The following is a 56,577-nucleotide window of genomic DNA, read 5'->3' as shown; positions in this document are numbered from 1 at the left end:
CACCTCTTCGCTTGTGGCAGCGACGTCCTCGGGCAGCGACCTCTTGGGGGCGTCGTTCATGGCGACCCTTCTTGCGGGATAATGCATGTCGCCCAAAAAGTGGCCCCGGTTTGGGAGGACGACATGCATAAGACAAAGACCTAAAGCGCGTCGCTTGAATCCACGCGACGCGCTTAGACATCAATAGGACCGCCGGGCCGGCACGGCAACTGCGGTCGTTTCGCGTCGAGGCTATTGTACCAGGTGCCGGAACGCCGCCACCACGTCTTCATAGACATGGCGCTTGAACGGCACGACAAGGTCGGGCAAGTCCTGCATCGGCCGCCATGCCCATTTGTCGAATTCGGCGGTGTGGCCGCCTGGCGGCGGATTGATCTGGATCTCGCTGATATCGCCGTGGAAGCGGAAGGCGAACCATTTCTGCGTCTGGCCGCGATACCTGCCCTTGAAGGCGATCCCGACGAGGTGGTCCGGCAGATCATAGTTGATCCAGTCCGGCGCTTCGGCAAGCAGCGAGACGCCACGCATGCCGGTCTCTTCGAAGAGCTCGCGCTCGGCCGCCTGCAACGGCGCCTCGCCCTTGTCGATGCCGCCTTGCGGCATCTGCCAGAGCTGTGTTGTACCGGCGAATTCGCTGTCCGGTTCGGCGATGCGATGCCCGACCCAGACCAGGCCATCGGCATTGAGGATCAGCAGCCCGACACAGGGACGATAGGGCAGCGTTTCGCGGTCGACTCTTTTTGTCTTTGCCATCAGTCAATCTTCCAAGCCGTTTGCCGATGGCTAGCCTTTTTGCGGATCGATGGCCACCGCTGAAATCGGCACGATCTCGATGCCGCGCTTCTTGGCCTCCACCACCCAGGACGCCACCGTGTCGACCGTCACGTCGAAGGCCGAGCCGATGCCGACGGCAAAGCCTCTGGCGCGCGCGGTGGCTTCCAGCCCGTCGAGTTTTTTCAGGATGGCGCCGCGATCCTGTACGGCATCGATCGCCGTGTCGCCGGAGACGAAGGGCACCCCGTCCTTCAAAGCCAGGTCCGGCGCCAGGCTGCGCGCCGACGAGCCGTCATCGATGTAGGCCAGCCCGCGTTTGCCGAGCTCGGCCATGAACGGCTCCATCGCCGCCGCGTCGGTGGAGAAACGCGCGCCCATGTAGTTCATGACACCGGTGTAGTTCGTCGTCCGCGACAGCGCCCAGCGCAGGTTTTTCAAATTCTCGTCCGCGCTCGCCGCCACCGTCAGCGTGTTGCGGCCGGGGTTGATCTTCGGGTAGTCGAACGGTTCGAGCGGCACCTGCATGACGATCTCGTGGCCGCTCTGCCGCGCCGCCTGCATCCAGCGGCCGATGCTGTTGCCTTGCGGCGCGAAGGCCAGCGTCACTTCCGCCGGCAGTTTGGCGATCGCCGCCTGGGTGCCGGTCTGCGAAACCGAAAGCCCGCCGATGACGATCGCCACCCGCGCACCCCGCGCGCCCGACCAGGGCCGCGCATAGACGTCGAACGGCCGCCGGCCATCGGCTGCACGGACGGGCAGAGGCCCGGTTTCGCTGGCTTCGACCAGCGCCTTGTCGGGAATATGCGCGATCTTCAAATTCTGGCTGAGGGTCGACGGGTCGCGGATGACGATCGCCTTGGGCGGGCCATCACCCTCTTCCGTCTGCACATGGATGATCTGCGGCCCGCCTGTCTTTGCCGGCGCCTCCGGCTTGGGTGCCGCCACCGGAGCCAATGCGACCGGCGCAGCGGCGGGCTCGGCCGCCGTCACTTTCGGCGTCGACACGGCGACCTCTTGCGGCTTGCGGAACGGCTTTTCCCTCAGCGCGATCGCAGCCGAGACGCCGACCACCGCCAGCACGACCACGGTTGCCGCGATCGCACCGGGGCTCACCTTGCCGGCGGCGCGCGGCGGCCGGACGGTTTGTCCAAGCGGGCGTTCGATGTCCTTGCCTATGTCAGCCAAGCTGCATCCCCGGGCGCATGGCTCCGAAGATGAAACCTCTTCGAAAAGACATGCACGAATTCATCAATCCTGGCGCACCCCTGGCGCCACATTTCAGGGCTTCGCCTGCCCCGAATCAAACTGCCGGAACCTTTCGGTCCCGGCAGCATCGCATTGCTTCCATCAGGCGGCCAGCCTGTTGTCGGCCGCAACCCTTACTGGTTGAGCACGGCCTTTTCCGGATTGGGCGGAAAAGCCGGATCGGTCTTCTGGCCGCGCAGCAGCTGCTCGGCATAGATGAGCTGCAGATCGTCCTTCGGATCCGGCGGCACATAGGCCGCCGAGCCCGAACCGGTCGAACTCTCGTCGGCACCCTTGATATGGCCCTTGAGGTCGGATTCGCCGCGCGTCAGGTCTCTGCCCTGCAGTTCCGGCGGCAGCGGCTGGTCGACCTTGATGTCGGGCGTGATGCCCTTGCCCTGGATCGACTTGCCGGACGGCGTGTAGTAGAGCGCCGTCGTCAGCCTGAGCGCACCATTCTCGCCGAGCGGAATGATGGTCTGCACCGAACCCTTGCCGAAGGACTGCGTGCCGACCACCGTGACGCGGCGCAGGTCCTGCAGCGCGCCGGCAACGATTTCGGAAGCACTGGCCGAGCCACCATTGACCAACACGATCATCGGCTTGCCGTTGATGTCGTCGACCTGCTTGGGCTTGGCATCGAAGCGGGTGACGTCCTTCGGATCGCGGCCGCGCGTCGAGACAATCTCGCCGCGGTTGAGGAAGGCATCGGACACGCTTACCGCCTGGTCGAGCAGGCCACCCGGATTGAGACGCAGATCGAGCACATAGCCCTTGAGCTTGTCGTTCGGCACCTGCTTCTTGATGGTGTCGATGGCGCTCTCGAGGTCGTCATAGGTCTTTTCCGTGAAGGAGGTGATCTTCATGTAGCCGATGTCGTTCTCGACCCGGAACTTGACCGCCTTGACCTTGATGATGTCGCGCACGACCGTCAGTTCGATCGGCTTGTCGGCGCCCTGGCGCAGGATGGTGAGCTTGATCGGCGTGTTGACCAGGCCGCGCATCTTCTCGACGGCGTCGTTGAGGGTCAGGCCGCGGACCTCCTCGCCATCGATCTTGGCGATATAGTCACCGGCAAGCACACCTGCCTTGGCGGCCGGCGTGTCGTCGATCGGCGTGATCACCTTTACCAGGTCGTTTTCCATGGTGACCTCGATGCCGAGGCCGCCGAACTCACCCTTGGTCTGCACGCGCATGTCCTGCGCCTGCTCGGCGTTCATGTAGGAGGAGTGCGGGTCAAGCGAGGCAAGCATGCCGTTGATGGCGTTCTCGACCAGCGACTTGTCGTCGGGCGGCGTCACGTACTGTGCCCGTACCCGCTCGAAGATATCGCCGAAGATGGCCAGTTGCTTGTAGGTCTCCGACCCTGCAGCGTTCGCCGCCGAGCCGGGTGTGCCATAAACAAGGCTCATGGCGGACGCGCCCATCAGCGCACCGGCAAACAGAAGCGACAGTTTCCGCATCATTTCACGTCCTTCCAGAAAAACGGTCCGCCCACCATGGGGCCGGATCGACGGGTTTTCCATCCTTGCGGAACTCGACATAGAGTTCCGGTGTGGCATTTCCATTCTTCGAAACCGAGGTGCTCGCCACCCGGGCCTCTCCCATCGCGCCGACCGGCTCTCCTGCAAGCACTGACTGGCCAGTCGCGACGCTGATTCTGCTCATCCCCGCCAAAACGACATGATAGCCGTCGCCTGCGTTCAGGATCAAGAGTTGACCATAGGAGCGAAACGGCCCCGCATAAAGCACATTCCCATCCGCCGGCGCGGTGACGATGGCTCCCGATTGTGTCGCAACCATGTCGCCAAGCATCACCGCGCCGTTACCGTCCTCGGCACCGAATCGCCGTTTGATGCGGCCGGTGACCGGCAGCACGATCTGTCCCTGCAGCGCCGAAAACGGTGCCGCCGCTGTAAGTTGATTGCCTTCCGGCACCGGTAGCGACGCCAGATCGGCCGGCGCCGCTGTCTTGTCGCCATCCGCCGTCTTCAGCTCGGCGGCCTTGGCGGCATCCGCCGCCTTACGGCTCTTGTCGGCTTCGAGCGACGCGATCAGTTCCTTCAAGCTGCCAGCCTTGGCGGCCAGCGCCTCGGATCGCTGCTTTTCTGCGGCGATTTCCGTTTGGGTGTCGGTTTCAAGCTTCTGCTTGGCCTCCAGCAGCATGCCGAGCCGCTTCTTTTCCGCCGTCTGGTCGCCAACCGCCGCCGTCAGCCGCGCCCGCTCGGCCTCGATCGAGGCCGTCACCCGCGACTGTTCCTTGAGATCGGTCAGCAAAATATCCGTCTGCTGGCGCAGTTCCGGAACGACGGCGCCGAGCAGGATGGCGCTGCGCACCGAGGACAGCGCGTCCTCCGGCTTGACCAGGATCGCCGGCGGCGGGTTGAGCCCCATGCGCTGCAGGGCACCCAGTACCTCTGCCAGCACGTCGCGTCGTGCCATCAGCGAGGTGCGGATCTTCTGTTCCTGATCCTTCAGCCCTTCCAGCCTGGCGCCGATATCCTCGATGTCCTGGCCGAGCTTCTGCTCGGTCATTGCCGACTGGATCAGCGCGGCAGTGATCGAGGCATGATCCTTCTTGATCGTCGCTATGTCTGCCGAAAGCTTGGCCAGGCGCTCGGACGAGAGGGTGATCTCCTTCGCGACCTGTTCGTATTCGGCGCGGCTCTGGTCCGGATCGGGGGCAAGGTCGAGCGTGTTCTCGGCTCGCGCCGCGTGCAGCGACAGCACGAGCATCGCCGCCGCGATGCAGCAGCGCGCGCGCCATGAGCTCGTCCTTGATTTCCAGTCTTCAGACATTGAAGCCCGACTCTATGCGTGGCTTCGTTAACGAACAATCAACCATGTTCGGAGGCCCCGTCAATTGGCGTAGTCTGGTGCGGCATTGGGGCGGAAATCCGTGTGTGTCGCGCCAATTCACCGGTTTACGAACGATGATAGGGATGGCCGGACAGGATGGTCGCGGCCCGGTATAACTGCTCCCCCAGCATCACGCGCACCAGTTGGTGCGGCCAGGTCAGCAATCCGAATGACATCACCAGTTCGGCTTGATCGCGCAGCGGCTGATCGTGCCCGTCGGCACCGCCAATGGCAATGACCAGCGCCTTGCGGCCGTCATCACGCAGCTGGCCGATGCGGCCTGCGAAGTCTTCGGACGAAAAATTCTTGCCGCGTTCGTCAAGCAGGAATAGCGAGGTGCCGGGCTGCAGCTGCCCCTGCAGCTTCTGGCCTTCCTCGCGCCGGCGCTCGTTGGCGGTCTGGGCGCGCCCCTCGGCAATTTCGGCCACGCCGGCAAATTCGAGCCCCACCGCCGGGCCGCTCTTGGCAAAGCGCTCGAAATAGCGGTCGGCGAGCTGCTTCTCGGGGCCGGCTTTCATCCGGCCCACGGCATGAACTGATATCTTCATCCTCGCCCCTATAAGCCGCTAATGCATGTCACCCAAAAGTGGGAACCGGTTTCGGGACGATGACATGCATCAAAACAAAGACGGCTTAGTGGAGGGTCTCTTCCTCGAGATCCGGCGCCTGCCACATCTTTTCGAGATTGTAGAAGTCGCGGACTTCGGGACGGAAGACATGGACGATGATGTCGCCCGAATCGATCAGGACCCAGTCGGCGCCTGCCAGCCCCTCGACGCGCGCCGTGCCGAGACCGGCATCCTTGAGCGCCTTGAGCAGGTGATCGGCGACAGCCGAGACATGACGGTGCGATCGACCCGACGCGACGACCATATAGTCGCCGAGGCTCGATTTCCCCTGAATGTCGATTGAGACGATGTTTTCGGCCTTGGAGTCTTCCAGACTGGCAAGGACTGTCTTGATGGCACGGGACACGGCGTCGTTTACGCTGATCCCGGCCGGCGAAGGCATGATATCGGCCTTCTTCCGCAGTGCTGTTCTCAGTGTATTTCCTTTCGCAGCAAGAACAACCAAATCACCCACAAAAACAGGTGACGCCTCTTAGATAGGCAGAGTTCCGTTGCAGTTTCAAGACGGCGCCCTGTCGCGCACGAACGTATTGTCGGTCCCGCGGTTCCGCCGCATGCGCGAAAAGATCGGAACCATGGCCGTCCGCATGGGTTATCGGCTCACCGACCAACCGGATTTTCCCCATGCCGATCGACCCTCAAAACGCCCTTCTGACCGTCCAGGCCGGCCTCGCGCAGCTCAGCACGCTGATCGTTTCCTACGCCTTCTCGGCCATCGGTGCCGTCATCCTTTTGATAGTCGGCTATATCGTCGCCGGACTTGCCGAGCGTTCCATCTTCGCGGGCCTCGGCCACATCCATGGTTTCGACGCGACGTTGCGGCATTTCTTCTCCAAGATCATCCGCTATGCCATCCTGATCCTCGTCACGATCATGGTGCTCGGACAGTTCGGCGTGCAGACGGCGTCGATCATCGCCGCGATCGGCGCCATCGGTCTCGCCATCGGCCTGGCGCTGCAAGGCACGCTGCAGAACATTGCCGCAGGCATCATGCTTCTGGCGCTGCGGCCGTTCCGCATCGGCGAATTCGTCGAGGTCGGTTCGATTGCCGGCTCGATCGAGGAGATCGGCCTCTTCGCCACCAGGCTCAGGGCCGCCGACGGCGTCTACATCCTGGCGCCCAATTCGACGTTGTGGAACCAGCCGGTGCGCAATTTTTCGCGCAACGGCGTGCGCCGCGGCGACATTACGCTCTCGATCGGCTCCTGGAACGACATCGACCGCGCCCAGAAGGCGCTGCTTGCCATTGCGGTCGCCGAGCGCCGGGTCAAGCGCGACCCGGGGCCGATCGCGTTCGTGGCGACCCTTGGCGAAAGTACCGTCTCGATTTCACTGCGCTACTGGACATCGTCGGCGGATTTCTTCGCCACTCAGGCCGACCTCACCAAGCGCGCCAAGCAGGAATTCGACGCAGAAGGCATATCGATCCCGCTGCCGCCACCCGAAGCGCCGGCGCCGGAAGCCCGCCGGCAATAAGCGTGGGTACCGGTTTTCGAAGAAGATCATGCTCAAACCATCCCGGTCCCACCGGGATGGGCTCAATTGCCCCGATGCCGGGCCTACTCGTCCGGCGCGAAGGCCAGTTCGACCGGCAAGGGCGCCTGCGCCGTCATCGGCGCGAAACTGCCGGTTTCGGCGGCTGGAACAGCCTGCGTCGTCACCACGCGCAAAAGCACGAACAGACAGAAGGCGCAGGCGATGACGATCGCCACATAGATGAAGGCCTGCGTCCCGAAGACGGCCGACAGCGCGGTGACGATGCCGGGCACGATGAAGCCCGAAAGCGACCAGGCGAACAACAGCGAACTGGACAGCGCCACCATGTCGTCCTTGCCGGCGCGGTCGGCGGCATGCGCGCTGGCCAGCGAATAGATCGATTCCGAGGCGCCGTCCCAGACGATGTAGATCACCACCAGCGCCGCCAGCGCACCGCCGTCGAAACCGAGCGCAAACATCCCTGCCGCCGCGGCGAGCGCTGATGCGGCGATCAGCACGTAGCGGCGGTCGGTGCGGTCGGAAATCCAGCCGAGCGGGATCTGCAGGATCAGCGTGCCGACCGGCATCGCCGAAAGCAGCAGGGCGACGTCTGCCTGGCTGTAGCCCTTGGCCGTGGCGTGGATCGGCGCGAAGCCGGCGATCGACATCGACAGGCCACCGACTGCAAGCATGCCGGCAACGCCGACCGGTGAAATCCGCCAGGCCCGGCCGAGCGCCACCGAGGCCGCTTGCGGTGCCGGCGGCTGAGCAAGCCTGGTCAACCCCACGGGCAGGATCGACAGCGCCGTGAAGGCGATGCCGATCAGCGGCGCGTCCGCGGTTCTGATGTCGACAAGAGCCAGAGTCGCATAGCCGACACCAAGCCCGGCGACATAGGCAACGTAGAAGAACGCCATCACCCTGCCGCGGATGGCATTGGCAACCGCATCGTTCAGCCAGCTCTGCGCGACGATGAACAGGCCGCATATGGCAAAGCCGTAGAGCGCGCGGGCCGCGATCCAAATCAGCGGATGCGGGCCGGCACCGACGGCGGCATTGGCCAGTGCGATCAGCGCCGACAGCACCATGAAGGCGCGGGCATGGCCAACCCTTCGCACCAGCGGTCCAGTCAGGATACAGCCGGCGAGGCCGCCGGCCGAAAGTCCGGTGATGATCAGCCCGGCCCAGGTCGGATCGAAGCCCTCGGCGCCGAGCCGGACCGGGATATAGGCAAACATCAGCCCATTGCCGACGGCGATCAGCGCCATCGACGCGATGACGCTGGCAATCGCGATCAGCGGCGTGGGCTCATCGCCCTGCCCGGCTTCGGTACGGTTTTTCCTGGGAATCGACATGCCTGCTCAGAATTGCCCATGAAACGGGCAAAGGAAGCGATAAAAGCGACATCGCCAGGCGAGCCGGCTCAACCCTTCGCCAGTTTGCGGATCGCGCTCGACGACAGCGACGAGCGCGGACCGTGGATGAAGGTCCAGGCCGGCGCCTTCATGCGGGCGAGCCTTGGCGCATCGCCTTCGTCGACGCGGGCATAGTCGAAGGTCTTGGCGACGACCGACGACAGGAACGACAGCGTCGCGCCTGGACGGTCGATGACGGCGATCGGGAAGGTCATGACGATCTCGCGCCAGCGCTGCCAGCGATGGAAGTCGCGCAAGCTGTCGGCGCCCATGATCCAGACGAAGTCGACGCCCGGATTGCGCGCCTTGACCAGCGCCAGCGTGTCGGCGGTGTAGCGGACGTGACGCGCCGCCTCGAAGGCGGTGACCTTGATCTTGGGGTTTTTGGCGATCTGCTCGGACAGTTGCAGTCGCTCGGCCAGCGGCGCCAGTTCGCGCGTGCTCTTCAGCGGATTGCCAGGCGTCACCATCCACCACAGCTGGTCGAGCGCCAGGCGCCTGAGCGCAATCTCGGCGACCAGGGCGTGGCCGGCATGCGGCGGATTGAACGAGCCGCCGAACAGGCCGACGGCCAGCCCTTTTTCGGCATGCGGCATTTTGAGATAGTGGGAGGAAATGAGGTCCTTGCCCTCCCCCTTGTGGGGAGGGTCGATCCGCGAAGCGGAGCGGGGTGGGGGCGTTGCAGAGTTCAGCGTTATTCCCCCACCCGGCTCGCTGTGCCCGCCACCCTCCCCACACGGGGGAGGGTAAGACAAGTTTTCAAGGCCTCACCTGTCCCGACCCGCGCACGCGGTATTTGAACGAGGTCAATTGCTCGACCCCGACCGGTCCGCGCGCATGCATCTTGCCGGTGGCGATGCCGATCTCGGCGCCCATGCCGAATTCTCCGCCATCGGCGAATTGCGTCGAGGCATTGTGCAGCAGGATTGCCGAATCGATCTCGTTGAAGAATTTTTCGACGGCTCGCGCATCTTCGGCGACGATCGCCTCGGTGTGATGCGAGGAGAACGTCTCGATATGGTCGATCGCACCGTCGACGCCGTCGACCAGCTTTACCGCGATAATGGCGTCGAGATACTCCGTCACCCAGTCGAGATCGGTGGCAGGCTTGGCGTCGAAGAATGCCTTCAGCACCTCGGCATCGGCATGGATTTCGCAGCCGGCCGCGCGGAGTGCGTCGAGGATCGGCACCAGATGCGTCGAGGCAACGGCACGATCGACCAGCAGCGTCTCTGCGGCACCGCAGACGCCGGTGCGCCGCATCTTGGCGTTGACGGCGATCTGCAGCGCCATGTCGAGCTTGGCGGAGCGGTCGATGTAGAGATGGCAGATGCCTTCGAGATGGGCGAACACCGGCACCCGCGCCTCGCTCTGCACCCGCCCGACAAGGCTTTTTCCGCCGCGCGGAATGATGACGTCGAGCGTGCCGCCAAGCCCCTTCAGCATCTCGCCGACAGCGGCGCGATCGGCGGTCGGCACCAGCTGGATGGCATCTTCGGGCAGGCCGGCGGCCTTCAATCCCTCGACCAGGCAGGCATGGATGGCGGCCGAAGAATTGAGAGAATCCGAACCGCCGCGCAGGATCACCGGATTGCCCGCCTTGAGGCAGAGCGCGCCGGCATCCGCGGTGACGTTCGGCCGGCTCTCATAGATGACGCCGACGACGCCAAGCGGCGTGCGCACGCGCTCGATGTGCAGGCCGTTCGGCCGGTCCCATGCGGCGATGACGTCGCCGACCGGATCGCGCAGTCCGGCGATTTCCCTGATACCGTCGGCCATGGCGCGGATGCGCGCCGGGTTGAGCTTCAGCCGGTCCATGAAGGAAGCGGAAAGCCCTGATTCTTGGCCATTCGAGACATCGATGGCGTTGGCGTCGAGAATGTCCTGCTCACGGGTGACGATCGCTTCGGCCATGGCGACAAGTGCGGCGTTCTTGGCGGCGGTCGTGGCGATGGCCAGCGGTCGGGCGGCAGCGCGGGCGCGGCGGCCGATATCGGCCATCAGCGCCACGGTGTCATCCCCGGATTTTTCATGCAGCTTCAGCATGGCTCATCCTCCGCTCGATACTTCGTCACCAGCCCGTACTTGGTTGCTGGCCAGCGCTTGGTCACCGGCCCGTACTTGGTCACCGGAATGGCTCACCACAAGGTCGTCACGGTGGATCATCGCCGAACGCGCCTCGTAGCCGAGCACGGTTTCGATCTCGGCCGTCTTCAGGCCTGCGATCCTTACGGCATCGGCGGCATCATAGGCAACCAGCCCGCGCGCGATCTCGCGGCCCTCGGGCGACAGGATCGCCACCGTATCGCCGCGCGAGAAATTGCCGCTGACCAGCTTGACGCCGGCCGGCAGCAGCGACTTGCCCGACAGCAGTGCGCCGATCGCGCCGGCATCGACCGTCAGCCGGCCGGCAGGCTCGAGCTGGCCGGCGATCCAGGTCTTGTAGCCCTTGACCGGATTGCTGCTCGGCCGGAAGAAGGTGGCGCGTTCGCCGCGTTCGATCGCCATCAGCGGCGACAGCCGCGTGCCCGACGTGATGATCATTGCGGTGCCGGCGGCGGTCGCGATCTTGCCCGCATCGAGCTTTGTCCGCATGCCGCCACGCGACAATTCGGACGCGGCCGCTCCCGCCATCGCCTCGATGTCGGGCGTGATGCGGTCGACCACCGGAATGAACTTTGCGCTGGGGTCACGCGCCGGCGGTGCGGTGTAGAGCCCGTCGATGTCGGAGAGCAGCACCAAAAGGTCGGCGCCCATCATCGTCGCCACGCGAGCGGCCAGTCGGTCATTGTCGCCATAGCGGATTTCGGAGGTCGCCACCGTGTCGTTCTCGTTGATGACCGGCACCGCCTTCATCTTGAGCAGCGTCGAGATCGTCGCCCGCGCGTTGAGGTAGCGGCGGCGCTCCTCGGTGTCGCCGAGCGTCAGCAGGATCTGGCCCGACTTGAGCGCCCCCTTGCCGAGCGCATCCGACCAGGCGCCGGCCAGCGCGATCTGTCCGACGGCCGCCGCCGCCTGGCTCTCCTCGAGCTTCAAGGCCCGCTTGCCGAGGCCGAGAATCGTGCGGCCAAGCGCGATGGCGCCGGACGAGACGACGAGGATTTCAGCGCCACCCTGGGCGAGCACCGCAATGTCGTCGGCCAGCGAGGCCAGCCAGTCGCGCTTCAGGCCGGTCGTGCGGTCGACGAGCAGCGCCGAGCCGATCTTCACGGTGATGCGCCGGTATCTCTTCAGCGACTGCATGGCCCTACTTGTCCCAGCGCGTCTCGATCGGGGCCGATATCTTCGCACGCGCCTCGGCCACCACCGCCATCAGCGCCCGCAGCACCGCTTCGACGCCCTCGCCGGTGACCGCCGACAAAAGCATCGGTGCGCGTCCGGCGGCGCGCTTCAGCGAGGCGACCTTCTTCTTGCGCGCATCGGCGTCGAGCGTGTCGACCTGGGAAAGCGCCACGATCTCGACCTTGTCGGTCAGGCCATTGCCATAGGCATCGAGTTCGGCGCGCACGGTCTTGTACGCCTTGCCCGGGTTTTCCTCTTGCGCCGAGACCAGATGCAGCAACACACGCGTGCGCTCGACATGGCCGAGAAAACGGTCGCCGATGCCGACGCCCTCATGCGCGCCTTCGATCAGGCCGGGAATGTCGGCGATGACGAACTCGCGCGCATCGATGCGGGCAACACCGAGGCCGGGATGCAGCGTCGTGAACGGATAATCGGCGATCTTCGGCTTGGCCGCGGTAACGGCGGCCAGGAAAGTCGACTTGCCGGCATTGGGCAACCCGACCAGCCCCGCATCGGCGATCAGCTTCAGCCGCAGCCAGATGTTGAGCTCTTCGCCCGGCAGGCCGGGATTGGCCCGGCGCGGCGCCTGGTTGGTCGAGGTCTTGAAATGCTGGTTGCCGAAACCGCCATTGCCGCCCTTGGCGAGCAGAAAGCGCTGGCCGACCACGGTCAGGTCGCAGATCAGCGTTTCGTTGTCCTCTTCGAAGACCTGCGTTCCCGCCGGCACTTTCAGCGTGACGTCGGCGCCCTTGGCGCCGGTCATGTTGCGGCCCATGCCATGGACACCGGTCTTGGCCTTGAAATGCTGCTGGTAGCGATAGTCGATCAACGTGTTCAGCCCGTTGACCGCTTCCAGCCAGACGTCGCCACCGCGGCCGCCATCACCTCCGTCCGGTCCGCCGAACTCGATGAATTTTTCACGTCGGAACGACACCGAACCGGCACCGCCGTCGCCGGAGCGTATGTAGACTTTGGCTTGATCGAGAAATTTCATGGGCTTGTGGAGTTTCTGCTAGTGGCTTTGCGGCATTGCTCTAAACCTTCGGCTTTGCTCTAAACCAAGGCGCGGCGAAGGGCGAGGCCGTTTTGTGACAATGGCCGCGAGGGATCGGCCGGAGATGCCGGAATGAAGCTTGTAACCTACAACATCCAGTACGGCATCGGCCTTGATGGGCAGTACAATGTCGAGCGCATCACCGACGCCGTGCGCGGCGCCGACGTGATCGCGCTGCAGGAGGTGACCCGCAACAACCCCAGGAACGGCGGCCGCGACATGGTCGCCGAGATCGGCGAGGCGCTGCCCGACTATTTCGCCGTCTATGGCAGCAATTTCGAAGCCAACATCGGCTCGCGCATCGAGAATGGCCGCGCCATCACCACGACCTTCCAGCTCGGCAATATGGTGCTGTCGAAGACGCCCATTCATCTGTCGCGCAACCTGCTTTTGCCGCGCAGCCGCAGCTTCGAGATGATGAACTTCCAGCGCGGCGCGCTGGAAGCGCTGATCGAGACGCCGTTGGGTTTCATCCGCTTCTATTCCATCCATCTCGATCACCGCAGCCCGGTCGAACGTGCCAGCCAGATCCAGTTCCTGCGCCAGCGCATGTTGAACTATGCGCTCGAAGGCGGCGCCTTGTCCGGCGTCGCCGAGATCGGCCTGCCGGAATTGCCGCATCCCGAAGCCTTTGTCGGTATGGGCGACTTCAACATGCTGGCCGGATCGCCCGAATATGTCGAACTCGCCGGCCGGCCGGACCATGAATTCGGCATGCCGCTGACCGCCGACTTTGCCGTCGATGCCGCCTTGCGCCTCAACGTCACCGGCGACGACCTGGTCAGCTGGGTCGACCCCAAACAGCCCGCCAATGCCAGCCGCCACAAGCGCATCGACTATGTCTTCACCAGCGCTTCGCTTGCCAGATCGCTGCAGCGTCTGTGGGTCGATCGCCAGGCCGTCGGTTCGGACCATCTGCCGGTATGGGTCGAACTGGGCTGATTTTTTCAAACCTGTGATTTCGATGCGACGCGAGGTGCGTCGAGATTCAGGTCAGGCCGAGCCGAGAATGGTGGCTTCCGAGAACCGGAACGGAGCGTACTTAAAGTACGTGAGCACCGGAAGCGCAGGAAACCGCCATTCGCAGGCCGGCATCACCTGAATATCGATACACCTCAAAAATGCACCCAGTTCCTGAGGCTGGTCCAGGTCTTCCTGTCGAGCCGGTAGCGCTCGACCGGCACCTGGCCGGCGACGATCGAGTTCAGCATGCCCTGGCCGGCATACTGGAAGCCGCACTTGTGGATCACCCGGCGCGAGGCCGGATTGATGACCCGTGTCGAGGCATGCAGCACCTGGATCGACGTCTTCTGGAAGGCGAGGTCGACCAGCGCGTGGGCGGCTTCCGTCGCATAGCCCTTCTTCCAGTGTGGCTCGCCGATCCAGTAGCCGAGCTCCAGCCCGCGATCGGTGGTGTTGAGACCGGCACAGCCGACGAAGGTGTCGGTGCCGGCCAGCGTCAAGGCATAGGCGATGCCGGCACGGCGCGACTTCGCCATGGCAAGGAAGGCGCGTCCCTCGGCCTCGCCATAGGGGTGCGGCATGCGGGCCAGCATTTCGGCGACATGACGGTTGTCGGCAAGCTCGACCAGTTGCGGAATGTCGTCTTCGCGGGGCGCTCGCATCACCAGCCGCTCGGTGACCAGGACCGGGCAGTCTATCGCGTAACTTTCGTCGTCGGTATCTTCCGCTTCGGCAACCATTTGAAAGTCCTCCAGGCCAAGAAAAAGGGGAGATGGAAACCCATCTCCCCTGATCCTTTTCCTGGCTTTGCCAGACACCGGTTCCCGAGATGGGGCGCCGGTGTTCTAGTGCGGAACCGGCTACTCCGCGGCTTTGGCAATCGGGTTGACCGATACGTAGGTTCGGCCGTTGGCCTTTTTGTTGAACGTCACGGCGCCGGTCTCGAGCGCAAAAAGGGTATGGTCCGTGCCCATGCCGACATTGACGCCGGGATGCCACGTGGTGCCGCGTTGACGAATGATGATGTTGCCCGGGATGACGGCTTCGCCGCCGAACTTCTTCACGCCCAGACGCTTGGAATGCGAGTCGCGACCGTTGCGCGACGAGCCGCCAGCTTTCTTGTGTGCCATCTAACTAACTCCGTTGCGCCGCAAGGCGCCTAAAAGGCCTTATGAACGCGTTCGCGTTCCGTTTCAAGTCCGATCCGGCGACCTGATCGCCAGAAAATTACTTCGCCGCCAATTCCTTGGCCTGCTCGCGCCAGTCCTTGATCTGGTCGGCGCTGAAGGGCATGTGCTCGTCGATCTTGGCGACATCCTTGTCGGTCAGCTTGGCGAGCTGCGCGAAGGTGATGATGCCCTGCTCGGCGAGGTCCTTGGCTGCGACCGGGCCGATGCCCTTGATCACGGTCAGGTCGTCCGGCTCGCCCTTCGGCGCCTTGAACAGCGGCGCTGCCGCGGTCTCGGCTGCCTTCGCCTTGGGCTCCTTCTTCGGCGCGGCTTCCGCCTTCGCTTCAGTCACGGCCTCTGCCTTGGCTTCCTTCTTCGGCGCCTTGACCGCTGCCGTCTTCGTCGGCTTGGCACCACCCAGCAGGATCTCGGAGATCCGCACGGTGGTCAAAAGCTGGCGATGGCCGATCTTGCGGCGCGAATTCTGCCGGCGGCGCTTCTTGAAAGCGATGACGGTGCGGTTCTTGCCCTGTTCGACGACTTCGGCGGTGACCACCGCGCCATCGACGAACGGCGCGCCGAACGTGACATTCTCGCCCTCTCCATGCGCGAGAACGTGGCCGATCTCGACCATATCGCCGACATTGGCTTCGACTTTTTCGATCTTCAGGAGATCGTTGGCGGCAACGCGATACTGCTTGCCACCCGTTTTAATGACTGCGAACATTTTTTGCCTTTCGCTGTTCGGTCGGCCTTGATGAACCGCCTCTGGCGGTTCGGCCGTCTTTTTGTCAGTCTGCGGGTTCAAAAAACAAGCGGCGCGGAAGAACCCTCCACGCCGATTGCGCGCTGTCCCTAACCGAAGGTTGAGTGCGTGTCAAGGCGAGGCCGTTGCCGAGACTGTTATTGGCGGGTGCGAGCCAGCCGTGTCAACAAGACCGGACGGCATTGCCGTTGTCTGCAGGCGAGGATGCGCGGCTGGCGGGGAAATCCGCCTGCCTCCCGCTGCACCAGAACCGCCACGAATCCATCGCTTGTCAGGCAAGCCAAATAACTCACGGATTGGCCTTGTAACCTGCCCGTTCAGCCGTTATCTAGTGCGCCGCGCCGGCAACGGCCGACCATGACCGCGGAGAGGTGGCAGAGTGGTCGAATGCACCGCACTCGAAATGCGGCATGGGTGCAAGCCCATCGGGGGTTCGAATCCCTCCCTCTCCGCCATTTCGGAACAAAACCGGGCGCGTTCAGGGTATCCAATTTTACGCCAGAGCTAGAGATCGCCACCAAGGTCGGATCAGGTTGCTCTTGGACCCCCAGTCCCGCCGCGGTCTTGCCGCGCCTAGATGATCTGGGCTGTCGAGCCGATGACGGCGGGTCTATGCAGCCTTCCGCCGCGATTGGCTCACGCTCAGCCACACCGCCGAAACCAGGAAGTAGAAGGCGCCTACCGCGGCATAGCCAGCCACGTTGGTGATGGATGGCGGCATCGGCATCCGCGCCTGCACGATGAAAAACGTACCTGCCAGCGCTGACTGCCCTCCGCTCAGGATCATCGCCCATTGCGCACCATAACTCCTCCAACGGCGGATTGCGGTGCCGAGTTGAAGCACGCCGGACAGGATCGCCCATACGCCGAATACTCCGAGCACCCAATTCATGCTCATCTTCAGCGCGAGAGCCACCGCGAGCATTGTCGCCACACTAACCACGACGTTGATAGTCTGCGTTCGATTCTGTCCCAATCCTCCGCTGCGCGATGCGTCGACAAAATTGGCAAGCGCATCCCATGCAGGATAAGCCACCAGTAAGGCCGCCGCGATCACCCAGGAATGCTGTCCCACCGTGAAGGCAGCCGCCACCCAGGCAGCCGAGAACGCCGTCCGAGCGAAGTAATAGAGCTTGAGCCATTGTTCCTGGCTGGCGCGAGAAAAATCGCCACTGTGAACCGTCATTGAATTGTCCTTTCAACTAGTAGGTAGGGGCTCTCGACGAACGTCGCCGAGCGATTGCGGCTATGGTTGTTTGAGATCTAGGACCGTATCTGGAGGGAAGCCGGAGCGAGTCGCTGCAAGAGCGGGCCTGTCACGATGCTGAACATCTTCGGATCGCCATAGGCCCGCGCCGAAAGCATCGCGCCGTGAACCGTCGCCATGAACGCTTCGGCCTCGGCACGAGGAGTACTCATCAGTTGAAGTTGGCCGTGCCGCGCGCCGCGCTCCAGCACGGATGTCAGCCACGCTGACAGGGAGCGGAAATGCGCCCGGACCTCCAGGCCAACTTCCTCGGGCAGAACGGGGAGTTGGCTTGCCAGCAGGGCGCAGACACAAAACGGAGCGCTGGCGTCCGCGATGCAGGCTTCCCAATACCCAGCGTAGAACCGAAGCTGTTCGAGCGGATCGGATACTTGGAGTTCGAGATTCGCCATCCCCGTTTCAGCTTCTTCCCGGTACCGCGCAACCAGCGTTCGGACCAGATCCACCTTGCTCGGGAAATGGTGATGGATGCTCGCCTTACGAATCCCGACCACATCAGCGATGTCGGCATAACTGAAACCGTTGTAGCCGCCAGCGACGATCAGAGAACGCGCACAGGCCAGGATGTCATCAGAGGTGGTGGATAGGTTGCTCATGACTTAACCTACCTTCTGGTAGGATGGTCGTCAAGCGCCCCTTGCAACGCGAGCGACAAAACAGAGAGAGCAGTAGCGTGGAATTAGGGAGCTATGGCGTAGACGTCGTTCCCATCTTCACTGCTCTCGGCCCCCCAGTTTCCAGCGCCGGAGCCCAACGATCTTCAGCGTATGCCTTCAGGCCGAGCCATCCGATTGATGCCCCGCGATCGCGGCGAGAAAAACCTGGCCAAACTCCTTGAGCTTCGCCGCACCGACGCCATTCACTTCGGCCAAGGCGTCGAGATCGCGCGGGCAGCGTTCGGCCATGTCGATCAGCGTGCGATCGGAGAACACCACATAGGCCGGCACCTGGCGCTCCTTGGCAAGCCGCAGCCGCAGTGCCTTGAGCGCGGCCAGCAGCGAAGCATCGACGCCTTCGGTATCCGCGGCCTGGGCGGAACGCATCTTGCCGCGCAAGGAGCGGCTGCGCGTCTCGACGCGGTAGTGGAACGGCATCTCGCCACGGCCAAGCGCATGGCCCTTTTCGGCGATGGCGAGGCCGCCATGGCCGCCCGGATCCGGTGCCAGGAAACCGCCCGCGACGAGCTGCCGGATCAGCGACAGCCAAACATCCTTCTTGTGCGCCACCCCGCTGCCGAAGCTGGCGAGCCGCTGGTGGTTCCTGGCCAGCACCTTCTCGGTTTCATGACCAAGCAGAATGTCGATGACATGGCCGGCACCGAAGCGTTCTCCGCTCTGCGCCACCGCCGACAGGATGATGCGCGCCTCCGCTCCGCCATCGGCGCGCGGCGCCTGGTCGAGGCAGGTGTCGCAATTGCCGCAAGGCGAGGCTTCCTCGCCGAAATAGCCAAGCAGCACCTGGCGGCGGCACTGCGCCGTCTCGCAATAGCCGATCAGCGTGTCGAGCCGGCCATGCGAACGCCTTTTGTGCTCCGGCGGCGCATCCTCGTCGTCGATGAACAGCCGCCGCATGCGGATATCGCCAAGGCCAAACAGCATATGCGCCTCGGCCGGCCGCCCGTCGCGGCCGGCGCGGCCGATTTCCTGATAGTACGCCTCCAGGCTGCCCGGCAGATCGGTGTGGAAGACATAGGCGACGTCAGGCTTGTCGATGCCCATGCCGAAGGCGATGGTCGCCACCATGACGACGCCGGACAGGGTCATGAAGCTGTTCTGGTTGGCGTCACGCGCCTCCTTGCTCATGCCGGCATGGTAGGCGAGCGCGGTGACGCCGTTCTTCTCGAGGAAGGCCGCCATCTCTTCCGTCTTCTTGCGCGACAGGCAATAGACGATACCGCTGCGGCCGGGGTGACGCTCGACGAAGCTCAGCAGCTGCCGCTTGCTGTCCTGCTTGGCCTCGATGCCGAGCTTGATGTTCGGCCGGTCGAACCCCAGCACCAGGGTTTCGACGCGCTCGGCGAACAGCCGCGCCTCGATGTCGGTGCGCGTGCTCTCGTCCGCCGTCGCCGTGAGCGCGATGATCGGCACGTTGGGGAAGATGCCGCGCAGCCGCGACAAATCTTCATATTCGCGTCGGAACGCCGGTCCCCATTGCGAGATGCAATGCGCCTCGTCGACAGCAATCAGGCTGACGTCGAGCCTGGCCAGCGCGTCGAGCATCCGCTCGGTCATCAGCCGCTCCGGCGCGAGATAGAGCAGGCGCGTCTGGCCCGCCGCGACGCGGCGCCAGGCGGCGACATTGGCCTCGCGGTCGATCGAGGAATTGATCGTATCGGCGGCGACGCCGGCAAGCCGCAAGGCGGCGACCTGGTCCTGCATCAGCGCCACCAGCGGCGAAACGACGATGGTCAGCCCGCCCAGAACCAGCGCCGGGACCTGGTAGCAGAGCGACTTGCCCGCGCCCGTCGGCATGACAGCCAGCACATGGCGCCCGGCCAGCAGCGCATCCATGACGTCGGCCTGGCCGGGACGAAAATCGTCAAAGCCGAACACGTCCTTCAGGACGCGCCGCTTGGGATCTTCGGCGCGAATGCTCGCTGCCTGTGCCTGCATCAGTCGGACACCGGGCTGGATTGGATTTTTCGGGGATTGGAGAGGATATGGAAACCGATCAAAACGACTCTCCGCGTGGCGCTTTGGAGTAGCGCAGCCGTCATCCAACCACAACGCCCCTTTGCAGGAACCCGATGATGCGGCTGTTGACATCGTCGGGCTGCGCCATGGCGGCGATGGGGCCCATCCTGGAGACAGAGGCCGCGCTTTCCCTTGCGACACCCGCACCCCCGCTGGATTCCTTCGCGCGCTGCGATGTAAGCTTGTCGACAGGCCAGGGAGGGCGCGATGCTGCAGACCAGACAGGATGCTCTCGGCGAGCGATTCCAGTTGCAGCGCGCCGCCTTCGAGGCGCAGCCTTTCCCGGACATTGGCGTCCGCATGGACCGACTGAAGCGCCTGCTGGCATTGACCGAGCGGCATGAGGCCGACATCTGCGCGGCGATCGACGCCGACTTTGGCGGCCGCTCTGCGCACGAGACGCGCCTTGCGGAACTGTTTGTCGTGCGCGCTGGCATCCGCCACGCGCTGTCCCATCTCAGGGGCTGGATGCGCGAGCGCCGCGTTGCCACCACCATGCCGTTCCTGCCCGGCAGAAATCGTCTCGTTCCGCAGCCGCTCGGTGTCGTCGGGATCGTGTCGCCCTGGAACTACCCCTTCCAGCTCGCCGTCGCGCCGGTGACCGCGGCGCTTGCCGCCGGCAATCGCGTGCTCGTCAAACCGTCCGAACTGACGCCGGCTTTTTCCGCTTTGCTGGCGCAACTGGCGGGCGAGCATTTCGCACCCGATGAGCTCAGCGTCATCACCGGCGATGCTGAGATGGGAAAGGCCTTCGTGTCGATGCCTTTCGATCACCTGCTTTTCACCGGCTCGACCGCGGTCGGCCGCCAGGTGGCGATCGCCGCGGCCGCCAACCTGACCCCGGTCACGCTCGAACTCGGCGGCAAGTCGCCGGCAATCCTCGATCCATCCTGCGACCTCGATGCGGCGGCATCCAGCATCGCCTATGGCAAGCTGTTGAATGCCGGGCAGACCTGCATCGCGCCGGACTATCTGCTGGTGCCGCAGGGACAGGCAGGCACCGTCGCCGCGAAGCTCGCAACCGCGATAGCGCGGCTCTACCCGACCCTGCGCGGCAACCCCGACTATACCGCCATCATCAGCGACCGGCATTATCAGCGCCTGCGCGACATGATCACGGAAGCCCGCGATGCCGGTGCCGTCATCGTCGAGGTCAATCCGGCCGATGAAGAGTTCGGCGCCACCAGCCGGAAGTTGCTGCCGACCCTGGTCCGCAATGCCGGCCCGAACCTGCGGCTGATGCGCGAAGAGATTTTTGGCCCAGTGCTCCCGATCGTCGAATATGCCAGCGTCGACGAGGCGATCGACCATGTGAACCGGGCGGACCGTCCGCTGGCGCTCTACTGGTTCGGTCGCGACAGCGGCAACCGTCAGCGCATCCTGCGCGAGACGATCGCCGGTGGAGTCACCATCAACGATTGCATGCTGCATCTGGTGCAGGAGAACCAGCCCTTCGGCGGCGTCGGCGCCAGCGGCATGGGCGCCTATCACGGCGAATGGGGTTTCCGCACCTTCAGCAAGGAGAAGCCGGTTTTCCTGCAGTCGCGGCTGAGCGCGGGAGGCTTGCTGCGCCCGCCCTACGGCAAGACGTTCGAGCGGCTTTTCAGCCTGCTTCGGCATATCACCTGACAGTGGACAGCCGTCGGTTGTACGGCGCGTTAAGCCTATGTTCACCATGATGGGGCAGGCTTCACATCCTGCGGTCATGTCTTGAGTACCGCGGCGCCACAAGCGCCCAGGCAACAACCCGCGCCTCTTCGGGGCGCGGGTCAGTCCCGACGCTCGATCTCCCAGCCTTGGCTAGGCAAGTCCTCGGCCAGAGCAATTCCAGGAAAAGTGTGAAACGGTTTTCCGTCAGGAATTGCTTCAAAACGAAGAGATAGAGCGGGGCGGCGTTTCCGTGAAACGGTGAACCGCTCTAGGCAAGAAAATCGGCCCGGTGCGGCGTAAAGCTGTCGACCAGCCGCCCCGCTTCCAGCGCCTTGACGCCGTGCACCAGGCCGGACGGCACGATGAAGCTGCCGCCGGCCGCGATGATTTCGATCCGGCCGTCGATGGTCACCTCGAAGCGGCCCTCTGCGACGTAGCTTGCCTGGACATGCGGGTGCGAATGCAGGGCGCCGACGCCACCCTTGTCGAAACCGAATTCGACCATCATCAGCTCATCGGTGTGCAGAAGAACACGCCGCCTGTTGCGGTCCGGCGTCGGCGTCCAGGCACCCTCGCCCGCATGCGCGAAAATCTTCGGCTCAGTCATCGCCATCCCCTCATCGCGCCAGCCAGCCGCCATCCACCGGCACCACCGCGCCATGCATGTAGTTCGACGCCGGCGCGAGCAGGAAGACGGCGGCGTCGCCGATGTCGCCCGGCTCGCCCCAGCGGCCGGCCGGGATACGCCCCAGGATGGCGGCACTGCGATCGGGATCGGCACGCAGCGCCTGCGTGTTGTTGGTCTCGATATAGCCGGGCGCTATGGCGTTGACGTTGATGCCCTTTGCCGCCCATTCGCAGGCGAGCAGCCGGGTGATGCCGAGCACGCCATGCTTCGATGCGGTGTAGGATGCGACGCGGATGCCGCCCTGGAAACTCAGCACCGAGGCGATGTTGACAATCTTGCCCTGGCGCCCGCCGGCAAGCACATGCCTGGCGAAAGATTGGGAGAGCAGGAAAACCGTCTTCAGATTGACGTCCATGACGTCGTCCCAGTCGGTCTCGCTGAGATCGACGGCATCGGCGCGGCGGATGATGCCGGCATTGTTGACCAGTCCGTCGAGCGGCCCGCTTTCGTCCCAGACGCGGTCCAGCATCGGGCCGGCGGCGGCCGTATCGGCAAGGTCGGCGCTCACCGCTCCGAATTGCCCGCCAACGGCGGCGACCTTGCTTGCCGTATCGTCCATCGAGGAACGCCCAACGCCAATCACCGCGCCGCCGGCCCGCGCGATCGAGACGGCAATGCCCTGGCCGATGCCGGTGTTGGCGCCGGTGACGAGAATGCGCTTGCCGGCCAGGCTGAAAACGGAGAGATCGCTCACCGCAATTCGCCCAACGCTACCAGGTCGACATCGGTATAGTCGACATTGTCGCCGGCCATCGCCCAGATGAAGGCGTAGTTCGAGGTGCCGGCGCCTGAATGGATTGACCAGCCCGGCGACAGCACCGCCTCCTCATTGCCCATGACGATATGGCGTGTCTCGTCCGGCTCGCCCATGAAGTGGAAGACCCGCGCCGTCTCGGCCAGGTCGAAATAGAGATAGGCCTCCATGCGCCGGTCATGCACATGGCACGGCATGGTGTTCCACACCGAACCCGGCGCCAGTTGCGTCATGCCGACGACCAACTGGCAGGTTTTCGCGCCGTCGGCATGGATGAACTGGAAGATCGAGCGCTCGTTGCAGCTATCCTTGCTGCCGAGATCGAGACGCTTGGCATCGCCGATGCGGATCAGCCGGCTCGGCCAAGCCTGATGCGCCGGCGCGCTGAGCAGATAGAATTTGGCCGGCAGGGCTTTGTCCGCCGAGGCGAATGACACGTCCTTGCTGCTCATGCCGAGATAGAGCATGTCGCGCGCCTGCAACTCATAGGACTGGCCGCCGGCCTTGATGATGCCTGCGCCACCGATATTGACGGCGATCAGCTCGCGGCGATCGAGAAAATCCTTGGTCCCGGTCGGCTTGATCGCCTCCAGCGGCAGCGGCGTCGCCACCGGCACGGCGCCGCCGACGATCATGCGGTCATAGTGGGTGTATGTCAGGCTGATGCGGCCGGGCTGGAAAAGGTGTTCAATGTGGAAATTATGGCGCAGTTCGTCAGTCCCCATCGCTGCGGCAGCGACCGGGTCGATGGCAAAGCGCGATGTGTAGTCGGTATGGCTCTGGCTCATTGCTGTCCTGACTTGAGATGGGTCATTCGCCGGCAGCGGCCTTGACCGAGCTGGTATAGAAAACCTGCCTTGCATGCAGGCGTTCGCGATAACGCTGCTGGCTGGCGGTCAGGTGTGCGCGCATTGCCTCGCGCGCGGCTTCGGCATCGCCTGATGTAATCGCGTTGAGGATCACCAGATGCTCGCGCTGCAGCCCACGCTGGTATGTGTCGGATTGCACCAGCTCGGTCGACCAGGGCGAGGTCACGTCGCACGGAATGGCGCGCCGGCCGAGCACGTCGAGCATCTCGACATAGAACGGGTTGTTGGTGGCGCTGGCGATGGCGCGGTGGAAGGCGAGGTCGGCAGGACCGGTCGGCTCTGAGGCGAGCAGCAGCCGTTCGAATTCGAAGAAGGCCTCCTGGATCGCCGCCTCCTGCGCGGCGTTGCGGCGGATGGCGGCGAGTCCGGCCGACTCGATCTCGATCGCCAGCCGCACCTCGAGCACGTTGAGCGCGATCGAATCCTTGCTGCCCATGTCGGCGGCCAGCGCGCCGAACATCGTCGAGATGTGCTCGGTGACGAAGACGCCGGCACCCTGGCGCGGCTCGACCAGGCCGTCGGCGGCAAGCTTGGCCAGCGCCTCGCGGATGACGGTACGGCTGACGCCGAAGGTTTCGGTCAGCTGGCCCTCGGTCGGCAGTTTGTGGCCGGGCAGGATTTCACCCGCCTGCAGCTGCTTGCGGATCGCCGCGACCACGGTCTCCGACAGTTTCGGTTTTCTCTCGACCCTGAGGTCGGTTGTGGTATCCGATGCCATGTCGCCCCCTATTTGAACACGCTCGGCAACCAGAGCGAGATGGCCGGAATATAGGTCACAAGCCCGAGAACCACGAGGCTCGCACCATAGAACGGCCAGATCGAGCGCATCGCCTCCCACACCGTGATCTTGCCGACCGCGCAAGCGACGAACTGCACCGTGCCGACCGGTGGGGTGTTCAGCCCGATACCGAGGTTGAGGATGGTGATGACGCCGAAATGCACCGGGTCGACGCCATAATGCGTGACCAGCGGCAGGAAGATCGGCGTGCAGATGATGATCATCGGCCCCATGTCCATGAAGGTGCCGAGCAGCAGCATCAGGACGTTGAGCAGCAAGAGCACGACCAGCGGGTCGGTGGAGATGGCGTTCATGCCGGCGATCAGCAGCACAGGCACCTTGAGATAGGCCATCAGCCAGCTGAACGAGGCCGCCGTGCCGATGATCAGCAGCACCATCGACGTGGTGCGCACGGCGCCCTTGGTGGCATGGACGAAGTCGCTCCAGGCCATCGAGCGATAAACGAAGACGGTGACCAGCAAGGCATAGAGGATGGCGATGCAGGAGCTTTCGGTCGCCGTGAAAATACCCGAGCGGACACCGCCGAAGATGATGCCGATCAAAAGAAGTCCGGGAACGGCGATGACAGCCAGCTGGCCGACGCGTGCGAGGCCGGGGAACTGTTCGACCGGGTAGCCGCGGCTACGGGCGACGAAATAGGCGGTGACCATCAGCGACGCCGCGAACAGAAGGCCGGGCAGGATGCCGGCGGTGAACAGGTCGGCGATCGAGATCTTGCCGCCGCCGGCGATCGAATAGATGATCATGTTCTGCGACGGCGGCAACAGGAGCGCGATCAACGCCGCCATCGAGGTGACGTTGACGGCATAGTCCGCGCCATAGCCGCGTGCCTTCATTTGCGGGATCATCAGCCCGCCGACCGCCGCCGCTTCCGCCACGGCCGAACCCGAGATGCCGCCGAACAGCGTGGCGGCGATGATGTTGACCTGGCCGAGCCCACCCCTGACATGGCCAACCAGTGAGCCGGCAAAGGAGACGATGCGCTGCGCGATGCCGCCGCGCACCATCAGATCGCCGGCGAAGATGAAGAACGGGATGGCCATCAGCGAAAACGCTGACATGCCAGACTTCAGCTGCTGGAACACCACCAGCGGCGGCAGACCGAGATAGAGCACGGTGCCGAAGGACGCAGCGCCGAGGCAGAACGCGATCGGCGTGCCGGCAAACATCAACAGCGTGAAGACGCCAAACAGGATCCAGAGTTCCATTCAGGCCTCCTGAACCACCGGCATTTCCGGCACGTCTTCGAGATTGATATCCTTGTCGATATCCAAGCCTGACCAGCGCTGTGCAATGCGCTCCGCCGAGAAGAGGCAGATCAGCACGCCGCCGGCGACCAGCGGCAGATAGTCGAAGCCGCCGGGCAGTTCGAGCGCTGGGATGATGGTGTGCCAGGTCAGGCCGACCAGCTTGCAGCCGTACCAGACCATGCCGAAGCCGAAGCCGAGCGCGATCAGGTCGGAAAGCATGCGCAGCGCGCCTTTGCTGCCCTTCGGCAGGACATAGAGCAGCACGTCGAACCCCATATGGTAGTTCTCCCGCACGCCGACCGCGGCACCGAGGAAGATGAACCAGTTCATCAGCATGATGGCGCTGGTTTCGGTCCAGCTCGGCGACGAATTGAGCACGAAACGGGAGAACACCTGGTAGGCGACGAGCGCGGTCATGGCGACCATGCCGATGCCCGCCAGATAGAGCGCGCCATCGCAAATCCTGGAAAGAACGGCGCTGACGCGCGCCATCGGCTGCGTCTCGCTTTTTACCGATCCTGTCGCCATCCGGTCCTCCGATCCTTGCTGGGAATGGCGCGGGGCGGGCGCAAAACCCGGCCCCGCAACCGGCCTACTTGGTTGCCTGGATACGGGCGGCGAGGTCCTTCAGCTCGGGTGTCGACAGATACTTGTCATAGACCGGCTTCATGGCATCGATCAGCGGCTGCTTGTCGATCTCGCTGACCTTGACGCCGGCCTTCTCGACGAGATCGCGCGACTTCTTCTCCTGCGCGTCCCACAGTTCGCGCATCTTGACGACGCTGTCCTTGGCCGCCTGCCGGACGATCGCCTGGTCTTCCGGCGTGAGCTTGTCCCAGCTTGCCTTTGACATCACCAGCACTTCCGGAACGATCTGGTGCTGGTCGGTGGTGTAGTGCTTGGCGACCTCATAGTGCTTTGCGGATTCGAAGCTCGGCCAGTTGTTCTCGGCGCCGTCGATGACGCCGGTCTCGAGCGCCGAATAGACCTCGCCATAGGCCATTGGCGTGGCGTTGGCGCCCAGCGCATTGACCATGTCGACGAACACGTCCGACTGGATGACGCGGAACTTCATGCCCTTGAGATCGGCGATCGAGGTGATGTCCTTCTTGGTGTTGTAGAAGGAACGCGCGCCGGAATCGTAGAAGGCGAGACCGACGAGGTCATGCGCCTCGAAGGCTTTCAGGATATCGTCGCCGACCGGTCCGTCCATGACGTGGCGCATCTGCTCGACCGAGCGGAACATATAGGGCAGCGACGGCACCGCGGTTTCCGGAACGATGCCGTTGAACGGCCCCATCGAGACACGGTTGAGGTCGATGACGCCGGTCTGCGTCTGCTCGATCGTGTCCTTCTCCTCGCCGAGCTGCGCCGAGTGATAGACCTCGACCGAATAGCGGCCATTGGTGCGCTGCTTGATCAGGTCGCCCATGTATTTGACCGCCTCGACCGTCGGATAGCCGTCGGGGTGCGTGTCGGCCGAGCGCAGCACGGTATCGGCGTTGGCAATGCCGACCAGCAGCGAGCCGAAAGCGAACGTGGCCGCCGTCAATTTTGAAAAATGCAACATGACTTCCTCCCTTTATGAAACCAAAGCGACCGGTTCAGAGCCGGTACGCCTTCTTCGCAAGCGTGTAGGCAAGCTCCCGCGCCAGCTCGTGCGCCTCGTCCTCGCGCAACCGGTGCTCGGCGACGAGCCGCGCCAGGAACGCGCAGTCGACCCGACGCGCCACATCATGACGCGCAGGTATCGATGGAAAGGCACGGGTGTCGTCGTTGAAGCCGACGGTGTTGTAGAAGCCGGCCGTCTCGGTGGTCATCTCGCGGAAGCGCCGCATGCCTTCCGGGCTGTCGTGGAACCACCAGGCCGGCCCGAGCTTCAGCGCCGGATAGGTCCCGGCGAGCGGCGCCAGTTCGCGCGCATAGCTCGTCTCGTCGAGGGTGAAGAGGATGATCGTGAGATCCGGTTCCAGGCCGACGCAGTCGAGCAGTGGCTTCAGCGCCGCCACATAGTCGGTTCGGGTCGGTATATCGAAACCCTTGTCGCGGCCGAATTTCTGGAAAATGGAAGGCGAATGGTTGCGCCAGGACCCTGGATGGATCTGCAGCACAAGCCCGTCATCCCGGCTCATCTTGGCCATTTCGGTCAGCATCTGGGCGCGGAACAGTCGCTTTTCGCGCTCATCGTCCGAACCGTGGCGCACACGATTGAACAGCTCTTCGGCAGCGGCATCGGAAAGGTTGGCGGTCTCGGCCGTCGGATGGCCGTGATCGGACGAGGTCGCGCCAAAGCTTTTGAAGAAAGCACGCCGCTGGCGGTGCGCATCGAGATAGCCGGCCCAGCTGCCGGTGTCGCAGCCGGTGATCTCGCCGAGCCGATCGAGATTGGCGGAAAAACCCTCGGAGTCGGGATCGACGACGGCATCCGGCCGGTAGGCGGTGACGACCTTGCCTTCCCAGCCGCTGTCGCGGATCATCTGGTGCCATTTGAGATCGTCGAGCGCGCCTTCCGTCGTCGCGATGACCTCGATGTTGAAGCGCTCGAACAGCGCACGCGGGCGGAAATTCTCCCACTGCAGCAGCGTCGCGATGGTGTCGTAGTGGCGGTCGGCAGTGCTGGCATTCAGCGGTTCGTCGATGCCGAACAGATGCGCCAGCACATGGTCGAACCACAGCCGGGTCGGGGTGCCACGGAAGAGGAAGTAGTTTTCGGCAAAGCGCCGCCAGATCGCCCTGCCGTCGGTCTCCACCGGTGCGCCGTCCAGGGTCGCTACGCCGAGATCCTCGAGGCGGACGCCCTGGCTGAACAGCATGCGAAAAATGTAGTGGTCCGGCACGATGAGCAATTGCGCCGGATCCGGGAACGGCTCGTTCAGCGCATACCAGCGCGGATCGGTGTGGCCGTGCGGGCTGACGAGGGGCAGGTCCTCGATCCCGGCATAGAGATCGCGGGCGATCGAGCGCGGATGCGCCTCGGCGGGAAACAGCAAATCCGCATTGGTCAGTGCCACGACGATCCTCCCAGGGCCGCTATCGGTAGCGTCGACAAGAAATAATGTCAACATACAAAAATTAGATTGTTGTATGATGACTTTTCTAGCCATTGTGTGGCAAGAAATCGGATGTTACGCCGCTTGCCAACCATCCCCGAGGCGATTTCATGCCGTCCGACCAGACCAGCCACGCCACGACGACCAGACGCCTCTCCGGCGAGACGGCACACGCCTTGCCGGCTTCGGTCGCGACGCCTTCGTATGATCGCAGCCGCGTCGTCCCGGGCATCGTGCATCTCGGCGTCGGCGCCTTCCATCGCGCCCATCAGGCCGCCTATGTCGACGACTGCCTGGCAGCGGGCGAGACCGATTGGGGCATCGTCGGCGTATCGCTGCGCAGCGCCGACACACGCGATGCGCTATCGCCGCAGGACGGGCTCTACACGCTGGCAATCAGGAGCAGCGGCGCGGAAAAGCTTCGCGTCATAGGCTCAATCGGTTCGATGCTGGTGGCGCTGGAAGGCCCGGGCGCGGTGCTCGCCGCGCTGACCGATCCGCGCACCCGCATCGTGACGCTGACCATCACCGAAAAAGCCTATCTCAGGTCCGCCAGCGGCGGGCTGGACACCGCTCATCCCGACATCGTCCACGATTTGGCAAATCCGCAAATGCCGATGACAGCGCATGGCTTTCTCGCCGAGTCGCTTGCCCGGCGACAGGCCGCCGGCACGCCGCCCTTCACCGTGCTGTGCTGCGACAACCTGCCGGCCAACGGTGCCACGCTGCACCGGCTGCTGATCGAATTCGCCCAATTGCGCGATGCCAGGCCCGCAGCGAAGGCCGATAGCGGCCTGGCCAGCCACATCGCCGACCAGGTCGCGTTTCCCTCCAGCATGGTCGATCGCATCGTGCCGGCAACCACCGATGCCGACCGGGCGCGGATTGCTGTCGAGCTCGGGCTCAACGACGCTTGGCCGGTCATGACCGAGCCGTTCTGCCAATGGGTGATCGAGGACAATTTTCCGCAGGGCCGTCCGGCCTGGGAACTGTTCGGCGTCACCATGGTCGACGACGTCAGGCCCTTCGAGGACATGAAGCTCAGGCTGCTCAACGGCTCGCATTCGGCCATCGCCTACCTCGGTCTGCTCACCGGGCACGCCACGGTCGACCGCGCCTTCGCCGATCCGGCGATAAGAGCCTTCGTCGATGCGCTCTGGGCCGAGGCCATCCCGACACTGCCCAAGAATGCCGGGCTCGACACCAGCGCCTACACCGCGGAACTCGCCGAGCGTTTTGCCAACACAGCACTTGCCCACCGCACGGCTCAGATCGCCAATGACGGCAGCCAGAAATTACCGCAGCGCATCGTCGCTTCCGCCTTGGAGTGCATCGAAGCCGGGACCGCGCCCGAACACCTGACGCTGGTGATCGCCGCATGGATCGCGGCCTGCGAGGCACGCGGCAAGACCTTGCCGGAGAGCCATTTCACCGATCCGCTCGACATGGCACTGGCCGGGCTTTTTGGCAGGCAGCTGCCGACGGAAGAGACGGTAGCCGCTGTGTTCGACCTCGCCGGCTTCGCCAAGGACCACGCCGAGCGTCAAACACTGATCGAGTTCGTCGCCACCCACATCGTCCATCTCAAGCAGGGCGGGCCGGCCCTTGCCCTCGCCGCTCTCGGTATAGGCAGCAAATAGCTGATGACAGACCTGGCGCTGGTTCATACCTGATGCGTCTAAGGCCTATTTGCGGGCCGAACCACCCAACGTCTGCCGGGCAGAATAATCCACGCCTTGCGAATTCCAGAACAACCTCGCGGCCTTGCCAACGAGGTTTTCGTAGGGAACGAAGCCGACCATGAATCGGCTATCGGAGGCATTGTCGCGATTGTCACCCAACACGAAATAGTGGTCCTCCGGCACCTCGAACACGCGCGTATTATCCCCAACGGAATTCTCTGTCAGGTCGAGAACGAAATGGGTCACACCTCCCGGCAGGGTCTCCTGTTGAAGCTTGGCCGGCTGCGAGATTTCCTCGTAGGAAAAAGTGCCGGCATCCTCGAGCCCAACGGCTACATCGTTGATGTGAAGTACCCCATCGATCATCTGGATCTTTTCGCCCGGCAAGCCGACGATGCGCTGGATGTAGTCGATCTCGGGGTCGGGTGGGTATTTGAACACCACCACGTCCCCTCTCTTGGGTTCCACGCCGAAAATGCGTCCTTCAATCGGCAGCAAATTGAATGGCACGCTATAGTGGCTGTAGCCGTATGTGAACTTAGAGACAAAGAGATAGTCGCCGGCCTGTAACGTCGGCACCATGCTGCCGGACGGAATCGAAAACGGCTGGAACAGAAACGAGCGGATCACAAGCGCAGGCACTGGCGAGGTAAGCAGGACAAGCACCACCACCCAAATCCCATGCGCATACCACCTGCCCGGCTTGTACCGGTGCGCGAAGGGCACGACGAGCGCTGCCCACAGGATCATCAAAGCAATACCTGAAAGGTTGGCCAGCCAGGCAAGATCGACGCCAGGCAACACCGGAAATCCGATGTAGATAAGCGCCAAGCTGATGGCGCTGATCACCACCAGGCTGGCAACCGCCAGTCTGCCGCTCCCGATCCAGAGAAACCCGCCGAACGGACCGCCAAAGGCCGACACAAGGGCCGTCGACCATCTCGATCGCGAGGTTGTTTCTCGCGCAACTGCTTCTTCTGTCATCGGCCATCCCCCACGCCAAGGCAGCCGACTGTCCAACAAACAAAAAAGCGAGGCAAGGCCCCGCTTTTTCAATCAGTCATCTGATGCGAACTTCAGGCCGGCAGAATGGCGCTTTCCAGCGTGGTAAGCTGGCTAAGGAACTGTTCCGCCTTGCTTCGGACCTGGTCGTCCTTGGCGTCTGCGGCGTCTTCCTTGGCTTCCTGGATACGGCGGGCGAGATCGGCGCGGTCGACATCCTTCACCGCGACAGCCGATTCCGCCAGCAGCGTGCAGCCGGCCGGAACGATGTCGGCGAAGCCGCCGAACACCACGTAGCGCTCTTCGCCACCAGACGCTGTCTTAACCGTGACGACACCCGGCTTGATCGTGGTCATGACCGGCGCGTGATGCGCCATCACGGTCATCTCGCCTTCGGCGCCCGGAATGACGACGGATTCAACCTGCTCGGAAACAAGCAGGCGCTCCGGAGAAACCAGTTCGAACTTGAAAGCTTCAGCCATGATCACTTTAGCGAACAGCGAGTGGTGAATAGCGAGTAGTTAGAAAACCTACCCGGCTCACATTGCCCCTATTCACTACTCCCTATTCGCTATTCGCTTGCCTTAAGCCGCTTCGGCGGCAAGGCGCTGTGCCTTCTCGACCGCTTCCTCGATGCCGCCGACCATATAGAAGGCAGCTTCCGGAAGGTGATCGTAGTCGCCATTGCAGAGACCCTTGAAGCCCTTGATGGTGTCGGCGAGGTCGACCAGCTTGCCCGGCGCGCCGGTGAACACTTCGGCGACGAAGAAGGGCTGCGACAGGAAGCGCTCGATCTTGCGGGCGCGGGCCACCGTCTGCTTGTCCTCTTCCGACAGCTCGTCCATACCCAGGATGGCGATGATGTCCTGCAGCGACTTGTAGCGCTGGAGGATCGACTGCACCTGGCGCGCGACGCCGTAGTGCTCGTCGCCGACGACCAGCGGGTCGAGCATGCGCGAGGTCGAGTCGAGCGGATCGACGGCCGGGTAGATACCCTTCTCGGCGATGGCGCGGTTGAGCGTCGTCGTCGCGTCAAGGTGGGCGAACGAGGTCGCCGGCGCCGGGTCGGTCAAGTCGTCGGCAGGCACGTAGATCGCCTGCACCGAGGTGATCGAGCCCTTGGTGGTGGTGGTGATGCGCTCCTGCAGCGCGCCCATGTCCGTGGCGAGCGTCGGCTGATAGCCGACGGCCGACGGGATACGGCCGAGCAGAGCCGACACTTCCGAACCCGCCTGCGTGAAGCGGAAGATGTTGTCGACGAAGAACAGCACGTCCTGGCCCTGGTCGCGGAAATATTCCGCAACGGTCAGGCCGGTCAGGCCGACGCGGGCGCGCGCGCCCGGCGGTTCGTTCATCTGGCCATAGACGAGTGCCGCCTTGGAGCCTTCGCCGCCGCCCTTCTTGTTGACGCCGGACTCGATGAACTCGTGATAGAGATCGTTGCCTTCGCGGGTGCGCTCGCCGACGCCGGCGAACACCGAATAGCCGCCATGCGCCTTGGCGATGTTGTTGATCAGTTCCTGGATCAGCACGGTCTTGCCGACGCCGGCGCCGCCGAACAGGCCGATCTTGCCGCCCTTGGCGTAGGGAGCCAGCAGGTCGAGCACCTTGATACCGGTGATCAGGATCTGTGCTTCCGTCGACTGCTCGACATAGGTCGGAGCCGGTTGGTGGATGGAACGCATTTCGGTTGCATCGACCGGGCCTTCTTCGTCGACCGGCTCGCCGATGACGTTGATGATGCGGCCGAGCATGCCCGGGCCGACCGGCACGGTGATCGGGGCGCCGGTGTCACGCACTTCCTGGCCGCGCACCAGACCCTCGGTCGAGTCCATGGCGATACAGCGCACGGTGTTTTCACCCAGATGCTGGGCGACTTCGAGCACCAGGCGGTTGCCGACGTTGGTCGTCTCGAGCGCGTTCAGGATCGCCGGCAGGTGATCGCCGAACTGCACGTCGACAACGGCGCCGATCACCTGGCGGACCTTGCCGACAACGCCGGTTGCCTTAGTGGCCACTGCCGATGCCTTGGCCGCGGCGGCCTTTACCGGAGCTGCCTTCGCAGCTGGAGCCTTCGCCGCCGCTTTTGCGGGGGCTGCGGTCTTCGCGGCTGCTGCCTTGGGGGCCGCCGTCTTGGGGGTCGCTGCTTTCGCCATCGTCTTTACCCTTTTTCGTCCTTTGTTTCTCACGCGGTCCGGTCGCGGGCCGATGACCCGCGAACCGCGCCTAGAGCGCCTCGGCGCCCGAAATGATTTCGATCAGTTCCTTGGTGATCTGCGCCTGCCGCTGACGGTTGTAGGTGATCGACAGCTTGTTGATCATCTCGCCGGCGTTGCGCGTCGCATTGTCCATGGCGCTCATCTTGGCGCCCATTTCGCCGGCCGCGTTTTCGAGCAGCGCCCGGAAAACCTGCACCGAGATGTTGCGCGGAATGAGATCGGCGAGGATTTCGCCCGGCTCCGGTTCGTATTCATAGACGGCGCTGCCGCCATCCATCGCCTCGGCCGGAGCCGACGCGAGACCGGCCGGAATGATCTGCTGCGCGGTCGGGATCTGGCTGATCACCGACTTGAACTGCGAATAGAACAGTGTGCAGATGTCGAAGCCGCCCTCGTTGAAGAGGTGGATGACCTTCTTGGCGATCGCGTCGGCATTGACGAAACCGAGCGTCTTGACCTCGCGCAGGTCGACACGGTCGATGATCATCGACGCATAGTCGCGGCGCAGGATATCGAAACCCTTCTTGCCGACGCAGATGATCTTGACCTGCTTGCCGTCGGCCAAAAGCCTGCGGATATGGTCGCGGGCAAGGCGGGCGATCTGCGAATTGAAGCCGCCGCACAGGCCGCGCTCGGCGGTGCAGACGACGAGCAGATGCACGTCGTCCTTGCCGGTGCCGGTCATCAGCGCCGGGGCATCGCCACCGCCGCCGATCGCCTGGGTGATGTTGGCCAGCACCGAACCCATACGCTCCGAATAGGGGCGCGCCGCTTCCGCTGCCTCTTGCGCACGGCGCAGCTTCGCCGCGGCGACCATCTGCATCGCCTTGGTGATCTTCTGCGTCGCCTTGACCGAGGCGATACGGTTACGAAGGTCTTTTAATGAAGGCATGCTTCAAACCTGATCCCGTCTTGTCTCATCCGGACTGGCGCTTCGCTCAGGCGAAGGTCTTGGCGAAAGCGTCGATCTCGGCCTTCAGCTTGGCGCGCAGATCGTCCGACAGCGCCTTTTCCTTGCGGATGGCCTCGAGCACGTCCTTGCCTGCCGCACGCATGTGGCTGAGCAGGCCATGCTCGAACTTGCCGACCTGGTTGACCGGCAGCTTGTCGAGATAACCGTTGACGCCGGCGAAGATCACCGCGACCTGCTCTTCCGTCTTCAGCGGCGAGAACTGCGGCTGCTTCAGGAGTTCGGTCAGGCGTGAACCGCGGTTGAGCAGGCGCTGCGTGGCAGCGTCGAGATCCGAGCCGAACTGTGCGAAGGCCGCCATTTCGCGGTACTGCGCGAGCTCGCCCTTGATCGAGCCGGCAACCTGCTTCATCGCCTTGATCTGCGCGGCCGAACCGACGCGGCTGACCGAGAGGCCGACGTTGACGGCCGGACGGATGCCCTGGAAGAACAGGTTGGTTTCGAGGAAGATCTGGCCATCGGTGATCGAGATCACGTTGGTCGGGATATAGGCCGACACGTCGTTGGCCTGCGTCTCGATGATCGGCAGGGCGGTCAGCGACCCGCCGCCCAAATCGTCATTGAGCTTGGCGGCCCGCTCGAGCAGGCGCGAGTGCAGGTAGAACACATCGCCCGGATAGGCTTCGCGGCCCGGCGGGCGGCGCAGCAACAGCGACATCTGGCGGTAGGCGACGGCCTGCTTCGACAGATCGTCGTAGCTGATCAGCGCATGCATGCCGTTGTCGCGGAAATATTCGCCCATGGTGCAGCCGGCGAACGGCGCCAGGAACTGCATTGGCGCCGGATCGGACGCGGTGGCGGCGATGATGATCGAGTATTCGAGGGCGCCGCGCTCTTCCAGCACCTTGACGAACTGCGCCACGGTCGAGCGCTTCTGGCCGACGGCGACATAGACGCAGTACAGCTTTTCCTTCTCGGGACCGTTGTCGTGCACCGATTTCTGGTTGAGCATCGTGTCGAGGATGATGGCGGTCTTGCCGGTCTGGCGATCGCCGATGACCAGCTCGCGCTGGCCGCGGCCGACCGGGATCAGTGCATCGATGGCCTTGAGGCCGGTCGACATCGGCTCGTTCACCGATTTGCGCGGGATGATGCCGGGCGCCTTGACGTCGACGCGCTTGCGCTCGACTGCCTTGATCGGGCCCTTGCCGTCGATCGGATTGCCGAGCGCGTCGACGACGCGGCCGAGCAGGCCGGGGCCGACCGGAACGTCGACGATGGCGCCGGTGCGCTTGACGATGTCGCCTTCCTTGATGTCGCGGTCGGCGCCGAAGATGACGACGCCGACATTGTCGGCTTCGAGGTTGAGCGCCATGCCGCGGATGCCGCCGGGGAACTCGACCATCTCGCCGGCCTGGACATTGTCGAGGCCGTAGACGCGGGCGATACCGTCACCGACGGACAGCACCTGTCCGACTTCGGAGACCTCGGCCTCCTTGCCGAAATTCTTGATCTGGTCTTTCAGAATTGCGGAAATTTCCGCGGCGCGGATGTCCATCAGCCGACCTCTTTCAGTGCAAGCTTGAGCGAATTGAGTTTGGTTTTGAGCGACGTATCGATCTGGCGCGAGCCCATCTTGACCACCAGTCCGCCGAGCAGTGACGGATCGACAGTGACGGAGATGGCCACGTCCTTGCCGGCAACACTCTTCAGCGCCGCCTTGAGTTCAGTCTGCTGGGCTGCGGTCAGCTCGTGCGCCGACGTCACTTCAGCAGCGGTCTCGCCACGATGTTCGGCGGCGATCTGGCGGAACGCCCTGATCATGCCGGGGATGGCGAACAATCGGCGGTTTCTTGCTACAACCCGTAGGAAATTGCCGGTGAGACCGGCAATCCCGGCCTTGTCAGCGATCGCCGCGATGGCCTTGGCCTGGTCCTCGCTGGAAAACACCGGGCTGTTGATCAGCCGGGTGAGGTCGGCGCTGCCCGCGAGCATCGTCTCGAAGCTGTTGAGGTCGGCTTCGACCCTGGCCACGGAATTTGCCTGCAGGGCGAGTTCGAACAGCGAACCCGCATAGCGTTCTGCGACACCTGAGATTGGCGATGACGATTGAGCCACGGACCGTCTTTTCTCTTGTCTGACAGGCCGCAGATTGTTGGCGCGAGCAAAAACTCTGGCTAAATCTTTGACCTTACTGCATTTTTTCAAGCACGGAGGCGCGGCTTCCGCTATCCCCGGCCGAAAGTCGATTGCCGTCTAGCACAGGCATTTTAAGACCGCAATGCGTCGTTCCGCATGGTTTTCAGGCACTATTGTCGCATCCGGCAAAAGAACCCCGTCTTCCACCCCGGAAACCCAAGGGATTCAAGGCAGAAAGCCGAAGGCGAAGGCGAGCGGCAGCGCCGCCAATGCCAATTCCACCACAATGGACACCCAATTGAAAGGCGTGTTTGCGCCATCCGACATCATCGACAGCAGCCGCCCGAACGCGGTGAACAGCCAGGAGAAGCCAAGCGTCATGTAGACCAGCGGCTGCGCAAGCAGGATGCAGCACAGGCCGACGCCCAGATAGAAGCCCGACATTCTGCCGCGCCCCTCGGCGATCGCCGCCACCTTCTCGGGCTTGACCTGCAGCCGCAGGATCCGGAAGGCCAGGCCAGGCGCCAGAAAAAACAAAAGGCCGAGCAGCACGGTGACGACGGCGCTCGACCAGGCGAGCCATTCGCCCTGGCTCATTGGCCACGGAAACGCAAAATCCATCTGTCTCGACCCCCTCGCAGCAATTCCGGATGCATTGAATGTCGCCCGTGGAGGAAGTCAAGCTTACAGCCGGCAAGTCGGGGGTTTCGGCAAAGCCGCACTGGAAATGCTATCGCCTGACGTGAGCTTCCCGCTTGGAGCCGCCGGCTTTGCGGCCGATTCGGCCACTGCGCAAGCAAACGCCTGAACGAGAATATACGCAGCGCAATTTCTTCAACAGTATAGATTGCGTGCCTTGCCGTGACGTAACGCAAGTATTATGCTTCGAATGTTCCTTTCGTCGACTTCTTGTTTAGTTTAGCAATTTCACATATTTCATGATCACTTGTGAAATCTGCACGGACGGAGTGCGGCAGGCGGGATCTCAAAATTCGGAGAAGATCATGCCGGATCTTTGTCGGGCTTTGCATCTGGCCAGCATCTGGGTCGCTGCGGCAGCCCTTGCCGGGATCGCGCAAGGCGCTCGCGCGGACTGTATCGCCGAACGGCCGACCGCCATGGCTCCCGCCGATCCCTTGGTCTGCCAGCAGCTCGAGGCGACGATCAAGAAGCCATCGGCGCTGTCCCTGGGCGACTACGAGAACAAGCTCAACCAATATCTGGGCAGTTACTGTTATCGCGATGAGGCTGCCGGATGGGTGCACGACAAACACGTGCGCCAGGCCGGGCCGCGCATCGCGACCCTGGTCAACGGCGCCTGGCAGGGCGTCGACCATGGCACCCATGCGCCGGTGATGATCTGGTATTCGCCTGAGATGGTGGACTGGCTTCGCAAGAACCGCTCGGCAGAAGGCGAGGTCGATCATCCGCCGCCAGTTCCCGGCGGCGCCATCATGGTCAAGGAGATGTTTTCGGAGCCGGCGTCGGATTGCCGGACGGTCGATCCTCTCAGACTTTTTCCAACCAGCGGCGCCGCGATCATGATCCGCGATGCCAGCGCCTCCTACGATGGCTGGTTCTGGGGCTGGTACGGCTTTGGCAGCCAGAGCGGCTGGACTCCGGATTGGCCGGCTCTGCCGGCCGACAACAACAGCCTGCCCAACATGGGCTTCGCTCAGTACTGCATGAACTGCCATGCCTCGGCGGCGGACAATCTGACCTTTGCATCTCCCAAGAACATCGCGGGCGAGCCAGGCAAGCCGCTCAACTATCTCGCACAGGATTTCTTCACGGGCGCCCCGGCAACGACCTTGCACCAGTCGGTCGTTTTGCCGGTCAATGCCAACCCGCGTCTTGGTCAACCGCTCTACAGTCCGAACGCTGACGTGATCGCCGCGCTGCAGGCCTATGTCCGCGAGATGCCGACCTATGCGACCGTCTCGCGAATGCCTTCCGAAACCTACGACAACACCTGGGTCGGGGCCAAAGGTCCCGATGCGTCCGACACGTTCCTGACCTCGAGCCAATGCCTCGGCTGTCATGATGCCGGCAGCACCGGGCTGCAGTTCGACATGACCAAGCCGAACCCGCATGGTGAGGGCTTGATCAATCTGTCGCCGCTGGCGACCTGGCGAACCTCGCCGATGGGGCTGGGCGGCCGCGACCCGATATTCTTCGCGCAGCTGGCCAGCGAAACGCAAAGCTTTCACCCCAAAATGTCCGGTGTGGTGCAGGACGTTTGCCTTGGCTGCCACGGCATCGCCGGGGAACGGCAGTTTCACATCGACGAGAAGGCGCGCTCGGGCAAATGCGAACTGTTCTCGCGCGACATGGTCGACGCGACGCCCTGGCCAGCCGACAATCCGAGTGCCGCGCACGCCAATTACGGCATGCTTGCCCGCGACGGCATCACCTGCACGTCCTGTCACCGCATGGTGCTCAACAGCAAGGCCAGTGGACCGCTCAGCGATCAGCCGCAGAACGCCTGCGTCGACGAGCGGCAGGCGCTGCTCAATCCGCACGCGACCGGCTTTGCCAAGACCTTCACCGGCAGCTTCATGGTCGGCTCGCCCGATACGCTCATCGGCCCCTTCGAGAAACCGGAAGTCGGGCCGATGCACACCGCGCTGGGCATCAAACCGGTCCACGACGCCACGATCCTGAGCTCCGAGGTTTGCGGGACGTGCCACACGGTTCATTTGCCGGTTCTGCAGGGCACCAACACCCTGGCGCATATCTACGAGCAGACGACCTATCCGGAATGGGCGTTCAGCGCCTATCGAACCGGCAGCACGCCGGACGGCCCGCTTCCACTGGGCGCCGGCGCCACGCCGCGCAGCTGCCAGGGTTGTCACATGCCATCGACGGAACAGGACGGATCGCCGACGATGAGCAAGATCGCCAGCATCCAGGAAAATCTGAATTTCCCGCAGACCGAGTCCAGCAACGCACCGGATCTTTCGGTTCGCGAGGGATTTGCCCGCCACACGCTCGTCGGACTCAACGTCTTCCTGGTCAAGATGGCGCAGCAGTTTCCCGATGTCTTCGGCATCAGGACGCGCGATCCGATGATGGGCAAGAAGGCTGTCGATCCCCTCGTCCTCACCGAGCAAGCGATGCTGGACCAGGCGTCACAGGCGACCGCCACCGTCGCCGTCAGCGACCTTGCCATGACCGCCGACGCGCTTGATGCCAAGGTGACGGTGAAGAACCTGGCCGGTCACAAGTTTCCCTCCGGAGTGGGTTTCCGGCGTGCGTTTCTCACCTTCAGCGTGCTCGACCAGAACGGCGAGCAGCTCTGGGTCTCCGGTCGCACCAACGCCGCCGGCGTGATCGTCGACGCCGACGGCAAGCCGCTTGATGGCGAGCTTTGGTGGAAGGACGACTGCTCCGGCCGCCTCCACCCTGGCGAACGGCCACATCAGCCGCACTACCAGAAGATCACACGACAGGATCAGGTTCAGATCTATCAGGAACTGGTCTCCACGCCGCCCGCCAATACGCAAAATCCAGTCTGCAATGCGCAGGCGAAGCCGGAAGGCGAACTGACGACCAGCTTCCTGTCGATCTGCACGGAGGTGAAAGACAACCGGATCTTGCCGGCGGGCTTTTTGCCGGTCGAAAGCCGGCTGGAAATCGCCAAGGCGTTGGGCGCCGATGAGGAACTTGCCGTCGATGTCGGCGCGACCGCTGTCGAGGACGATCCCGACTACATATCGGGCGGCAGCGACACGCTGAGCTACTCGATACCGCTTGCCGATTTGCCGAAGGGCGCACGCCCTGCCAGCATCGAGGCGGATCTCTACTATCAGGCGACGCCGCCGTCCTATCTGCAGGATCGATTCTGCACCGCCAACGGCCCCGACACCGATCGCCTGTATTTCCTGACCGGGCATCTCAATCTCGCCGGCACGCAGGCAGACGGCTGGAAGCTGAAAGTGGTCGGCAGCGGAACTGTTGCAGTGACTGCCCAGCCCTGATCTCTGTTTGACGCAATTCCCCAGGGAAGCGCCACGCGCTTTTCCCGCGAAAACCGTTTCAGACTTTGCCTGGAATTGCTTCAGGGCAGCATGAAGGCCACCGCTGCCTCGGCATGGATGCGCGTCGTGTCGAAGACCGGGATGTCGAAGTCCGGCTGGCCGATCAGCATGGTGATCTCGGTGCAGCCCATGATGACGCTGTCCGCAGCCTCTTCGCGGCGCAGGCGTTCGGTCTCGGCGATATAGGCCGCCTTGGAGGCTTGGGTGACGACGCCCTGGCACAGTTCCTCGTAGATGACGCGATGCACCATGTCGCGCCCGGCGACATCGGGCACCACGGGCTGCAATCCGTATTTGTCGGCGAGCCGACCCTTGTAGAAATCCTGCTCCATGGTGAAGCGCGTCGCCAGCAGCGCCGGGCGCTGCATGCCGGCGCGCTTGATGGCGGCCGCAGTGGCGTCGGCAATGTGGATCAGCGGGATCGACACCGCCGCCTGCACCTGGTCGGCCAGTTTGTGCATGGTGTTGGTGCACAGAAGCAGGCCTTCCGCGCCGCTCGCCTCGAGTTTGCGCGCGGCGTCAGCCAGAAGCACGCCGGCGCCGTCCCAGTCGCCGTGATGCTGCCGCTCGGCGATCTCGGCGAAGTCGAACGACCACAGCAGCAGCTTGGCCGAATGCAGGCCGCCAAGTCGCTCACGCACGATCTCGTTGAGCAGCCGATAATAGATGGCGGTCGATTCCCAACTCATGCCGCCGAGAAGGCCAAGGGTTTTCATGTGATCTTCCTGTCTCGCCGGCTTGTGCCAGCCCATCGCTGCAATCGCATTCTTACAAAAAGCTTTGCGGGTCGATATCCACCTGCACCCTGACCGAACCGCGCTGTTTCGGCCCATTGGCCAGCATGGCGCGAATGAAGCCTTGCATGTCGGCGCGGCGCTCGCCCTGGATCAGCAGGCGAAACCGGTGGCGGCCGCCGAGCAATGACAGCGGCGCCTCGGCCGGACCCAGCACGAACAGGTCGGTGGCCTCGGGGGCGGCACGGCGCAGGCCGCGCGCATGGCCCTCGGCTTCTGCCCGCGTCACTGCGCTGACGATGACGCCGGCGAGCCGGCCGAAGGGCGGCAGTGCCGCCCGTTCGCGCTCGGCAATCTCGCGCTCGTAAAAAGCCTCGGCATCGCCGGAGACGATCGCCCGCATCACCGGATGGTCGGGCTGGAAGGTCTGCAGCAGGCCGAGGCTCTTCTTGCCGGTGCGACCAGCGCGGCCGGTCACCTGGCTGAGCAGCTGGAAGGTGCGCTCGGCGGCACGCGGATCGCCATTGGCGAGGCCGAGATCGGCGTCGACGACCCCAACCAGCGTCATGTTGGGGAAGTTGTGGCCCTTGGCGACCAGCTGTGTGCCGATGACGATGTCGGCCTCGCCATCGGCGATCGCCTCCAGTTCCAGCCGCAGCCGCCGCACGCCGCCCATCAGGTCGGATGACAAGACGATGGTGCGCGCGTCCGGAAAATGCGCGACGACCTCCTCGGCGATGCGCTCGACGCCCGGCCCGCAAGCAACCAGATGGTCGAGCGTACCGCATTCCGGGCAGGCTTCGGGGCGGCGCTCATTGTGCCCGCAATGATGGCAGACCAGCTGGCCGCGAAAGCGATGCTCGACCAGCCAGGCCGAGCAGACCGGGCAGCCGAAGCGATGGCCGCAGACGCGGCACAGCGTCAGCGGCGCATAGCCGCGCCGGTTGAGGAACAGCAGCGACTGCTCCTTCCTCTCCAGCGTCTGGCGCATCTGGTCGAGCAGCACCGGCGACAGGAAGCCGCCGCGCGCCGGTGGCGCCCGCCGCATGTCGATCGCCTTGAGATGCGGGAGAGCCGCCTCGGCGAAGCGGGCGGAGAGCACCGCCCTGTTGTAGCGGCCCTGGCTGGCATTGACCCGGCTTTCGACCGACGGCGTCGCCGACGCCAGCATGACCGGAAAGCTGCCGATATGACCGCGAACCACCGCCATGTCGCGCGCATTGTAGAAGACGCGGTCTTCCTGCTTGTAGGCGGGGTCATGCTCCTCGTCGACGACAATCAGGCCAAGCTCCCTGAACGGCAGGAACAGCGCCGAGCGCGCGCCGGCGACGACACGCACGCCGCCTTCCGCCACTTGCCGCCAGACCCTCTCGCGCATCCTCGGCGGCAGGTCCGAATGCCATTCGCCCGGCTTGGCGCCGAAGCGCTGCTGGAAGCGCTCGAGAAAAGCATGCGTCAGCGCGATCTCCGGCAACAGGATCAGCACCTGCTTGCCCTGGTCGAGCGCGGCCGCCACCGCCTCGAAATAGACTTCCGTCTTGCCCGATCCGGTGACTCCGTCGAGCAGCGCGACATTGAACACACCGGCCGCGACATTGGCGCGCAGCATCTGTGCGGCGTCGTTCTGGTCCGGCATCAGTTCCGGTATCGCGTAGCTGGTGTCGGGCGCGGCCACCACCGGGCGCGGCGGGATCATCACCGTCTCGAACACGCCCTGCGCCCTCAGCCCGTCGATCACCGTCGACGACACGCCGGCCGCATGCGCCAGGCCCGACCGCGTCCATGCAAGCCCGCCTTCGGCCGTCTCCAGCACGCGCTCCCTCGCCCCCGTCATCCGGTCGGGCGCGAGAAGCGTGCGCTGCAGCCCCTCGATCCATGGCTCGGGGTCGAAAGCCTCCGGCGCCCTGAGCAGCATGCGCGCCACCATGCCCGGCGGCGACAGCGTATATTGCGCCACCCAGTCGACGAAGCGGCGCATCGCGCGGTCGATCGGCGGGCAGTCGAAGACCTGTTCGATGGGGCGCAGCTTTTTCGCGTCTACCTTCTCGACGGCGCCATCCCAGACGATGCCGGCGACCTGGCGCGGACCGAGCGGCACGCGCACGATCGACCCCGGCACCACGCGCATGCCGGCGGGCACCGCATAGGTGTAGGGACGTTCGGCGGGCATCGGCACCAGCACCGGCGCGGCTGCGACAAAGGGCGAATCTTCGTTCATGAGGCGTGACCTTGCCTCGACTTTGGTCTAGATCAAAGCGCAACGCTGAACGTGCCTTTCCCAGCACGACGAAATCGTCAGGAGACCGCCATGAAATTTTTTGTCGACACCGCCGACGTCAAGGATATCCGTGAGCTCAACGATCTGGGCCTGCTTGACGGCGTCACCACCAACCCGTCGCTGATCCTGAAATCCGGCGGCAAGATCGCCGAGGTCACCAAGCAGATCTGCGACATCGTCACGGGTCCGGTCTCGGCCGAAGTCACCGCCACCGAATATTCCGAGATGATGCAGCAGGCCAAGGTCCTGGCCAAGATCGCCGACAACGTCTGCATCAAGGTGCCGCTGACACTGGACGGCCTGAAGGCCTGCAAGACGATCCGCACCGAAATGAACCGGCTGGTCAACGTCACGCTCTGCTTCTCGGCCAACCAGGCGTTGCTTGCGGCCAAGGCCGGTGCGTCCTTCATCTCGCCCTTCGTCGGCCGCATCGACGACATCGGCATCGACGGCATGGAGCTGATCCAGGAGATCCGGCAGATCTACGACAATTACGATTTCCAGACCGAGATTCTCGTCGCTTCGGTTCGCACCGTGAACCATGTCAAGCAGGCAGCACTTATCGGCGCCGATGTTGTTACCGCGCCGCCGGCAACGCTGAAGGCACTGGTCAAGCATCCGCTGACCGACAAGGGCCTGGAGCAGTTCCTCGCCGACTGGGCAAAGACCGGCCAGTCTATCGGCTGAGATGGCGATCGGCCGAGGCCAATACCGTTCTCAACAAAAAGGCCGAGCAATCGGCCTTTTTTATTGCGCTTCCGAAGAAGTCGACCCCCCAAGGGCGGCCGCCGATCAATCCGTGCCCTCATCGCCGGGCGCGCTCACCTGCTGGCGCCGGCCCATGATGATCTCGCGTTTGCCGACATGGTTGGGTGCACCGACCAACCCTTCCTTTTCCATTCGCTCGACCAGCGATGCGGCGCGGTTGTAGCCGACACCGAGGCGGCGCTGGATGTAAGACGTCGAGCACTTCTTGTCGCGCACCACCACCTTGACCGCCTCGTCATAGATGGTGTCATTGTCTTCGGCTGCAACGGATCCCTTGTCGAAGACCGCGCCCTGATCGCCTTCGGCTTCTTCCTCATCCTCGTCGGCTGTCACGGTCTCCAGATATTCGGGGCGGCCCTGCGCCTTCAGATGCGCCACGACATGCTCGACTTCGGCGTCGGCAACAAACGGGCCATGCACGCGCGAAATGCGCCCCCCGCCCATCATGTGCAGCATGTCGCCCTGGCCAAGCAGCTGTTCGGCGCCCTGTTCGCCCAGGATGGTGCGGCTGTCGATCTTGGATGTCACCTGGAAGGAAATCCGGGTCGGGAAGTTGGCCTTGATCGTGCCGGTGATGACATCGACCGAAGGGCGTTGCGTTGCCATGATCAGGTGGATACCGGCAGCGCGTGCCATCTGTGCCAGGCGCTGGATGGCGCCCTCGATCTCCTTGCCGGCAACCATCATCAGGTCGGCCATCTCGTCGACGATGACGACGATATAGGGCATCGGCGCAAGGTCGATTTCCTGCTGTTCGAAAAGCGGCTCGCCCGTGCCCTTTTCGAAGCCGACCTGCACGGTCATGACGACCGTCTCGCCCTTGTCGCGGGCGGCAGCCGCGCGCTCATTGTAGCCGTCGATGTTGCGCACACCGAGCCGCGCCATCTTCCGATAGCGATCCTCCATCTCGCGCACCGCCCATTTGAGCGCGGTGACCGCCTTTTTTGGATCCGTGACGACGGGGGTCAAAAGATGCGGGATGCCGTCATAGACGGAGAGCTCCAGCATCTTGGGGTCGACCATGATCAGCCGGCACTCTTCCGGCTTCAGCCGGTAAAGCAACGACAGGATCATGGTGTTGATGGCGACCGACTTGCCGGAGCCGGTGGTGCCGGCCACGAGCAGGTGCGGCATCTTCGCCAACTCGGCGATGACAGGCTCGCCGCCGATCGTCTTGCCGAGACAAAGCGCCAGCTTGCAGCTGGTCCTGCGGAAGCCCTCCGATTCGATCAGCTCCCGGAAATAGACCGTTTCGCGCATCTCGTTCGGAAGCTCGATGCCGATGACGTTGCGGCCCGGCACAACGGCGACGCGCGCCGAGACCGCCGACATGGAGCGGGCGATATCATCGGCGAGCCCGATGACACGAGAGGATTTCACACCCGGCGCCGGCTCGAACTCGTAGAGCGTGACGACCGGGCCAGGCCGAACATGAATGATCTCGCCGCGCACGCCGAAATCTTCGAGCACGCTTTCTAAAAGATCGGCGTTCTGCTCAAGCCGCTCCTGCGACATGTAGAAGCCCTGCCCCTCCGGTGGCCGCTGCAACAGCTCTTCGGAGGGGAGCTGGTAGGAATCGCCTGCCGTTGAAGGCGCGATTTTCCCGGCCAGAGGCAAGCGTGAAGAAGGCTGTGCTGCCGCGACCCGCACCGCCATGTCCCGACTCCGCACGACGGCTACGACATTGCTTGCCGCAGCGGGGAGTGGAGCGACCTCGGCCTGCGGCGGCGCATTGCTCGCCGGCATGTCGGGCTGGGCGGCAGCTTCGTTCGAGTTGGATGGCCGGGCACCAGGCAAAGGCTTCTTGGGCTGGCCTGGAAGCCATTCGATGACACGAAACAGCGAGGTGGCATCGGCAACCATCGATGGGCTGATGTCGATCCGCGCAGCGGCGACCGGCGCCGGCGTGGCCGGGCTGGCCGGTTGGGCCTGGGGCGAAACGTCGACCAGATAGGGCGCCATGACCTCGAAGAAGGCGTGATCCGAAAGATGAGGCCAGCGCTGCGTCTCGGGGATGGCAGTATTGATCGCGGCGCTGCCCGCTGGGACGGCAGCCATGCGCGCGGATGCGCGTCCCGTTGCGGCCGTCATCGGAGGCACCGACGGAGCACGTCGTGCCTTGTCGCTGGCACGACTCGGCGCAGCAGACGCTGCAGTCAGCGGCGGCGTCCTTTGTGCGGCCGTTTCGCTGCCGCCCTGCAACCGGGCTGTTTCCAAATGGGGATTGCGGCTTTTCACCGACGCCGGCAATGCCAGCAGCGAAGGCGCAAGTGGCGCGTCATCGACGATGGATTGCATGATTGCCTGCTGCGTTGGGAGCGCGACTGGATCGCCTTGCTGGACGACACGGTCGCTCTCCTGGCGGTGCTTCTTGGTCTCATAGTCCGGCGTGCGGGTAAAACGCACGTTGGGCGCGAGGAAGAAGTATTCCTGCCAGGCAGGACTTTCGATGTCGCCGATTTTCGAGGCCGCATCGCTTGTCCCAAGGCCACCCCTCGGCTCCATATAGGGCCGCCTGTTGCCGCCGAGATCGACAGCCCTTGCGGAATAGCCGGCCTGCTGTGTACCGGACTGCCGTCCGTCCTGTCCCTGGTGAGTCGGGCGATCAAGGCCGCCTGTTCCGGCTGAAGGGGCTCGCTGACTGGCCCTGCCACGCATGCCATCCAGACGCTCCACCCCAGGGTCATCGGGCGAAGTTGCCTTCAATGAGGTGACCCTGGGAAAACGCTTGGATTCCATTCTCAAGACTCGCTCTGAAACGTCTGCCGAGCAATAGGGAGCGAGTGGTTAACAGTTGCTTCCCGGCGGGCTCGATGATCGACGATCTTGGAACAGCAATGTCATCATACCGGCCGCAACGAACGAGGCCAGGACCGTGGTCTCGCAGCACTCACGCCGGTGGCGCGACCTGCCTGCAGGAGCCACAAGGATGTGAGGCAGGCTATCTTCGCGGCACTGTCGGACGGGTCCGGCTTCGGGGTGCCTGATCGTGATGTCACCGATATCCAGCATACCCTCGCTTTGACGCGAGGGCGTAAGATACGAATGGACTGGGTGCTAGCCGGCCTTGCCGTGCCTGACCAGGTCCTGGGCGATCGACAGCTGCAGGGCTTCGGCCAGCTCGCGCGCGGCACGGTTCTCCGCGTCGATCTGCGCCCGGTATGCGGCGAATTCCTGACGCGGCCTGTCGAAGGACGAGGTGATCGAGCGAACCCCGGACGCGATCTTTGCACCGGTCTTCGCATCGCTCAGCTGATAGTTGGCGGTCAGCGTCACGGAACCGGCGGTCGGCTCGTCTTCGTCGGTTCCGACCTGAACGAGTGCCGAGGATTCCACGGATTCGCCCACCCCTAGATAGAGCGAATAGACGGGCGAGGCCGGCTCGCCGGCGCCTCGTCCAAATCCGAAGATCAAATTGTTGCGCACCTGCTGCCCGAAACGCGTGTTGACCGGCTTGATGCCGATCGACGCCAGTTCCGCATTGGCGCTCACGGTCGAGCCGGTCGACAACGGCGCGTTCGAATAGAGCGGCCGCACCGTGCAGGCCGAGACCAGCGCAAGCGAGCCGAGCAGGCCGGCAAGCGCGATACGGCGCAGTAAAGGGCTCAGCTCTGTCTTTTCCCGATCAGGCAACGACATTGACGATCCTCTGCGGCACGATGATCACCTTGCGCGGAGCCTTACCTTCGAGCGCTTTCTGCACGAAGTCGAGAGCCAATACCGCTTTTTCGACCGCACCTTGGTCCGCGTCGCGGGCAATTGTCAAATCCCCCCGCTTCTTGCCGTTGACCTGCACCGGATAGGTGACTTCGTTGTCGACGACCAGCGCCGGATCGAAGACCGGCCACGGCCGTTGGGCGACCAGATCGGTGCCGCCGAGCGTTTCCCAGCACTCCTCGGCCAGGTGCGGCATGACCGGCGCGATCAGATGCACGAGTATCTCCACGGCCTGCCGGCAGGCGCCTTTCAACGCCGCATCGGCCTTACCCTCCGCCACTTCGTTGAGCGGCGCGGTCAGTGCGTTGGCCAGTTCGTAGATGCGGGCGATGGCGCGGTTGAACGCGAGTTTCTCGATATCCTCGCCGACCGCCTTCAGGATCTTGTGCGCGGCCTTGGAGACGGCTCCGGCGTCGCCGGCATTGGCGGCCACGGGCTCGACGCCCACCAGCGTTTCGGCCGCCGTCGACACCAGGCGCCAGATGCGCTGCATGAAGCGATGCGCGCCGGCCGCGCCGTCGTCGGTCCATTCGACATCGCGCTCGGGCGGCGAGTCCGACAGCATGAACCAGCGCGCCGTGTCGGCGCCGTAGCCGTCGGTGATGTCTTCCGGGCTCACCGTGTTCTTCTTCGACTTCGACATCTTTTCGAGCGGGCCGATCGTCACCGCCTCGCCGGTGGCGACGTCAATGGCGCGGCGCTTGCCGTCGACATCCTCCAGCTTGACCTCGGTCGGCGCCAGCCAGCGGCCATTCGATGCCGAACCGACGCGATAGGTTTCGTGCACCACCATGCCTTGCGTGAACAGGCCCTTGAACGGCTCGGCCAGATCGACATGGCCTGTCTCGCGCATGGCGCGGGTGAAGAAGCGCGAATAGAGCAGATGCAGGATCGCGTGCTCGATGCCGCCAATATACTGATCGACAGGCAGCCATTCGTTCGCCGCCATGGGATCGGTCGGCTCATGCGCCCAGGGTGCCGTGAAGCGGGCGAAATACCACGACGAATCGACGAACGTGTCCATCGTGTCGGTTTCGCGCCGAGCATGCTTGCCGCATTGCGGGCATTTGACGTGCCGCCAGGTCGGATGGCGGTCAAGCGGATTGCCCGGCCGGTCGAAATCGACATCGTCCGGCAGCTTGACCGGCAGGTCGGCCTTCGGCACCGGCACGACGCCGCAATCCTCGCAATGGATCATCGGAATCGGGCAGCCCCAGTAGCGCTGCCGCGAAATGCCCCAGTCACGCAGGCGGAAATTCACCTTGCGCTCGGCCATCGGCCGGTTGCCGATGGTCTTCTCTTCCAGCCGTTTCGCGACCTCGTCGAAAGCCTGATCCGGCTTCATGCCGTCGAGGAAGCGCGAATTGATCATCACGCCGTCGCCGTCATAGGCTTCATCGATGATCTGGAAGCTTGCCGGGTTCTCGCCTTCCGGCATCACCACCGGTACCACAGGCAGGCCGTATTTGTTGGCGAAGTCGAGGTCGCGCTGGTCGCCCGACGGACAGCCGAAGATGGCGCCGGTGCCGTACTCCATCAGCACGAAATTGGCGACGTAGACCGGCAGCGTCCAGCTGTCATCAAACGGATGAACAACGCGGATGCCGGTGTCGAAACCCTTCTTCTCGGCCGTCTCCAGCGCCGCCACCGAAGTGCCCATATGGCGGATCTCGTCGATGAACTTGGCCAGCGCCGGATTGGTCTCGGCAGCTTTCTTTGCCAGCGGGTGATCGGCGGCGACAGCCATGAAGGAGGCGCCGAAGATGGTGTCGGGCCGCGTCGTGTAGACTTCCAGCTCATGCTCGCCGCCAGAAGCGGTGGCCAGCGGCCAACGGATCAGCAGGCCTTCCGAGCGGCCGATCCAGTTCTGCTGCATCAGCTTCACTTTTTCCGGCCATTCGTCGAGGCCGTCGAGCGAATCCAGCAGGTCCTGCGCGAAGTCGGTGATCTTGAAGAACCACTGCGTCAGCTCGCGCTGTTCGACCAGCGCGCCCGAGCGCCAGCCGCGCCCGTCGATGACCTGCTCGTTGGCAAGCACCGTCATGTCCTCCGGGTCCCAATTGACCTTGGAGGATTTGCGCGTCACCAGCCCCTTCTCGACAAAGTCGAGGAACAGCATCTGCTGGCGGTGGTAATAGTCGACGTCGCAGGTGGCGAATTCGCGCGCCCAGTCCAGCGACAGGCCCATGACCTTGAGCTGCTCACGCATGGTGGCGATGTTCTGGTAGGTCCATTCCTTGGGATGGACCTTGTTCTGCATCGCCGCATTCTCGGCCGGCATGCCGAAGGCGTCCCAGCCCATCGGGTGCAGCACGTTGAAGCCCTTGGCCCGCTTGTAGCGCGCCACCACGTCGCCCATCGTATAGTTGCGGGTGTGGCCGATATGGATGCGCCCCGACGGATAGGGGAACATCTCCAGCACGTAGTATTTCGGGCGCGGATCGTCATTGTGCGCTTCGAACAGCTTCTTGGCGTCCCAGGCTTTCTGCCATTTGGGCTCTGACGCGCGCGGATTGTATCGTTCGGTTGCCATGGGACGTTTTTCACTTAAAAGCATGCGACTGCGGGCGACAGCTCGGCAGTTCATTGGATATGGTCCGGGTGTTCACCATGGTTTGGCAAACCCGTCAACCATATGGGTCCCGCGTCGGTCAAAAACGCGGATCAAAACAGCGGGATTTGCATATGGGCGACGCCGTTCAGCAGTTTTTCGCGGTCAAGGCCAAGATCGCCGCCGCCGAGCGCGAGGCCGGTCGCCAAGCTGGCGCGGTGACGCTGGTCGCGGTTTCCAAGACCTTTGACGCGGCTGACATAAGCCCGGTCATTGAGGCCGGACATCGCGTTTTCGGCGAAAACCGCATCCAGGAAGCGCAGGGAAAATGGCCGGTGTTGAGGGAGGCCTTTGCCGACATCGAACTGCATCTGATCGGTCCGCTTCAGTCGAACAAGGCGAAGGAGGCGGTGGCGCTGTTCGACGTCATCGAGACGATCGATCGCGACAAGATCGCCGCTGAACTCGCCAAGGAAATCGCCAGGCAGGGCCGTGCGCCGAAGCTCTATGTCCAGGTCAACACCGGCTCCGAGCCGCAAAAGGCCGGCATCGAACCCCGCGACGCGCTCGCCTTCGTCGCCCGTTGCCGCGATGTCCATGGCCTCGGCATCGAAGGCCTGATGTGCATCCCGCCGGCGGACGACAACCCCGGTCCGCATTTCGCCTTGCTGGAGAAGCTCGGCAAGGAAGCCGGCGTCGCCAGACTGTCGATGGGCATGTCCGGCGACTATGAGACGGCGGTCGCCTTCGGCGCCACCAGCGTGAGGGTCGGTTCGGCGATCTTCGGCAGCCGCTGACACGCCGCGGCCCTTGGACCAGTCTGGCGAGTTCGCTGTGCCAGCATTGGAAACGAAACGTACCGTTCCTATTTGCTGAATGTCATCACGATTCTCCTGGAGCCACCATGCGTTACAACCAGCTTGGAAATACGGGGATGTTCGTCTCCGAACTTTGCCTCGGCACCATGACAACCTTCGGCGCCGCCGGCGAAAACGCCCAATGGGGCCTGATTGCCAGCCTCGATCAGAAGGGCGTCAACGAAATCGTCGCCCGCTCGCTCGCCGCCGGCGTCAATTTCTTCGATACGGCCGACGTCTATTCCTTTGGCCAGTCAGAGAGGCTGCTCGGCCAGTCGCTGAGGGACCTCGGCGTCAACCGGCAGAACGTCGTCATCGCCACCAAGGTGCACGGCGCCATGGGTGAAGGCCCGAACCAGCGTGGCTCGTCACGCGGCCACATCATGGATTCGGTCGATGCCAGCCTCGAGCGGCTGCAACTCGATCATATCGATCTCTATCAGTTGCACGGCACCGACACGGCGACGCCGATCGACGAGACGCTGCGGGCGCTGGATGACCTGGTTGCCAGCGGCAAGGTCCGCTATGTCGGCGTTTCCAACTGGCAGGCCTGGCGCATCGCCAAGGCGCTCGGCATCGCCGACCGCAAGGGCTTCGCCCGCTTCGAGACCATCCAGTCCTATTATTCGATCGCCGGCCGCGATCTCGAGCGCGAAATCGTGCCGCTCATCAACGAAGAGAAACTCGGCCTGATGGTGTGGTCCCCGATGGCCGGCGGTCTGCTGTCCGGCAAATACGGTCCCGGCGCGCCCGGCAATGGCGAGGGCCGCCGTGCCTCCTTCAATTTCCCGCCGGTCAACGAGGATCGTGCCTGGGCGGCTGTCGCCGTCATGCGCGAGATCGCCAGGAAGCACGACGTGAGCGTTGCCACGGTGGCGCTCGGCTATGTCCTGGCCAAGCCGTTCGTGATGAGCGTCATCATCGGCGCCAGCCGCATGGAGCAGCTGGAGCAGAACCTCGCCGCCACTGAACTGAAGCTCGACACCGACGATCTCGTCCGCCTCGACGAGATCAGCGCCTTGCCGGCCGAATATCCCGGCTGGATGGTGGAGCGTCAGGCAGCCGGCCGCCGTCCGGCGCCGTTCACTCCGAAAGCATAGAAGCTGCAGCGAAGACATCTCGGGAGCCTCGCCGGTTCCCGAGAGCCCTGTCAGGTCAGCCGCACGCTCTCCCCCAGAAAATCCAGAAAGGCCCGCACCCGCGCCGGCAAATGCCGGCCCTGGCCGACATAGACGGCGTGGGTGGGTTCCTCGTCACCAGGATTGAAATCCTCAAGCAGCGACACCAGCCTGCCCGCAGCGATATCGGCTGCCACGTGCCAGCGCGCCAGCCGAGCGATGCCGGCACCCGCCAGCGCCATCAGCCGCATCGCCTCGCCATCGCTGACCAGCGTGTTGCCGGCGATCGGAACCATGATGGGGTTGCCGGCCGCATCGAGGAACGGCCAGCCGTCGAGATGCCTGACGAAACCGAAGCCCATGCGGTTGTGCTGGTCGAGATCGGCGGGTGTCAGCGGCCTGCCATGTGTGCCGAGGTATGAGGGTGCGGCAACGACAACCACCGGGCTTTGCCCGAGCTTGCGCGCCACCAGCCGTGATTCGCCGAGCGGGCCGGCACGGATGGCGACGTCGGCGCGTTCCGCCATCAGGTCGATGACGCTGTCGGTCAGCACCAGATCGACCGAAATCTCTGGGTAGCGTCCGAGGAAGCGCGGCAAAAGCGGGATCAGCCGGTGCACCCCGAAGGGGACGTAGGTGTTGACGCGCAGCCGTCCGCGCGGCGCCGCACCCGCCGCTGCCTCCTGTTCGGCTGCTGCCATGTCAGCCAGGATGCGCAGGCCGCTATCGTAGAACGCGGTGCCTTCCGGCGTCAGTTGCAGCTTGCGCGTCGAACGGCTGACCAGGCGTGCGCCGAGCCGGGCCTCCAGCCGCGCGATCAGCTTGCTCACCGCCGACGGCGTCATGCGCAACGCGCGTGCCGCAGAAGAGAAACTACCTTCCTCGACAACGCGCACGAACACTTCGATCTCGCCGGAGCGATTGATGTCGGGCCTGGCCATTTGTGAATCTATTTCACAGAAAATGTGCCTAAGGCAAGTCTGGTTCACAATGCATTGCGACACGATCTTTCGGGTCGGGGCGCGGGACGACGCTCTTCGTCATCGAAGTGGAAATCGCCATGCCTCTTGCTCTTTACGCGCTCGCCGCCGGTGCCTTCGGCATTGGCGTCACCGAATTCGTCATCATGGGTCTGCTGCTCGATGTCAGCAAGGATCTCGGCGTTTCGATCTCGGCCGCCGGCCAGCTCATTTCGGGCTATGCGCTCGGCGTCGTCATCGGCGCGCCCCTGCTGACCATCGCCACCGGCAACTGGCCGCGCAAGACCGTGCTTCTGGCACTGATGTCGATCTTCACGCTGGGCAATCTCGCCTGTGCGCTGGCGCCCGACTATTGGACGCTGATGGGCGCCCGCATCATCACCGCCTTTGCCCATGGCACCTTCTTCGGCGTCGGCTCGGTGGTTGCCACCGGCCTGGTCGCGCCCAACAGGAAGGCTTCGGCGATTGCGCTGATGTTCACCGGCCTGACCATCGCCAACATCCTCGGCGTGCCCTTCGGCACCTGGCTCGGCCAGGCCTTTGGCTGGCGGGCGACCTTCTGGGCGGTAACCGTGGTTGGCCTGGCGGCCTTCGCCATCATCTTGGCTCTGGTGCCAAGCAGCCAGACAGCGCCTGAGAAAAGCGACCTGCGCGCCGATCTCGCCGTACTGCGCCGCACGCCCGTCCTGCTCGGCCTCGCCACTACCGTGCTCGGCTATGCCGGCGTCTTCGCCGTCTTCACCTACATCGCCCCGTTGCTGACCGAGATCAGCGGCTTCAAGGAGGCGGCAGTATCGCCGATCCTGCTCGTCTTCGGCGGCGGTCTCATCGCCGGCAACCTTGCCGGCGGCAAGGTCGCCGATCGCTGGCTGGTGCCGGCCGTTCTGGGCAGCCTCGTGGTGCTGGCCCTGGTGCTCGCCACCATGACCTTTGCCATCCACAGCCAGGTGATGGCCGTCATCTATGTCGGCCTGCTCGGTGCCGCCGCCTTCGCCACAGTGGCGCCGCTGCAGATGTGGGTGCTGGAAAAGGCGCAAGGTGCGGGCCAGAGCCTCGCCTCGTCCTTCAACATCGCCGCCTTCAACCTCGGTAATGCGGCAGGTGCCTGGCTTGGCGGCGCGGTGATTGCCCATGGCCTTGGCCTCGGCGCGCTCACCTGGGTCGCCGCCCTGCTGCCGCTTGCCGCACTCGCCGTGGCGGGACTGGCACTGCGTCTCGATCGCACCCCTGCGCTCGGCGCGCCTGCCTCCGTACGGCTGTGACATCAGCCGGCAAAACCGGATCGCTCTTCGACATCCCTCTTTCCACATCATCAGGAGCCAAGAAAATGGACTATCGACATCTCGGCGCATCGGGCCTGAAAGTGCCCGCACTCTCATTTGGCGCGGGAACCTTTGGTGGCTCCGGCCCGCTGTTCGGCGCCTGGGGCAACAGCGACGCCAGGGAAGCACGGCGGCTGATCGACATTTGCCTTGAGGCCGGCGTCAACCTTTTCGACACCGCCGACGTCTATTCGAACGGCGCGTCGGAAGAAGTGCTTGGCGAAGCGATAAAAGGCCGCCGCGATGCCGTGCTGATCTCGACCAAGACCTCGCTGCCGATGGGCGACGGCCCGGCCGACTACGGCTCGTCGCGTTCGCGGCTGATCAAATCGGTGGACGATGCGTTGAGGCGGCTCGGCACCGATTACATCGACCTGCTGCAGCTGCATGCCTTCGATGCCGGCACGCCGATCGGGGAGGTTCTGTCGACGTTGGACGGGCTCATGCGCGCCGGCAAGCTGCGTTATGTCGGCGTCTCCAACTTTTCCGGCTGGCAAGTGATGAAGTCGCTGGCGGAGGCCGACAAGCACGGTTATCCGCGCTATGTCGCGCATCAGGTTTACTATTCACTGGTCGGCCGCGATTATGAGTGGGAGCTGATGCCGCTCGGCCTCGACCAGGGCGTCGGCGCGCTGGTGTGGAGCCCACTCGGCTGGGGCCGCCTGACAGGCAAGATCCGCCGTGGAGCAAAGCTGCCGGAAAAGAGCCGGCTGCACGACACCGCCAGCTTCGGCCCGCCAGTCGAGGACGAGCATCTCTACCGGGTCATGGATGCCCTTGACGCGGTGGCCGAAGAAACCGGCAAGACGGTGCCACAGATCGCCATCAACTGGCTGCTGCAGCGCCCGACTGTGTCGTCGGTCATCATCGGCGCGCGCAACGAGGAGCAGCTGCGCCAGAATCTCGGCGCCATCGGCTGGACCTTGACGCCGGAGCAGATCAGCAAACTCGACGCGGCAAGCGAAGTCACCGCGCCCTACCCATATTTCCCTTATCGCCGCCAGGAAGGTTTCGCCCGGCTGAACCCGCCGGCTGTCTAAGCGTCGCGACACATCAACCGTTCGGAATCAGGGTGTGCGGAGATTCAGGTCAGGCCGCCCTGACCTGAAGATCGGCACGCCCTAGTGAAGCACGAACTCGCCATCGACCTTGCGCCATTCGTTCGGCGCGATCAGCTTCTGGTGCGTGTAAACAACCGAATGCAGCGGCCCGTCGAGCCTGGTCTTCCAGAATTCGATGAAACGGATCAGCACCGGAAATTCCGGAGCCAGGTCATAATCCTGCCAGATGTAGCTCTGCAGCAGATGCGGATGGTCGGGAAAATGATAGAGAATCTTGGCCGTGGTCAGGCCGTAGCCCTTGAGCATCAGGTCCATTTCGGAATGGTCACGCATCGCGGTCCCCAGGTTGAGTCTCCTTGCCTCCCAACGTCAGAGTGTGCGCGCCGTTGCTTAACTGTCTATTGATTTTTTCTTATCGCAAACGAGTTTTCCGCGCGAAAACATGCGGTTAGCAGCGACCTTGGCCGAGTGCTGACAGCTCCGTGCTGGCCCCCTGCGGCATCCCGCCACGCAAACCCAACGTCTAATATTGCCGTCACGACGG

At 63.8% G+C, this 56,577-nt stretch carries 50 protein-coding genes and 1 tRNA gene (1 of these 51 only partly in view); 11 read left to right on the top strand and 40 right to left on the bottom strand.

Features of this window, described 5'->3' with window-relative positions; translation table 11 throughout:
• From alr to rsfS, 7 genes are all read right to left on the bottom strand, one after another.
• Positions 1 to 60, bottom strand: the start of a protein-coding gene (gene alr / locus AC1RZR_RS07355) for an alanine racemase (protein ID WP_481828116.1). Its footprint begins 1,080 nt before the window's first position; the window shows 60 of its 1,140 coding nt (coding positions 1-60); the start codon lies at positions 58 to 60; its stop codon lies beyond the left edge, outside the window.
• A gap of 171 nt (positions 61 to 231) precedes the next feature.
• Complete coding sequence (locus AC1RZR_RS07350) at positions 232 to 753, bottom strand: RNA pyrophosphohydrolase (protein ID WP_477269076.1); 522 nt, start codon at positions 751 to 753, stop codon at positions 232 to 234.
• A gap of 30 nt (positions 754 to 783) precedes the next feature.
• Entirely contained in the window at positions 784 to 1,959 is a 1,176-nt protein-coding gene (locus tag AC1RZR_RS07345; protein WP_481828115.1) for a divergent polysaccharide deacetylase family protein, read from the bottom strand.
• Positions 1,960 to 2,153: 194 nt separating this feature from the next.
• Entirely contained in the window at positions 2,154 to 3,485 is a 1,332-nt protein-coding gene (locus AC1RZR_RS07340; RefSeq protein WP_379099884.1) for a S41 family peptidase, read from the bottom strand.
• Position 3,486: 1 nt separating this feature from the next.
• Positions 3,487 to 4,818, bottom strand: coding sequence for a murein hydrolase activator EnvC family protein (locus AC1RZR_RS07335; RefSeq protein WP_481828114.1), 1,332 nt, complete (start codon positions 4,816 to 4,818; stop codon positions 3,487 to 3,489).
• Positions 4,819 to 4,943: 125 nt separating this feature from the next.
• Positions 4,944 to 5,426, bottom strand: coding sequence for a 23S rRNA (pseudouridine(1915)-N(3))-methyltransferase RlmH (gene rlmH / locus AC1RZR_RS07330; RefSeq protein WP_481828113.1), 483 nt, complete (start codon positions 5,424 to 5,426; stop codon positions 4,944 to 4,946).
• 85 nt (positions 5,427 to 5,511) lie between these two features.
• On the bottom strand, positions 5,512 to 5,889 hold the full coding sequence (gene rsfS / locus AC1RZR_RS07325) for a ribosome silencing factor (RefSeq protein ID WP_023678068.1): 378 nt from the start codon (positions 5,887 to 5,889) through the stop codon (positions 5,512 to 5,514).
• Positions 5,890 to 6,131: 242 nt separating this feature from the next.
• On the opposite strand from rsfS, the gene AC1RZR_RS07320 reads away from it, so the two are divergent.
• The gene (locus tag AC1RZR_RS07320) at positions 6,132 to 6,983 is read left to right on the top strand and encodes a mechanosensitive ion channel family protein (RefSeq protein ID WP_481828112.1); all 852 of its coding nucleotides are present in this window, start codon (positions 6,132 to 6,134) and stop codon (positions 6,981 to 6,983) included.
• An 83-nt stretch (positions 6,984 to 7,066) separates the two neighbouring features.
• On the opposite strand, the gene AC1RZR_RS07315 is transcribed toward AC1RZR_RS07320, so the two are convergent.
• From AC1RZR_RS07315 to obgE, 5 genes are all read right to left on the bottom strand, one after another.
• Entirely contained in the window at positions 7,067 to 8,338 is a 1,272-nt protein-coding gene (locus AC1RZR_RS07315) for an MFS transporter (RefSeq protein WP_481828111.1), read from the bottom strand.
• A 68-nt stretch (positions 8,339 to 8,406) separates the two neighbouring features.
• The gene (locus AC1RZR_RS07310) at positions 8,407 to 8,994 is read right to left on the bottom strand and encodes a nicotinate-nucleotide adenylyltransferase (RefSeq protein WP_477269844.1); all 588 of its coding nucleotides are present in this window, start codon (positions 8,992 to 8,994) and stop codon (positions 8,407 to 8,409) included.
• A 163-nt stretch (positions 8,995 to 9,157) separates the two neighbouring features.
• Positions 9,158 to 10,444, bottom strand: a complete 1,287-nt coding sequence (locus tag AC1RZR_RS07305) for a glutamate-5-semialdehyde dehydrogenase (RefSeq protein WP_481828110.1) — start codon at positions 10,442 to 10,444, stop codon at positions 9,158 to 9,160.
• Between the two features lie 3 nt (positions 10,445 to 10,447).
• On the bottom strand, positions 10,448 to 11,641 hold the full coding sequence (proB, locus tag AC1RZR_RS07300) for a glutamate 5-kinase (RefSeq protein ID WP_481828109.1): 1,194 nt from the start codon (positions 11,639 to 11,641) through the stop codon (positions 10,448 to 10,450).
• A 4-nt stretch (positions 11,642 to 11,645) separates the two neighbouring features.
• A complete protein-coding gene (gene obgE, locus AC1RZR_RS07295) occupies positions 11,646 to 12,677 on the bottom strand; it encodes a GTPase ObgE (RefSeq protein WP_477269068.1) in 1,032 nt (343 codons plus the stop codon).
• A 132-nt stretch (positions 12,678 to 12,809) separates the two neighbouring features.
• On the opposite strand from obgE, the gene AC1RZR_RS07290 reads away from it, so the two are divergent.
• Positions 12,810 to 13,679 (top strand): endonuclease/exonuclease/phosphatase family protein, encoded by an 870-nt coding sequence (locus tag AC1RZR_RS07290; protein WP_481828108.1) that lies wholly within the window; start codon positions 12,810 to 12,812, stop codon positions 13,677 to 13,679.
• 173 nt (positions 13,680 to 13,852) lie between these two features.
• On the opposite strand, the gene AC1RZR_RS07285 is transcribed toward AC1RZR_RS07290, so the two are convergent.
• The 3 genes from AC1RZR_RS07285 to AC1RZR_RS07275 form a co-directional block, all read right to left on the bottom strand.
• Entirely contained in the window at positions 13,853 to 14,440 is a 588-nt protein-coding gene (locus AC1RZR_RS07285) for a GNAT family N-acetyltransferase (RefSeq protein WP_477269066.1), read from the bottom strand.
• A 120-nt stretch (positions 14,441 to 14,560) separates the two neighbouring features.
• Complete coding sequence (gene rpmA, locus AC1RZR_RS07280; protein WP_013529063.1) at positions 14,561 to 14,830, bottom strand: 50S ribosomal protein L27; 270 nt, start codon at positions 14,828 to 14,830, stop codon at positions 14,561 to 14,563.
• A gap of 97 nt (positions 14,831 to 14,927) precedes the next feature.
• A complete protein-coding gene (locus tag AC1RZR_RS07275; protein ID WP_481828107.1) occupies positions 14,928 to 15,596 on the bottom strand; it encodes a 50S ribosomal protein L21 in 669 nt (222 codons plus the stop codon).
• A gap of 404 nt (positions 15,597 to 16,000) precedes the next feature.
• Here AC1RZR_RS07275 and AC1RZR_RS07270 point away from each other — a divergent pair.
• Positions 16,001 to 16,090 (top strand) — tRNA-Ser (locus AC1RZR_RS07270).
• 155 nt (positions 16,091 to 16,245) lie between these two features.
• Here AC1RZR_RS07270 and AC1RZR_RS07265 read toward each other — a convergent pair.
• The 3 genes from AC1RZR_RS07265 to recQ all read right to left on the bottom strand — a co-directional run bounded on the left by AC1RZR_RS07265 (position 16,246) and on the right by recQ (position 19,514).
• Complete coding sequence (locus tag AC1RZR_RS07265; RefSeq protein ID WP_481828106.1) at positions 16,246 to 16,821, bottom strand: DUF308 domain-containing protein; 576 nt, start codon at positions 16,819 to 16,821, stop codon at positions 16,246 to 16,248.
• 77 nt (positions 16,822 to 16,898) lie between these two features.
• Entirely contained in the window at positions 16,899 to 17,498 is a 600-nt protein-coding gene (locus tag AC1RZR_RS07260; protein ID WP_481828105.1) for a TetR/AcrR family transcriptional regulator, read from the bottom strand.
• Between the two features lie 177 nt (positions 17,499 to 17,675).
• Positions 17,676 to 19,514, bottom strand: coding sequence for a DNA helicase RecQ (gene recQ / locus AC1RZR_RS07255; RefSeq protein ID WP_481828104.1), 1,839 nt, complete (start codon positions 19,512 to 19,514; stop codon positions 17,676 to 17,678).
• Positions 19,515 to 19,802: 288 nt separating this feature from the next.
• Between recQ and AC1RZR_RS07250 the strand changes: the two genes are divergently transcribed.
• Positions 19,803 to 21,224: a coniferyl aldehyde dehydrogenase gene (locus AC1RZR_RS07250; protein ID WP_481828103.1), complete on the top strand. Its 1,422-nt coding sequence runs from the start codon at positions 19,803 to 19,805 to the stop codon at positions 21,222 to 21,224.
• A gap of 289 nt (positions 21,225 to 21,513) precedes the next feature.
• Here the strand turns inward: AC1RZR_RS07250 and AC1RZR_RS07245 are convergent, their stop codons facing one another.
• From AC1RZR_RS07245 to uxaC, 8 genes are all read right to left on the bottom strand, one after another.
• Positions 21,514 to 21,852 carry a cupin domain-containing protein gene (locus AC1RZR_RS07245; protein ID WP_481828102.1) on the bottom strand — a complete coding sequence of 113 codons (339 nt, stop codon included), beginning with the start codon at positions 21,850 to 21,852 and terminating at the stop codon, positions 21,514 to 21,516.
• Positions 21,853 to 21,862: 10 nt separating this feature from the next.
• Positions 21,863 to 22,627, bottom strand: a complete 765-nt coding sequence (gene kduD, locus AC1RZR_RS07240) for a 2-dehydro-3-deoxy-D-gluconate 5-dehydrogenase KduD (protein WP_481828101.1) — start codon at positions 22,625 to 22,627, stop codon at positions 21,863 to 21,865.
• Positions 22,624 to 23,475 carry a 5-dehydro-4-deoxy-D-glucuronate isomerase gene (gene kduI / locus AC1RZR_RS07235; protein ID WP_481828100.1) on the bottom strand — a complete coding sequence of 284 codons (852 nt, stop codon included), beginning with the start codon at positions 23,473 to 23,475 and terminating at the stop codon, positions 22,624 to 22,626. Before kduI ends, kduD begins: the two co-directional genes overlap by 4 nt.
• A 22-nt stretch (positions 23,476 to 23,497) precedes the next feature.
• Entirely contained in the window at positions 23,498 to 24,274 is a 777-nt protein-coding gene (locus AC1RZR_RS07230) for a FadR/GntR family transcriptional regulator (RefSeq protein WP_481828099.1), read from the bottom strand.
• A gap of 8 nt (positions 24,275 to 24,282) precedes the next feature.
• Entirely contained in the window at positions 24,283 to 25,563 is a 1,281-nt protein-coding gene (locus AC1RZR_RS07225) for a TRAP transporter large permease (protein ID WP_477269057.1), read from the bottom strand.
• A complete protein-coding gene (locus AC1RZR_RS07220; RefSeq protein ID WP_481828098.1) occupies positions 25,564 to 26,133 on the bottom strand; it encodes a TRAP transporter small permease in 570 nt (189 codons plus the stop codon).
• 64 nt (positions 26,134 to 26,197) lie between these two features.
• Positions 26,198 to 27,175 (bottom strand): TRAP transporter substrate-binding protein, encoded by a 978-nt coding sequence (locus AC1RZR_RS07215; protein WP_481828097.1) that lies wholly within the window; start codon positions 27,173 to 27,175, stop codon positions 26,198 to 26,200.
• A 34-nt stretch (positions 27,176 to 27,209) separates the two neighbouring features.
• On the bottom strand, positions 27,210 to 28,670 hold the full coding sequence (gene uxaC / locus AC1RZR_RS07210) for a glucuronate isomerase (RefSeq protein ID WP_481828096.1): 1,461 nt from the start codon (positions 28,668 to 28,670) through the stop codon (positions 27,210 to 27,212).
• A 95-nt stretch (positions 28,671 to 28,765) separates the two neighbouring features.
• On the opposite strand from uxaC, the gene AC1RZR_RS07205 reads away from it, so the two are divergent.
• Complete coding sequence (locus AC1RZR_RS07205) at positions 28,766 to 30,295, top strand: mannitol dehydrogenase family protein (protein ID WP_481828095.1); 1,530 nt, start codon at positions 28,766 to 28,768, stop codon at positions 30,293 to 30,295.
• 45 nt (positions 30,296 to 30,340) lie between these two features.
• On the opposite strand, the gene lepB is transcribed toward AC1RZR_RS07205, so the two are convergent.
• The 7 genes from lepB to AC1RZR_RS07170 all read right to left on the bottom strand — a co-directional run bounded on the left by lepB (position 30,341) and on the right by AC1RZR_RS07170 (position 37,228).
• Entirely contained in the window at positions 30,341 to 31,321 is a 981-nt protein-coding gene (gene lepB, locus AC1RZR_RS07200) for a signal peptidase I (protein WP_481828094.1), read from the bottom strand.
• Between the two features lie 92 nt (positions 31,322 to 31,413).
• Complete coding sequence (locus AC1RZR_RS07195; protein ID WP_379100003.1) at positions 31,414 to 31,821, bottom strand: F0F1 ATP synthase subunit epsilon; 408 nt, start codon at positions 31,819 to 31,821, stop codon at positions 31,414 to 31,416.
• Positions 31,822 to 31,923: 102 nt separating this feature from the next.
• Positions 31,924 to 33,495: a F0F1 ATP synthase subunit beta gene (gene atpD / locus AC1RZR_RS07190; RefSeq protein WP_481828093.1), complete on the bottom strand. Its 1,572-nt coding sequence runs from the start codon at positions 33,493 to 33,495 to the stop codon at positions 31,924 to 31,926.
• A gap of 70 nt (positions 33,496 to 33,565) precedes the next feature.
• Positions 33,566 to 34,450 carry a F0F1 ATP synthase subunit gamma gene (locus AC1RZR_RS07185; RefSeq protein ID WP_481828092.1) on the bottom strand — a complete coding sequence of 295 codons (885 nt, stop codon included), beginning with the start codon at positions 34,448 to 34,450 and terminating at the stop codon, positions 33,566 to 33,568.
• A gap of 46 nt (positions 34,451 to 34,496) precedes the next feature.
• Positions 34,497 to 36,026: a F0F1 ATP synthase subunit alpha gene (atpA, locus tag AC1RZR_RS07180; RefSeq protein WP_111548395.1), complete on the bottom strand. Its 1,530-nt coding sequence runs from the start codon at positions 36,024 to 36,026 to the stop codon at positions 34,497 to 34,499.
• Positions 36,026 to 36,586, bottom strand: coding sequence for a F0F1 ATP synthase subunit delta (locus tag AC1RZR_RS07175; RefSeq protein ID WP_481828091.1), 561 nt, complete (start codon positions 36,584 to 36,586; stop codon positions 36,026 to 36,028). The genes atpA and AC1RZR_RS07175 overlap by 1 nt, the downstream gene beginning before the upstream one ends.
• A gap of 246 nt (positions 36,587 to 36,832) precedes the next feature.
• Entirely contained in the window at positions 36,833 to 37,228 is a 396-nt protein-coding gene (locus AC1RZR_RS07170; protein WP_379094941.1) for an AGROH133_08824 family phage infection protein, read from the bottom strand.
• Between the two features lie 383 nt (positions 37,229 to 37,611).
• On the opposite strand from AC1RZR_RS07170, the gene AC1RZR_RS07165 reads away from it, so the two are divergent.
• Complete coding sequence (locus AC1RZR_RS07165; protein WP_481828090.1) at positions 37,612 to 40,587, top strand: hypothetical protein; 2,976 nt, start codon at positions 37,612 to 37,614, stop codon at positions 40,585 to 40,587.
• Between the two features lie 80 nt (positions 40,588 to 40,667).
• Here the strand turns inward: AC1RZR_RS07165 and AC1RZR_RS07160 are convergent, their stop codons facing one another.
• On the bottom strand, positions 40,668 to 41,363 hold the full coding sequence (locus AC1RZR_RS07160; protein WP_477269048.1) for an aspartate/glutamate racemase family protein: 696 nt from the start codon (positions 41,361 to 41,363) through the stop codon (positions 40,668 to 40,670).
• A 52-nt stretch (positions 41,364 to 41,415) separates the two neighbouring features.
• Positions 41,416 to 43,599, bottom strand: coding sequence for a primosomal protein N' (locus AC1RZR_RS07155; RefSeq protein WP_477269047.1), 2,184 nt, complete (start codon positions 43,597 to 43,599; stop codon positions 41,416 to 41,418).
• Between the two features lie 90 nt (positions 43,600 to 43,689).
• Here AC1RZR_RS07155 and fsa point away from each other — a divergent pair, with 90 nt between their 5' ends.
• Complete coding sequence (gene fsa, locus AC1RZR_RS07150; RefSeq protein ID WP_481828089.1) at positions 43,690 to 44,346, top strand: fructose-6-phosphate aldolase; 657 nt, start codon at positions 43,690 to 43,692, stop codon at positions 44,344 to 44,346.
• 105 nt (positions 44,347 to 44,451) lie between these two features.
• On the opposite strand, the gene AC1RZR_RS07145 is transcribed toward fsa, so the two are convergent.
• The 3 genes from AC1RZR_RS07145 to leuS all read right to left on the bottom strand — a co-directional run bounded on the left by AC1RZR_RS07145 (position 44,452) and on the right by leuS (position 50,677).
• Positions 44,452 to 47,166 (bottom strand): DNA translocase FtsK, encoded by a 2,715-nt coding sequence (locus tag AC1RZR_RS07145; RefSeq protein WP_481828088.1) that lies wholly within the window; start codon positions 47,164 to 47,166, stop codon positions 44,452 to 44,454.
• 318 nt (positions 47,167 to 47,484) lie between these two features.
• The gene (lptE, locus tag AC1RZR_RS07140; protein WP_477269045.1) at positions 47,485 to 48,066 is read right to left on the bottom strand and encodes an LPS assembly lipoprotein LptE; all 582 of its coding nucleotides are present in this window, start codon (positions 48,064 to 48,066) and stop codon (positions 47,485 to 47,487) included.
• On the bottom strand, positions 48,053 to 50,677 hold the full coding sequence (gene leuS, locus AC1RZR_RS07135) for a leucine--tRNA ligase (RefSeq protein ID WP_481828087.1): 2,625 nt from the start codon (positions 50,675 to 50,677) through the stop codon (positions 48,053 to 48,055). Before leuS ends, lptE begins: the two co-directional genes overlap by 14 nt.
• 152 nt (positions 50,678 to 50,829) lie before the next feature.
• Between leuS and AC1RZR_RS07130 the strand changes: the two genes are divergently transcribed.
• Both AC1RZR_RS07130 and AC1RZR_RS07125 read left to right on the top strand, forming a co-directional pair.
• On the top strand, positions 50,830 to 51,492 hold the full coding sequence (locus AC1RZR_RS07130) for a YggS family pyridoxal phosphate-dependent enzyme (RefSeq protein ID WP_481828086.1): 663 nt from the start codon (positions 50,830 to 50,832) through the stop codon (positions 51,490 to 51,492).
• A 107-nt stretch (positions 51,493 to 51,599) separates the two neighbouring features.
• The gene (locus AC1RZR_RS07125; RefSeq protein WP_481828085.1) at positions 51,600 to 52,652 is read left to right on the top strand and encodes an aldo/keto reductase; all 1,053 of its coding nucleotides are present in this window, start codon (positions 51,600 to 51,602) and stop codon (positions 52,650 to 52,652) included.
• A 50-nt stretch (positions 52,653 to 52,702) separates the two neighbouring features.
• Here AC1RZR_RS07125 and AC1RZR_RS07120 read toward each other — a convergent pair whose 3' ends face one another.
• Positions 52,703 to 53,611, bottom strand: coding sequence for a LysR family transcriptional regulator (locus AC1RZR_RS07120; RefSeq protein ID WP_477269041.1), 909 nt, complete (start codon positions 53,609 to 53,611; stop codon positions 52,703 to 52,705).
• A gap of 119 nt (positions 53,612 to 53,730) precedes the next feature.
• On the opposite strand from AC1RZR_RS07120, the gene AC1RZR_RS07115 reads away from it, so the two are divergent.
• Together AC1RZR_RS07115 and AC1RZR_RS07110 are read left to right on the top strand one after the other, a co-directional pair.
• Positions 53,731 to 54,912: an MFS transporter gene (locus AC1RZR_RS07115; protein ID WP_477269040.1), complete on the top strand. Its 1,182-nt coding sequence runs from the start codon at positions 53,731 to 53,733 to the stop codon at positions 54,910 to 54,912.
• A 65-nt stretch (positions 54,913 to 54,977) separates the two neighbouring features.
• Positions 54,978 to 56,012, top strand: a complete 1,035-nt coding sequence (locus AC1RZR_RS07110; protein ID WP_477269039.1) for an aldo/keto reductase — start codon at positions 54,978 to 54,980, stop codon at positions 56,010 to 56,012.
• A gap of 81 nt (positions 56,013 to 56,093) precedes the next feature.
• Here AC1RZR_RS07110 and AC1RZR_RS07105 read toward each other — a convergent pair whose 3' ends face one another.
• Positions 56,094 to 56,366: an usg protein gene (locus AC1RZR_RS07105; protein ID WP_111548407.1), complete on the bottom strand. Its 273-nt coding sequence runs from the start codon at positions 56,364 to 56,366 to the stop codon at positions 56,094 to 56,096.
• Positions 56,367 to 56,577 lie beyond the last annotated feature (211 nt).

It is taken from the genome of Mesorhizobium bavaricum, from assembly GCF_056781655.1.
Note: the sequence above shows the minus strand (reverse complement) of the source record. Positions and strands in the feature narration are given on the sequence as shown.

What these genes read in the sequence shown, in the direction of transcription:
- AC1RZR_RS07350 (WP_477269076.1), bottom strand. Translation starts at nt 753, where the DNA reads ATGGCAAAGACAAAAAGAGTCGACCGCGAAACGCTGCCCTATCGTCCC.
- AC1RZR_RS07340 (WP_379099884.1), bottom strand. Translation starts at nt 3,485, where the DNA reads ATGATGCGGAAACTGTCGCTTCTGTTTGCCGGTGCGCTGATGGGCGCG.
- AC1RZR_RS07335 (WP_481828114.1), bottom strand. Translation starts at nt 4,818, where the DNA reads ATGTCTGAAGACTGGAAATCAAGGACGAGCTCATGGCGCGCGCGCTGC.
- rlmH (WP_481828113.1), bottom strand. Translation starts at nt 5,426, where the DNA reads ATGAAGATATCAGTTCATGCCGTGGGCCGGATGAAAGCCGGCCCCGAG.
- rsfS (WP_023678068.1), bottom strand. Translation starts at nt 5,889, where the DNA reads ATGCCTTCGCCGGCCGGGATCAGCGTAAACGACGCCGTGTCCCGTGCC.
- AC1RZR_RS07320 (WP_481828112.1), top strand. Translation starts at nt 6,132, where the DNA reads ATGCCGATCGACCCTCAAAACGCCCTTCTGACCGTCCAGGCCGGCCTC.
- AC1RZR_RS07315 (WP_481828111.1), bottom strand. Translation starts at nt 8,338, where the DNA reads ATGTCGATTCCCAGGAAAAACCGTACCGAAGCCGGGCAGGGCGATGAG.
- AC1RZR_RS07310 (WP_477269844.1), bottom strand. Translation starts at nt 8,994, where the DNA reads ATGCCGCATGCCGAAAAAGGGCTGGCCGTCGGCCTGTTCGGCGGCTCG.
- AC1RZR_RS07305 (WP_481828110.1), bottom strand. Translation starts at nt 10,444, where the DNA reads ATGCTGAAGCTGCATGAAAAATCCGGGGATGACACCGTGGCGCTGATG.
- proB (WP_481828109.1), bottom strand. Translation starts at nt 11,641, where the DNA reads ATGCAGTCGCTGAAGAGATACCGGCGCATCACCGTGAAGATCGGCTCG.
- obgE (WP_477269068.1), bottom strand. Translation starts at nt 12,677, where the DNA reads ATGAAATTTCTCGATCAAGCCAAAGTCTACATACGCTCCGGCGACGGC.
- AC1RZR_RS07290 (WP_481828108.1), top strand. Translation starts at nt 12,810, where the DNA reads ATGAAGCTTGTAACCTACAACATCCAGTACGGCATCGGCCTTGATGGG.
- AC1RZR_RS07285 (WP_477269066.1), bottom strand. Translation starts at nt 14,440, where the DNA reads ATGGTTGCCGAAGCGGAAGATACCGACGACGAAAGTTACGCGATAGAC.
- rpmA (WP_013529063.1), bottom strand. Translation starts at nt 14,830, where the DNA reads ATGGCACACAAGAAAGCTGGCGGCTCGTCGCGCAACGGTCGCGACTCG.
- AC1RZR_RS07275 (WP_481828107.1), bottom strand. Translation starts at nt 15,596, where the DNA reads ATGTTCGCAGTCATTAAAACGGGTGGCAAGCAGTATCGCGTTGCCGCC.
- AC1RZR_RS07265 (WP_481828106.1), bottom strand. Translation starts at nt 16,821, where the DNA reads ATGACGGTTCACAGTGGCGATTTTTCTCGCGCCAGCCAGGAACAATGG.
- AC1RZR_RS07260 (WP_481828105.1), bottom strand. Translation starts at nt 17,498, where the DNA reads ATGAGCAACCTATCCACCACCTCTGATGACATCCTGGCCTGTGCGCGT.
- recQ (WP_481828104.1), bottom strand. Translation starts at nt 19,514, where the DNA reads ATGCAGGCACAGGCAGCGAGCATTCGCGCCGAAGATCCCAAGCGGCGC.
- AC1RZR_RS07250 (WP_481828103.1), top strand. Translation starts at nt 19,803, where the DNA reads ATGCTGCAGACCAGACAGGATGCTCTCGGCGAGCGATTCCAGTTGCAG.
- AC1RZR_RS07245 (WP_481828102.1), bottom strand. Translation starts at nt 21,852, where the DNA reads ATGACTGAGCCGAAGATTTTCGCGCATGCGGGCGAGGGTGCCTGGACG.
- kduI (WP_481828100.1), bottom strand. Translation starts at nt 23,475, where the DNA reads ATGAGCCAGAGCCATACCGACTACACATCGCGCTTTGCCATCGACCCG.
- AC1RZR_RS07230 (WP_481828099.1), bottom strand. Translation starts at nt 24,274, where the DNA reads ATGGCATCGGATACCACAACCGACCTCAGGGTCGAGAGAAAACCGAAA.
- AC1RZR_RS07225 (WP_477269057.1), bottom strand. Translation starts at nt 25,563, where the DNA reads ATGGAACTCTGGATCCTGTTTGGCGTCTTCACGCTGTTGATGTTTGCC.
- AC1RZR_RS07220 (WP_481828098.1), bottom strand. Translation starts at nt 26,133, where the DNA reads ATGGCGACAGGATCGGTAAAAAGCGAGACGCAGCCGATGGCGCGCGTC.
- AC1RZR_RS07215 (WP_481828097.1), bottom strand. Translation starts at nt 27,175, where the DNA reads ATGTTGCATTTTTCAAAATTGACGGCGGCCACGTTCGCTTTCGGCTCG.
- uxaC (WP_481828096.1), bottom strand. Translation starts at nt 28,670, where the DNA reads ATGTTGACATTATTTCTTGTCGACGCTACCGATAGCGGCCCTGGGAGG.
- AC1RZR_RS07205 (WP_481828095.1), top strand. Translation starts at nt 28,766, where the DNA reads ATGCCGTCCGACCAGACCAGCCACGCCACGACGACCAGACGCCTCTCC.
- lepB (WP_481828094.1), bottom strand. Translation starts at nt 31,321, where the DNA reads ATGACAGAAGAAGCAGTTGCGCGAGAAACAACCTCGCGATCGAGATGG.
- AC1RZR_RS07195 (WP_379100003.1), bottom strand. Translation starts at nt 31,821, where the DNA reads ATGGCTGAAGCTTTCAAGTTCGAACTGGTTTCTCCGGAGCGCCTGCTT.
- atpD (WP_481828093.1), bottom strand. Translation starts at nt 33,495, where the DNA reads ATGGCGAAAGCAGCGACCCCCAAGACGGCGGCCCCCAAGGCAGCAGCC.
- AC1RZR_RS07185 (WP_481828092.1), bottom strand. Translation starts at nt 34,450, where the DNA reads ATGCCTTCATTAAAAGACCTTCGTAACCGTATCGCCTCGGTCAAGGCG.
- atpA (WP_111548395.1), bottom strand. Translation starts at nt 36,026, where the DNA reads ATGGACATCCGCGCCGCGGAAATTTCCGCAATTCTGAAAGACCAGATC.
- AC1RZR_RS07170 (WP_379094941.1), bottom strand. Translation starts at nt 37,228, where the DNA reads ATGGATTTTGCGTTTCCGTGGCCAATGAGCCAGGGCGAATGGCTCGCC.
- AC1RZR_RS07165 (WP_481828090.1), top strand. Translation starts at nt 37,612, where the DNA reads ATGCCGGATCTTTGTCGGGCTTTGCATCTGGCCAGCATCTGGGTCGCT.
- AC1RZR_RS07160 (WP_477269048.1), bottom strand. Translation starts at nt 41,363, where the DNA reads ATGAAAACCCTTGGCCTTCTCGGCGGCATGAGTTGGGAATCGACCGCC.
- AC1RZR_RS07155 (WP_477269047.1), bottom strand. Translation starts at nt 43,599, where the DNA reads ATGAACGAAGATTCGCCCTTTGTCGCAGCCGCGCCGGTGCTGGTGCCG.
- fsa (WP_481828089.1), top strand. Translation starts at nt 43,690, where the DNA reads ATGAAATTTTTTGTCGACACCGCCGACGTCAAGGATATCCGTGAGCTC.
- AC1RZR_RS07145 (WP_481828088.1), bottom strand. Translation starts at nt 47,166, where the DNA reads ATGGAATCCAAGCGTTTTCCCAGGGTCACCTCATTGAAGGCAACTTCG.
- lptE (WP_477269045.1), bottom strand. Translation starts at nt 48,066, where the DNA reads ATGTCGTTGCCTGATCGGGAAAAGACAGAGCTGAGCCCTTTACTGCGC.
- leuS (WP_481828087.1), bottom strand. Translation starts at nt 50,677, where the DNA reads ATGGCAACCGAACGATACAATCCGCGCGCGTCAGAGCCCAAATGGCAG.
- AC1RZR_RS07130 (WP_481828086.1), top strand. Translation starts at nt 50,830, where the DNA reads ATGGGCGACGCCGTTCAGCAGTTTTTCGCGGTCAAGGCCAAGATCGCC.
- AC1RZR_RS07125 (WP_481828085.1), top strand. Translation starts at nt 51,600, where the DNA reads ATGCGTTACAACCAGCTTGGAAATACGGGGATGTTCGTCTCCGAACTT.
- AC1RZR_RS07120 (WP_477269041.1), bottom strand. Translation starts at nt 53,611, where the DNA reads ATGGCCAGGCCCGACATCAATCGCTCCGGCGAGATCGAAGTGTTCGTG.
- AC1RZR_RS07115 (WP_477269040.1), top strand. Translation starts at nt 53,731, where the DNA reads ATGCCTCTTGCTCTTTACGCGCTCGCCGCCGGTGCCTTCGGCATTGGC.
- AC1RZR_RS07110 (WP_477269039.1), top strand. Translation starts at nt 54,978, where the DNA reads ATGGACTATCGACATCTCGGCGCATCGGGCCTGAAAGTGCCCGCACTC.
- AC1RZR_RS07105 (WP_111548407.1), bottom strand. Translation starts at nt 56,366, where the DNA reads ATGCGTGACCATTCCGAAATGGACCTGATGCTCAAGGGCTACGGCCTG.